The sequence below is a fragment of the Sphingomonas oryzagri genome (assembly GCF_029906645.1).
Taxonomy (GTDB): domain Bacteria; phylum Pseudomonadota; class Alphaproteobacteria; order Sphingomonadales; family Sphingomonadaceae; genus Solisphingomonas; species Solisphingomonas oryzagri.
Window position 1 is genome coordinate 2,691,543 of sequence record NZ_JARYGZ010000001.1, and the last position, 54,226, is coordinate 2,745,768.

Genomic DNA, 54,226 nt, shown 5'->3' on the forward strand with positions numbered 1-54,226 from the left:
ACCGCCGGGGCGTGGCCGATCGCCTTCAGCGCGCCGAGCGGGTTGAGCCGCTTCAGCTCCAGCGTACGGCGTCGTTCGGGCGGCAGCGTCTCGGGAAAGACGGTGAGGCCGTAGACGAAGTTCAAGGCCGCCAGCGCTGCCGCCGCGTAGAAGGGCCATCGCGGACCGATCCCGCCGAGCAGCCCGCCGAGCGCCGGGCCGACCACGAAGCCGATGCCGAACGCCGCGCTGATCTGGCCGAACGCCTTGGCGCGATCCTCCGCGCTCGAAATGTCGGCGAGCGCGGCCATGGCGGGCGCATAGGAGGCACCGAAGATGCCGGCGAGGAAGCGGCCGAGGAACAGCCAGCCGATCGAGGGTGAGAAACCCAGTACCAGATAATCGAGCGCCATGCCGCCGAGCGAGCCGAGCAGCACCTTTCGCCGCCCGAACCGATCCCCCAGCCCGCCGATCAGCGGCCCGCACACGAATTGCACGACGGCATAGGTCTGCCACAGCCACCCGCCGATCCGCGTCGCTTCGGACAGCGTCCCGTGATCGAGCTTCATGATCAAAGTCGGCAGCACCGGCATGATGATGCCGAAGCCGATCGCATCGATGAAGATCGTCGCCGCAACGAATCGCGCGGCACTGGCGGACGAGGGTCGGCCGTTCACGCTGAAGCCCCCCTCAGGCTTTCGGTAACGCTGGAGCGGGTGAAGGGAATCGAACCCTCGTCGTAAGCTTGGGAAGCTTCTGCTCTACCATTGAGCTACACCCGCCCGGCGGGACCGCTTGCCACAGGCGGGGCTTGGCGGTCAACGCACAGTCTCGCGCAAATTTTTTGGCAGGCCATGTCACATCCCGGCCGGGCCGCCTCGTCTTGTCGGTGTGCGTGCAGGGTGCACGCTTCGGAGACAGACCATGACACAGCGTGTCCGCAACTATTACAATTTCGCCCCCGCCAGCATCAAGGCGATGATGGCGCTGGAGCAGAGCTTCGCCGACAGCGGCATCGAGGCGACGATCCAGCATCTGGTCAAGCTGCGCGCCTCGCAGATCAACGGCTGCGCCTTCTGCATCCACATGCACGCGACCGACCTGCGCAAGATGGGCGAGAGCGAGATGCGGCTGTATATGCTGGATGCGTGGCACGAATCCTCGCTCTACAGCCCCCGCGAGCGCGCCGCTTTGGCGTGGACCGAGGCGCTGACCCGCGTCGCCGACACCCATGCGCCGGACGCCGATTACGACATCCTCAAGGGCGCGTTCAGCGAAGCCGAGCAGGTGCAGCTGACCCTGATGATCGGCGCGATCAACGCCTGGAACCGGCTGGCGATCGGCATGCGCGCCGATCATCCGGTCGAGCGTGCCCGTGAAGTCGCCTGACGCGACGTCGCAAGTGTTCGAGGCGCAGCGGCCGCGGCTGCTGCGCCTCGCCTATCGCATGCTCGGCTCGCTCGCCGAGGCCGAGGATGTCGTGCAGGATGCGTGGCTGCGCTGGTCGCGCGTCGAGCTGTCGGTCGATCAGCCGGCCGCCTATCTCACGCGGATCGTGACGCGGCTGTGCCTCGACCAGATGCGCTCCGCCCGTGCCCGGCACGAAACCTATGTGGGGGCATGGCTGCCCGATCCGCTGGTCGGCCCGACCGAGGACGAGGATCAGGCCGACGACATCACGCTCACCCTGATGCTGGCGCTGGAGCGGCTTTCACCCCTGGAGCGCGCCGCGTTCCTGCTTCACGACGTGTTCGGCGTGCCGCTGGGCGATGTCGCCGGTACGCTGGATCGCGATGCGGCGGCGGTCCGCCAGCTCGCGTCGCGGGCGCGCCGGCACGTGCAGGAGGCGAAGCCGCGCTACGCGGTGGAACAGGCGGATGCGGAGCGGATCACCCGCGCCTTCTTCGTCGCCGCCCGCGACGGCGATGTCACCGGCCTGCGCACGATGCTGGCGGAGGACGTGGTGCTGTATTCGGACGGCGGCGGGAAGGTGCTCGCCTTCCACAATCCGATCCGGGGACTGGCGAAGATGCTCCGTCTGTTCGCAGGGCTGGCGCGCAAGCACGCCTATCGCCCCGAATTGCTGCGCCTCGCCACGATCGACGGCCTGCCTGGTTATGTCAGCATTGATCGCGGCCAGTTGCTGCAGACGACGGCGCTCGACATCCGCGACGGCCGCATCGTCGGCATCTACATCACCCGCAACCCCGACAAGCTCGGCCATGTGGCAGCGCTTGTCGGGAAGGAGTGAGCAGCCTCAGGCGATCGTGGGCACGATGCCGCCCTCTGCACGGATCGCGGCACCGTTTGTGACGGCGGCGAGCGGGCTGGCGAGAAAAGTCACCATCGCACCGATCTCATCCGCCTCGATGAAACGCTTGATCAGCGACAGCGGGCGCATCTTCTCGAAGAACAACGTTTCGGCTTCCTCGTCGGACTTCGCCTCGGGCAGCACACTTTTGACGAAATCGACGATGCCTTCCGAACGCGTCGGCCCCGGCATCACCGTGTTGACCGTCACGCCCGTACCCTTGGTCTGCTGGGCGAGGCCGCGCGCGATGGCGAGCTGGGCGGTCTTGGTGGTGCCGTAGTGGATCATCTCCTCGGGAATGACGAGCGAGCTTTCGGACGAGATGAAGATCACCCGCCCCCAATCCTTCGCCAGCATCTTCGGGAAATAGTGGCGGGCGAGCCGCGCGCCGGAGACGACGTTGACCTCGAACAGATGGTGCCAGTCGGCATCGCTGATGTCGGTGAAGGCCTTGGCTTCGTAGATACCGAGGTTGTTGACGAGGATGTTGGCCTCCGGAACGGCGGCGATGAGCGCGGCGGCGCCTTCGGCCGTGGCGGGATCGGCGAGGACCGGGTTGACTTTGCCAACCTTGGCGATCTGCTCGGCGGCGGCGTCGAGCTTGGATTGGCTGCGGCCGGTTATCGTGACCTCGACGCCCTCGGCGGCAAGCCGCTCGGCGATGGCAAGGCCAATGCCGGCGGTCGATCCGGTGACGATGGCGGTCTTGCCGGTGAGTTTCAGATCCATGGGGAAGCTCCTTTGGTTTGGCACCGGAGGTAGGCGGCGCCCGCATCGCGACAAGCCGCGCCGGGCGTGATTTTCTAGGGTGCCCCCAAACCGATTTTGCCTCTTGCCGCCGCGTCGCTCAAGCGACATGCGATGCCCATCTTCAGCGAAAGGGTCCGCCATGCCGTACAAGCCCCGCCGCAGCGCGCTCTACATGCCGGCCTCCAACGCCAAGGCGATCGCCAAGGCGCGCACGCTCGATTGCGATGTGGTTATCCTCGATCTGGAGGATGCCGTGGCCCCTGATGCCAAAGCGGTGGCACGCGAACAGGCCGTCGCAGCGGTGCGCGAGGGCGGCTTCGGATCGCGCGAACTGGTGATCCGGGTGAACGGCCTCGACACCGAATGGGGTGCGGACGATCTGGCGGCGACGGCGGCCGTCGCCCCGGACGCGATCCTCGCGCCCAAGGTCAGCACGGCGGACGACGTGCGGCGCTATGCCGGACATCTCGGTGGTCGCGCGATTCCGCTCTGGGCGATGGTGGAAACCGCGCTGTCTCTGTTCCGGCTCGATGCGATCGCCGCGACCGCGCCCGAGACGGGGCTGGCCGGCTTCGTGATCGGCACCAACGATCTCGCCAAGGAAACCGGGGCGCATCTCGATACGCTGCGCACCCCCTTCGTCAGCGCGCTCGGCCTCGCGGTGGCGGCGGCGCGCGCTTACGGGCTGATCGTTCTCGACGGCGTCTACAACGATCTCGACGATGACGAGGGTTTCGCGGTGCAGGCGCGGCAGGCCGTCACCTTCGGCTTCGACGGCAAGACGCTGATCCACCCGCGCCAGATCGATCCGTGCAACCGCGCCTTCACGCCGGACGCCGCCGCGCTCGACTGGGCGCGCACGATCATCGCCGCCTTCGCGCTGCCCGAAAACGCCTCGAAGGGCGCGATCCGGGTCGATGGCCGGATGGTCGAGCGGCTGCACCTCGCACAAGCCGAACGCACCGTCGCGATGGCCTGAGCGCCCGCCCCTCAGTAACCGGACATCGAGAAAGGCCGATCCGCCTTCGCCGTCGCCCACGTCTTGTTGGGCGTGGCCGACATGGTGAAGCGCAGCTCGCCGCCCGCCTCGATATCGGCGTGGGTGATGAAACCCTTCGTCAGCGGCTTCCCGTTCAGCGTGACCTTGCCGACATAGGGGTGCGCATCCCCCAGCCCCTCGGTCACGATCGCGAAGCGCTTGCCATTGGGTAGATTGAGCGTGGCGTGATCGACGAAGGGACGGCCGATCACATATTGCAGGCTGCCCGGCGTCACCGGGTAGAAGCCGAGGCCGGTGAACATCAGCCATGCCGACATCTGCCCGAGATCGTCATTGCCCTCGAACCCGTCGGGCGTCGGCTTGTACTGGCTGTCGACGATCTGCTTCAGCCGCTCCTGCGTGCGCCAAGGCTGGCCGGCGTAGCTGTAGAGATAGGCGACCGAATGGCTCGGCTCGTTGCCGTGGATATACTGGCCGATCAGGCCGGCGATATCCTCGGAGCTTGAGTAATCGAGCTTGCTGTTGTCGTAGCCGAACATCGCGTCGAGCTTGGCGACGGTCTTCGCATCGCCGCCGAGCGCGCGGATCAGGCCGCCTTCGTCCTGCGGCATGAACCAGCTATATTGCCACGCATTGCCCTCCGTGTAGTCGGAGCCGTATTTGATCGAGACGGGATCGAACGGCTCGCGGAACTTGCCGTTGGAGAGCCGGGCGCGAACCCAGCCGGTCTTGGGGTCGAAGCCGTTGCGCCAGTTGCCCGCACGCTTGGTGAAGGTGGCGGCGATGTCGGCCTTGCCCATCGCCTTGGCCATCTGCGCGATGGTCCAGTCGTCATAGGCGTACTCGACCGTCTTGGACGCGGCCTCCGGCTCCTTGTCGATCGGGACGTAGCCGAGCTTCATGTAATCGACGAGGCCGCCATAGGGGCCGTAGGTGGCGCTCGCGACCATCGCCTTCAGCGCCTCGTCCGCATCGAAGCCCTTGATGCCCTTGAGGTAAGCGTCGGCGATGACGGGGACGGCGTGGTAGCCGATCATGCACCACGTCTCGCGGCCCTGATATTGCCAGACGGGGAGGATGCCGAACGGACTCTGCTTCTGGCTCTCGACCAGCGAGCGGATGAAGTCGGCGTTGGTCTTCTCGGGCTGGATGATGGTGAGCAGCGGATGCTCGGCGCGGAACGTATCCCACAGCGAGAAGGTCGAGCGGAAGGTGAAGTCCTTCGCCTCGTGCACCTGATTGTCGGTGCCCCGGTAGCGCCCGTCCACGTCGCTCGCCACCGAAGGCGCCAGCAGCGCGTGGTAGAGCGCGGTGTAGAGGTTGGTCTTCATCGCCGTCGGGGCATCGAGATCGACGGCGCCCAGCGCCTGCTCCCAAGCGGCTTTCGTCTTGGCACGAACGGCGTCGAAATCGCCCGGCTCGCTGTCGAGATTGGCGATCGCGCCCGCCTCGTCCACCGAGGAAATGGCGACCTTCACCTCCAGCGGCTTGGCCAGCGTGCCGAAATCGAACCGGGCGACGATCGCGCGGCCCTGCAGCTCGGCGAGGTCGTCGGTGCCCCGCCCCGGCCCCTGGAAGCCCTTGTAGGCGACGTCGGTCTCGGTACTGACGAAGGCGTGGTCCTTCAACGGCGCGGAGAAGCGCATCGCGAAGCACAGCACCCGGTCCGGCGCCCAGCCGCGCGTCTGGCGGCAGCCGGTGATCGTACCGTCGGGCCGCAGTCGGATCGACGACCACAGCGTCTTGCCCGGATAATTGTAGAGCGAGGTACGCAGGTCGAGAATCAGGTGCGCGGCGTCGCCCGACTGGAAGGTGTAGCGATGCACGCCGATCCGCGTGCCAGCCGCCATCTCGGCGCGGACATGCGCGTCGGAGAGGGTGACGGCGTAGTAGCCGGGGTGCGCCTCCTCGGTCTTGTGATCGAAGCGCGAGCGGTAGCCGGAACCGGGCTTGGCCGGATCGCCCGGTTCCAGCAGCACGGTGTCGCCCGAGACAGGCATGACGAGGAAATCGCCGAGATCGCTATGCCCTGCGCCCGAGAAATGGGTGTGACTGAAGCCCTGGATGGTCGGATCGTCATATTGATAGCCCGCCGCGTGGGCGTAGCAGGCGCGGATCACGCAGCTGGTGTCGGTGTCGGGCGAAAGCTGCACCATCCCGAACGGGGCCGACGCGCCCGGATAGGTGTGGCCGCCACCGCTGGTGCCGATCATCGGATCGACCGCATCGTAGCCCGGCGAGGCGAAAGCCGGCGCGGCGAGGATCAGGGCCAGAGCAGAAAGGGCGACGGAAGCGAGGGGACGGACGCTGGACATGCCCGCCCTTACAGCATTGTGTCAGGCGAAGCGGAAGCCCGAGATCGCGGTTTCCATCACCAGTTCGCTGTAGATGCGCTCACCCGCCGCCTCGCTGGCGCCGGCCGCGATCATCAGCGGTAGCAGATGTTCCTCGCGCGGGTGGGCGAAGCGGCCGGACGGTGCATCGGCCCAGCGCGCCAGCGCGTCCGATCGAACAGCCGCATCGGCGGTCGCCGCGTCGGCCAGCCAGCCGTCGAACTGGCGCGACGGCTCGGTGGAGGAGGTCCGCCCATAGCCGCGCATGTTGTGGAAGCTCATCCCCGCGCCGACGATCAGCACGCCCTCGTCGCGCAAAGGAGCGAGCGCGCGGCCGGCGCCGATATGCTCGGCGGGGTCCATACGCAGGTCGGTCGACATCTCCACCACCGGAATATCAGCATCGGGGAACGCCACCTTGAGCGGCACGAACACGCCATGGTCGATCCCGCGCGTCACATCGAGGCTGGCCGGCATCCCTGCCGCCGACAGCAACCCGGCCGCCTTCGCCGCCAGCACCGGATCGCCGGGCGCGGGATAGGTCAGCTCATAGGTGTGCGGCGGGAATCCGTAATAATCGAAGATCAGTTCCGGATTGGCGCCGGCCGTGAAGGCAAAGCCCTCGGTTTCCCAATGGCCCGAACAGATCAGGATCGCCTTCGGCCGCTCCGGTAGCAACTTCGGCAGATCACGGAGGAAGGCCTCCATACCCGTCCAGGTGCCGCGCGGATCGTCCATGAAGAAGCAGGGACCGCCACCGTGCGGGATATAAAGGCTGGGCTGGCGCATTTCGTCTCCGTAACGCAACGATCGTTCCCGCATATGGTGCGGGGGCGGGCCGGGCGCTAGGCTCGGTGGAACACAGGGAGGCCGACGAGTGGCGGACAAGGCTGGATCGGGAAGGGCGAATATCGGCGCGGCGCTGTTCAGCGACCGAGGCTTCGAGCGCAATCTGGTGCTCTGGGGCAGTCTCGCCGCGACGATCGTGCTGGTGCTGTTCGCGCGCTCGCATCCGCACCTGCTGTGGCTGCTGGTGGTGACGCTGCCGCTGCTGGCGGTGGCACTGGTCGATCTCGTCCAGTCCGAACACAGCCTGCGCCGCAACTTTCCGGCCTCCGCGCACATCCGCTGGTTCTTCGAATGGCTGCGGCCTTTCCTGCGCGCCTATATCGTCGAGAGCAATCTGGAGGGCCGCCCCTTCTCGATCGACGAGCGCTCACTGGTCTATGCCCGCGCCAAGGGCGATGTGGATGCGCACCCCTTCGGCACGGAGCTGGACGTCTATTCGGGCGAATATGAGTGGCTGGCGCATTCGATCGCACCCAATCCGCACGCGCCCAAGGATATGCGCGTCGTGGTGGGCAGCGATCAATGCGCCAAGCCCTATTCGGCATCGCGCCTCAATATATCGGCGATGAGCTTCGGTGCGCTCGGCGCCAATGCGATCGAGGCGCTGAACAAGGGGGCCGAGATCGGTGGCTTCTACCATGATACCGGAGAGGGCGGGCTGTCCCCCTACCATCTGAAGCATGGTGGCGACATCGTCTGGGAGCTCGGATCGGGCTATTTCGGCGCGCGAACCGAGGATGGGCGCTTCGATGCGGACAAGTTCCGCGACAAGGCGCAGAACGATCAAGTCAAGATGACCGAGATCAAGCTGAGCCAGGGCGCCAAGCCCGGTCATGGCGGCATGTTGCCCGGCCCCAAGGTGACGCCCGAGATCGCGAAGACCCGCGACGTAACCGAGGGTGAGGATTGCCTGTCGCCGCCGGGCCATAGCGCCTTCTCGACGCCCAAGGAACTGCTCGAGTTCGCCGCAAAGATGCGGGATCTGTCCGGCGGCAAGCCGGTCGGCATCAAGCTGTGCGTCGGCTTCCCGCACGAACTGATGGCGGTGGTGAAGGCGATGCTGGCGACCGGCATCCTGCTCGATTTCATCGTGATCGATGGCGCCGAGGGCGGCACCGGCGCAGCGCCGACCGAATTGTCGGATCGCGTCGGGATGCCGCTGCGCGAAGGCCTGATCATCGCGCGCAACGCGCTGGTCGGTGCGGGGCTGAAGGGCAAGATCAGGCTCGCCGCGTCTGGTAAGGTCACGTCCGGCGCGGCGATCGCGATGAACGCGGCGCTGGGGGCGGACTGGTGCAATGCGGCGCGGGGTTTCATGTTCTCGCTGGGCTGCGTGCAGTCGATGAAGTGCCACACCGATCTCTGCCCGACCGGCGTCGCCACCCAGTCCCCCGCCCGCCAGCGCGGCCTCGTCGTGCCCGAGAAGGCCGAACGGGTGGCGCGCTTCCACAAATCGACGATCAACGCGCTGCACGAGATCGTCGTCGCGGCGGGGCTCGATTCGCCCAGCGACTTCCAGCCGGGCCACCTGCGCCAGCGGATCAACGTCGCCGAGATGAAGCAGATGAACGAAATCTATCCTTTCGTGGAGGACGGGGAGCTGATCGCGGGAACCTCCCACGACACGCTGCGTCGCTGGTGGGACGCCGCCGATCCGGACAGCTTCCGCCGCCGCATGCCGGCTTGACGATCACGCCCCCGGCGGCCAACCGGTCGGCCGAGGGGTAAGCGTAACGAGGATGAACATGGCTCAGGAACAGGTTACGATCCGCACCGCCGACGGCGATTGCCCGACCTACGTGGTGACTCCGGAGGGCACCGGCCCCTGGCCGGCCGTCATCATCTACATGGACGCGCTGGGGATGCGCCCCGCGCTGCTCGGCATTGCGTCTCGCCTGGCAGAGAACGGCTATCTCGCGCTGCTGCCCGATCTTTTCTACCGCTCCATCCCCTACGACATCCCGACGCCGACCGAGGTGTTCGCCAAGGGCGAGTTCATGAAGATCATCGGCCCGCTGATGGAAAAGACCGGACCGACCCAGGCGGCCGCCGATACCCGCCAGTATCTCGACTATCTCGACACGCGCGATGACGTGAAGGGCGGGAAGGTCGGCACGGTCGGCTTCTGCATGGGCGGCGGCATGGCGCTGGCGGCGGCGGGAACCTACCCCGATCGCATCGCCGCGGCGGCGAGCTATCACGGCGGCAACCTCGCGACGGACAAGCCGAACAGCCCGCACCTCTTCGCCCCGAAGATCACCGGCGAGATCTACGTGGCCGGTGCCGACAACGATCACAGCTACCCGCCCGAGATGCACGAGAAGGTGAAGGCCGCCTTCGACGAGGCGGGCGTGACCTATCGCGCCGAAATCTATCCGGGCGCGCTGCACGGCTGGATGAAGCCGGACTTCCCGATCTACAACGAGGAAGCCGCCGAGCGCGGCTGGCGCGAGATGCTGGCGCTGTTCGCGCGTAATCTCGGCTGACACTGCAACGGTCGGGCGGGAACTAGATCCCGCCCGGCACCGTCTCGAAGCCGACGCCCGCCAGATCGGCGGCGAGATCGGCGGCACAGCGATCGAGCCTGTCCGGCTCGGTCGACCGGATCACGAAATTGGCGCCCACCCGCCCCTCGCGAAAGAAGGGATAGCTGCCGATCTGGCAGCCCTCGTGGCTCTTCTCGGCATGGCGCAGGATGTCGGCGACCTCGCTCTCCGGCGCCCAGCTGCCCAGCGTGGCGGACAGGAGCGGCTTGCCCCCTTCCAGCGTTCCGGTGAGCGCGTCGATCATCTGGCCGGCAATGTGGGGCACGCCGGCAAGGATGAAGACGTTGTTCAGCCGGATGCCCGGCGCGCCGGAGATGCGGTTCTCGATCAGGCTGGCGCCCGCGGGCACTCGTGCCATGCGCAGGCGGCCCTCGTTCACCCCGCCACGGGTCTCGTAATAGGCCTCCAGGATGGCGCGAGCGCGCGGATGGATCTCGACGCCGAGGCCGAAAGCGGCGGCGATCGCGTCCACCGTGATATCGTCGTGGGTCGGGCCGATGCCGCCGGTGGTGAAGCAGTAATCGTAGCGGCCGGCGATCGTCGTCACCGCCTCGGCGATCGCGCCCATGTCGTCGGCGACGACGCGGACCTCCTTCAGGCGGATGCCCTGCAGGTTGAGCCACAGGCCGATCTGGGAGACGTTTTTGTCCTGCGTCCGGCCGGAGAGGATCTCGTCGCCGATCACCACGATGCCGGCGGTCCAGATGCGCGTGTCGTCCATCGCGGGCCGGCATAGCGCTTGGCCGCCCCAAGCGCTATATGCACGCGCATGACGCAATATATCACCGTAACCGCGGACGACACGATCGAGCGCGATGGCGCGATCAAGCTTTACGATGCCGCTGCCTTCGAGGGCATGCAGGCTGCCGGCCAGCTCGCAGCGACGATCCTAGACGCGCTGGTGCCGCATGTGGTGCCCGGCGTCACCACCGAGGCGCTGGACGACATCGTACGGCGGATGACGCTGGATGCGGGTGGCGTGCCCGGCACGCTCGGCTATCGCGGCTTCACCAAGAGCTGCTGCACCTCGATCAACCATGTCGTCTGCCACGGCATTCCCGGCGACAAGGTCCTGAAGGACGGCGACATCGTCAATATCGACGTGACCCCGGTGCTGGACGGCTGGCACGGCGACACCAGCCGCATGTTTCTGGTCGGCGACGTGCCGATCAAGGCGAAGCGGCTGGTCGACGTCACCTACGAATGCCTGATGCTCGGCATCGAGCAGGCGAAGCCGGGCAATCGCCTCGGCGACATCAGCCACGCCATCCAGGTCCATGCCGAAAAGCATCGCTACGGCGTGGTCCGCGATTTCTGCGGCCACGGCGTCGGCCGCGTCTTCCACGATGCGCCCGAGGTCGTGCATGTCGGCCGCCCCGGCACCGGGCCGGAGCTCAAGCCGGGCATGATCTTCACGATCGAGCCGATGATCAACATCGGCCGCCCCGACGTGAAGATGCTGGACGACGGCTGGACGGCGGTGACGCGCGACCGCTCGCTCTCGGCACAATTCGAACATTCGATCGGCATCACTGAAACCGGATGCCAGATTTTCACGAAGAGCCCGACGGGGCTGGATCACCCGCCCTACGCTTGACCGTCTTTCTGGAGAGTCCTTCGATGAAGCTCAGCCTGCTCCCGGCCGCCGCCGCCCTTGCCTTCTGCACCGCGCCGGCCTTCGCCGCGCTGCCGGTCGGCGCCGCCGCGCCGGAATTCGCCACGCAGGCGAGCCTCGCCGGCAAGGCGATGCCGTTCGATCTCAAGGCCGCGCTCAAGAAGGGGCCGGTCGTGCTCTATTTCTATCCGGCCGCCTTCACCTCGGGCTGCACCGTCGAGGCGCACGACTTCGCCGAGGCGACCGACGACTTCAAGAAGCTCGGCGCCACCGTGATCGGCATGTCGGCCGATCCGATCGACGTGCTCAACAAATTCTCGACTACCGAGTGCCGCAACAAGTTCGCGGTCGGATCGGCCTCTGCGCAGGTAATCGCCGACTATGACGTGAAGCTCGCCTCGACGGCGCGCTCCAACCGCACCAGCTATGTGATCGCGCCCGACGGCAAGGTGATCTTCAGCTATTCGGCGATGGACCCGTCCGGCCACGTCACCGGCACGATGGATGCCGTGAAGCAGTGGAAGGCTGCCCACAAGGGCTGAGCTTCATCCTCCCCATCGCAGATGGGGAGGGGACCGCCGAAGGCGGTGGAGGGGCCGTCGGCGATAGCCGGCGGTCTTCTCTTATCAGGCGTTCCGCATTTCCCCTCCACCACTCGCTACGCGAGCGGTCCCCCTCCCCCCGCTTCGCGCGGGGAGGATGAGAAGGCCCGTCGCGCCGTGTTCGCCGCATCGTGTGCAAGGCGCGTCGGGAGCGGCAGACGGCGGCCTTCGCTGAGTGCCAGCACCCATTCCACCGCCGTCTCCAGCGAAATGCGGTGGCCGATCCCGACATAGACCGGCAGTGCCCTCGCCCGCGTCCTGACAGCCACCGCCACCACCTCGCCGCGATCGACCAGCGGCGCTGTCGAGCCGGGTTCCTCGCCGAGATCGCCCTCTACGCGCCCGCACAGGATCGACTTGGCGACGCCGATCGCCGGCACATCCAACAGCACGCCGACATGCGTCGCGATTCCGCAGCGCCGCGGATGCGCGCGGCCATGGCCATCGACGAAGAGGAGGCCGGGCTTCTCCGCCAGCGTCTCCCACGCCGCGACGAGCGCCGGGACCTCGCGGAAGCCGAGATAGCCCGGCACATAGGCGAAAGGCGGAATACGCGTTGCGACGGCAGGCGGCAGGATCACGCGCTCCGGCCAGGCCAGCGGCGCGATGGCGGCGTGGATCGGGCCTCTGGAATCGCGCCACTTCATCGAGGTGTCGGCGCCGGCGAGCAGGCGAACGGAGTTGATCCTGTCGCGCGTCTCGCAAGCCTCGGCGATTGCGCGCTGGGCCGCCGTCGCGGCCTTGAGATCGGGCGGGGACAGCCAGTCGCCGGGGATCGTCATGGTTTCGCCCTCATTCCGCCGCTTGCACACCGGATGGCCCGGCCATAGCAAGACCGTTTCCGTTCTGCCCATCCGAGGAACCCCGTTGCCCGCGTCGACCCGTCTCCTGATCGCAGGCACCAATCCCGTCCGGATCTGGCAGATGACCAACGGCGAACGCATCACGCGCCTCGCCCGTGCCGCCGGCATCGCGACCGATGGTGACGGCGCCGGCATGGCGATCCTGTGGGCCGATCCCGCTTGGGCGTTCGATCCCGCGTGGTTTCGTCACATCGCCGCGACACCGGCCACGGTGCTGATGGCGAGCGGCCGACAGGTGCTGGCCAATCTGCCAGCCGGCCTCTCCGCTGAAACCGCGTTCGCCGAGCCGCTGGCAGCCGGTCTTTCCGTGATCGATTATGACGCGCGGCCGACGCTCTACAACCATCAGCTGCGCAAGCGCGAATGTCCGTTCATCGAGCCGCTGACCCCGCAGACCGCCGCCGATATCGAACGGCGGAGCTATTACGGCGCCTACAAGGGCGTCACCGACATCCTCACCAAGTTCCTCTGGCCGGAGATCGCCTTCGGCCTCACCCGCCTCGCCGCGCGGCTGGGCCTGTCGCCCAACGCCGTGACCTGCACCGGCATCGCTCTGTGCGTGGCGGCGACCTTCCTGTTCGGCACGGGCTATTTCTGGTGGGGGCTGCTCGCGGGCTTCGTCTTCATGGTGCTGGACACGGTGGACGGCAAGCTCGCGCGCTGCACGGTCACCTCGTCCAAATGGGGCAATATCCTCGATCATGGGGTGGATATCGTGCACCCGCCCTTCTGGTGGGTGGCGTGGGGCATCGGCACCGCCGCCACCGCGCATCCGCTGGCCGGCGCGACCTTTGCCTGGGTGCTGGTCGCGATTCTCGGCGGTTACGGGCTGCAGCGGCTGATCGAAGGCATCTTCATGCGGCGCTTCGGGATGCACATCCACGTCTGGCGCCGCTTCGACACCGGCTTCCGCCTGATTACCGCGCGGCGGAACCCGAACATGGTGATCCTGTTCGTATCGCTGACCGCCGGGCGGCCCGATCTCGGGCTGGTCGCGGTCGCGGGGTGGACCCTGGTTTCCGTGGTGGTCCACGCCGTGCAGATCGTGCAGGCCTATGCCTGGCGCGCGCGGCACGGGGCGCTCGCCAGCTGGATGGAGCAGCAGCCATGAACGCCACCATCGCCAAGTTCGGCCACCCCGCCACCCTGATCCGCGACTATGCGCATTGGGTCGTACTGCTGCGCCCCGCCCAGCCGACGCTGGGATCGCTGGTGCTTGCCGCCAAATCCGACGCGATTGCTTTCGGCGCGCTTCCACCCGAGGCCCATGCCGAGCTGGCAACGATCACCGCCGATATCGAGCGCGTCCTGGCCGTCGCCGTCGGCTACGAGCGGATCAATTATCTGATGTTGATGATGGTGGACCCGCACGTCCACTTCCACGTCATCCCGCGCTACGACGGCACGCGCGAGCGGGATGGCGTGGACCTCCCTGATCGCGGTTGGCCCAAGCCCCCCGATCTCGGCTCGGCGACCGCACTCGACGATGCGCAGATCGCAAGCTGGACGGCGTGGCTGAAGGGGATTTGGCCAGATTGATCCTCATCCTCCCCCTGGTGGGGGAGGATTCAGACGCTCAAGCCGCCCAGCTGTCGGTCAATTTGGTCGCCGCCTCGATGTCGTTGAGGAAGTCGACCTCGGCCCAGTGCTGTCCCTCGATCGACACGGTGCCGACCTTCCCGGTCGGCGCGATCGAATCGATGATCTTGAGATACCAGTTCTCGACGCCCGCCGGCGTGCGCATGAACGCTTCCACGGTGTCGCGGAACAGCGCCACGCCCTCCCCCCGGAAGGCCAGGAAGCCGATCGACTCGGCGTTGGACTGTTCGGCGGTCAGCGTCTTGCCGATCGCCGCCAGCCGGTCGCCGATGCGCGTCACCTTCATGTCGTCGCTGTCGTAATGGGGCTTGGTATCGACGGTGACGGCGATCGGCCAGCCAGCCCCACCCGCCTGCACGCGCTCGACGATCCCGTCCGAAACCAGCGTGTCGCCGTTCAGGATCAGGAAGTCGCCGTCCATCGCGTCGCGCGCGATCCAGCAGGAGCCGAGATTGTCCGCCACCTTGTAGAAGGGGTTGAAGCGGGTGCGCAGCGTGAGGCCGGGTCGCTGCAGCCGCACCAGTTCCGCCTCCACCATGTCGGTCATGAAACCGGTGACCACATCGATACGCGTCACGCCGTGGCGGGCGAGCATCTCCACCTGCCACGCAAGCAGCGTCCGGCCGGAGAAATCGATGAGGCACTTGGGCCGTTCGGCGGTGAGCGGCAGCAGGCGCGAACCCTGCCCGGCGCTGAGGATGATGGCACGATCGATCATGCGCAGCCCTTAGCCCGCGCACCGGATACGGGCAATCCGATGCCGCTGAGTCGGCTCGCCGACACCTCTCGGGCGAATGGAGCGCGGCGGTCCGATCGTTGCTTAAAAAGCGTGCAGGGGAGTCGATTTTTGCTCAGTCATCAGGCAGACTCGCCAAATGCTGCACGTGCGAGCCGCGCCCCGCTTGCGACTCCGCACATGGCACGCTTATTGAACCCGCAGCAACGCTCGCGGGGAGGGAGCGCACGACGACATGAAGAAGATCGAAGCGATCATCAAACCGTTCAAGCTGGACGAGGTGAAGGAAGCCCTGCACGAGGTGGGCGTGTCGGGCATCACCGTCACCGAGGCCAAGGGCTTCGGCCGCCAGAAAGGCCATACCGAGCTTTATCGCGGCGCCGAATATGTCGTGGATTTCCTCCCCAAGGTGAAGCTGGAGGTCGTCGTCGACGATGCTCTGGCCGACAAGGTCGTGGAGGCCATCCAGAACGCGGCGCAGACCGGCCGCATCGGCGACGGCAAGATCTTCGTTCTCCCTGTCGACACCGCGATCCGCATCCGCACCGGCGAGCGCGACGCGGACGCCGTCTGAGTTCAACCAACCATCATCTACCAAAAGCGGGAAAGGGCACCCCATCATGGCGAACACCGCCTCTGACGTTCTGAAGCTCATCAAGGAAAAGGAGATCGAATGGGTCGATCTTCGTTTCACCGACCCCAAGGGCAAGTGGCAGCACCTCACCATGGTGTCCGGCGTCTGCGGTGAGGACGAGCTGACCGACGGTTTCATGTTCGACGGCTCCTCGATCGAGGGCTGGAAGGCCATCAACGAGTCCGACATGATCCTGAAGCCGGATCTGGACGCGATCTGGGTCGATCCCTTCTCCGCGACCCCGATGCTGATCCTGGTGTGCGACATCGTCGAGCCGTCGACCGGGGAGCTGTATGCCCGCGATCCGCGCTCGACCGCCAAGCGCGCCGAGGCGTTCCTGCAGTCGACCGGCATCGGCGACACCGTCTATGTCGGCCCGGAAGCCGAATTCTTCATGTTCGACGACGTGCGGTTCGAGAACAGCTATTCGTCGAGCTACTACAAGATCGACGACATCGAGCTGCCGGGCAACACCGGCCGCGAATATGAGGGCGGCAACCTCGGCCACCGCCCGCGCGCCAAGGGCGGCTACTTCCCGGTCGCGCCGGTCGATAGCGCCGTCGACATCCGCGGCGAGATGGTCTCGACCATGCTCGAAATGGGCCTGCCCTGCGACAAGCACCACCACGAGGTGGCCGCAGCCCAGCACGAGCTCGGCCTCACCTTCGGCACGCTGGTGACCACCGCCGACCGCATGCAGATCTACAAGTATGTGGTCCACCAGGTCGCCCATGCCTACGGCAAGACCGCGACCTTCATGCCCAAGCCGATCAAGGAAGATAACGGCTCGGGCATGCACACCCACATGTCGATCTGGGACGGCGGCAAGCCGCTCTTCGCCGGCGACGGCTATGCCGGCCTGTCCGACATGTGCCTCTACTTCATCGGCGGCGTGATCAAGCACGCCAAGGCGCTCAACGCCTTCACCAACCCGACCACCAACAGCTACAAGCGTCTGGTGCCGGGCTATGAGGCGCCGGTGCTGCTCGCTTATTCGTCGCGCAACCGCTCGGCCTCCTGCCGTATTCCCTACGGCGCGGGCGCCAAGGCGAAGCGCGTCGAGTTCCGCTTCCCGGACGCGCTGGCCAATCCGTACCTCTGCTATGCGGCGCTGCTGATGGCCGGCCTCGACGGGATCGAGAACAAGATCCATCCGGGCGAGTCGATGGACAAGAACCTGTACGATCTGCCGCCGGAAGAGCTGGCCCAGGTGCCGACCGTGTGCGGTTCGCTCCGTGAGGCGCTGAACTCGCTCGAGGCCGACCACGATTTCCTGCTCAAGGGCGGCGTGTTCACCAAGGACCAGATCGAGGCCTATGCCGAGCTGAAGTGGGCCGACGTCGCGCGCTGGGAAATGACCCCGTCGCCGGTCGAGTACGACATGTACTATTCGGCCTGATCGGCTCCACGCACGATCATGGAAATGCGGGCGCCCCGGAGGAGACTTCGGGGCGCTCTGCTTTTGTGAGGAATTGAGATGCGCCTGATCCTTGCCGCCACGCTCGGGCTGGTCTGCGCCGGGGCCGTCCAGGCGGCGCCGCTGTGCCGCGATTCCAAGGGACTGTTCACGCCCTGCCCACCCGGCATGGCCAGCAAGACCGCCGATCGGCACAAACGGCCACGGGTCGCATCCTCACCTGAAGCTTCCGCGCGCACGGGCGATCAGGTGGCGGCCGCGAAACCGGACGCGCCCACCAAGCCGGCGATCATTCGCAAGGCCAAGCTGTGCCGGGACTCCAAGGGCCTGTTCAAACCCTGCTGATCCCGAAATCTTAACCCCGCCGCGATATCCGGCGGGCATGGAGCAGCCCGCTTTCTCGGCCTTCGAGACGACCCCGCCACCGACGGCGCACCGCGCCTTCGATCGGCGGATGCTGCCGGTCTATGCCGCGCTCGGCGTCGCCTGGGTTGTGCTGATCATCGCGATGCCGCTGACCGGCCTGTCGGTCGATGCGGTGCTCGTCGGCGCCTTCCTCGCCGTGTGCGGGCTGTGCGGCTGGGGCGCGTCGTGCCTGAGGCTGCGCGGGTGGGTGCGGATCGCGACGGCGATCGAATCCTGGGCGTTGCTCAACCTTGCGTGCCTCACCGGCATCCTCGCTACCTGCGTCGCCGCACGGAGCAACGCGCCGTTCCTAGACGGCTGGATGGACGCCGCCGATCGCTTCATTCTCCCCGGCCTGAACTGGCGCGACACGGTGCTCGCCATCGGCCGCCATTCCGCGCTGATGCACCATGCGACGCAGGTCTATGCGAGCCTGCAATGGCAGGGCAGCCTGCTGATCCTGCTCTGCTGCGCGACCGGCCGGATCGAGCGCTGCCCGCGCTTCATCCTGAGCTGGACGATCGCGCTCGGCCTGATCAGCGCGGTGTTCGTCTTCACCCCATGCGTCGGCGCTTTCGCTCATTACGGCATCGGCCACGACGTCGTGCCGTCGGTCGGCGCCAGCACCGGATGGAGCGACCTGCTGATGGCCCTGCGCACGCACGACACGCTGCGGCTCGACCCGTCCGCGCTCGACGGCATCGTCGAATTTCCGAGCTTCCATACGGCGGGCGCGATCCTGCTCGCCTGGGGCTTCTGGGCGATCCGCGGGGCGCGCTGGCCGATGCTGGCGCTCAACCTCGCGATGATCGCGGCGACGGTGCCGATCGGCGGCCATTATTATATCGATGTGGTGGCGGGCGCGATCGTCGCCTGGGTGGCGATCAAAGCGCCCGACTGGATTGTGTCGCTGCGCGCACGGTGACACAGGGGGCCATGGTCCCCTCGCCCTGCACCCAGGTCTGCCGGCTCGATCGCGCCACCGGCTGGTGCGAGGGCTGCGGGCGGAAGATCGAGGAGATCGGCGGCTGGATGGGCGCCAGCGACGCCGAGAAGCGGGCGATCCTCACCCGCCTGCCCGAACGCCTCCGACGCCTCGCTCAATAATCCTTCGAGATACGGATATTGGCGCTCTGCCGGCCGATCGTCGAGATGGTGGAGAGCAGCGACAGCCAGCGCGTCACCTGAAACTCCAGCCGCGTCGCCGAATAGCCCTGCCCGTCGGTGACAAGCTCCACATACAGCCGCTTGCCGATATATTTGCCCGCCGCGACCGATGTCTTCTGGCCGGTGGTGATGTCGGCCGGCTCGATGCGCAGCCGATCCAGCCCCGCCACCTTGCGGATCGCGTTGATCGGATCGAGGCTGCCCTTGCCACCGGTGCGCAGGCCATTGACCGCCGCCGCGAGTTGCAACGCCTCGGGCGCCGAGAGATTGGCGATCGAGGTGCCGAACAGCAGGCGGGATAGCAGCTCGTCCTCGGGCAGCGCCGGGGTCGAGGTGAAGCTGATCTCGGGCTTCAGCCCGGTGCCGCTGACCTGGATCGAGGCGCTGACCCCCTGGATGCTGGCCTTCGCCACGATGTCCAGCGCCGGATCGACCGGCACGCCACCGCCGAAACGGATGATCCCGCGATCGAGATCGAAGCGGCGCCCGGCGAATTCGTAATTGCCCCGCACGAGATCGATGCGCCCGGTGATCGCCGGGTTGTCGACCGACCCCGCGATCGCCAGCTTGCCGCGCCATTCGCTGTCCAGCCCCAGCCCGCGCACGAACAGCTGGTTGCGCGCGTCGGCCTTGATGTCGAGCGTCCAGGGGACGAGCGGCGTATCCTCGTCGTCGAAGTCCTCGCGGTTCAGTTCCTTGACCGCGAGGCGCGGCACGCCCTGCTGCGCGGCCTTGCCGAAGCGGTAGGAGGAACGATCGAGCTTCACGTCGCCCGCGATGGTGCCGCCCTTGCCATCCGACTTGATGGTGAGCGGGCCGGTGACGGTGGCGCCAATATCGTCGCGGGCGAGCAGCACGGCATGGTTGGCGGTGAGCGCGATGTCCATGCCCAGCCCCTTGGCACCGGCGAAATCAAAGCTGGCGCGGCCAGTGAGGGTGCCGTTGTCGCGGGTCGCGCCGGCGAACTGGTCGATCAGCAGCTTGGAGCCGTCGAAGCGGCCGGCGGCGCGGATCTTCTCGATCACGGTGCCCAGCGTCGCGCTTTCCAGCCGCGCGTTCTGCGTCACCAGCGAGCCGCGGATCGAGGGATCGCGCAACGTACCGCCGACGTCCGCACCGATCGCGACCGGGCCGGAAAGATCGATCGTCTCGATGCCGGAGAGCCGCCAGAGCGTGTCGGCCGGGCCGTTGTAGCGCAGCTGCGCGAAGAGCGGTGCCGAGAGCAGACGGTCGGCGATCGTCGCGCCGCCACCGATCGGCGAGAGCCGGGCCTGGGCGCGGCCGATCACCTGTCCGCCGCTGGTCGCGACGGCGCGTGCGGCGACCTTGCCGCCGTCCATCACCGCCGCCAGCCCCACGTCGACCGGCTTGGAAGAGAGGACCAGTCCGGCGCGGCTCAAGCCGCGCACGCGCAGGTCGGCCTTGCCGGTGGGCAGAGCGCCCGGCGCCGCCACCGCATAGGAGACGCGGCCAGTCGCCTGCCCGGACAGGCCGAGACCGGGCTTGAACATGTCGAGCACCGAAAGCGGCATGGCATCGAGGCTCGCCTCGAAGCTGGTCGCCTGCGTGCCGAAACGGCCCGCCACCGTGGCGCTGCCACCCGAGAAGGACAGGCTGGTCGGTGCGATCACCCAGGCGTCGCCGACATGGCGCAGCACGGCGGCCGTGGCCAGCGCGACCGGCCGGCCGTCGACCTGCCCCTGCCCGCGCACCGTATAGCTTTCAGCGGCGATATGCGTGTCGGTCTGGAACGAGAAGGCGCGCCCCCGCGATCCGGCGACCGAGGCGCGCACGTCGCCGATCCCGCCCCGCAGCTTCGTGTTGGCGGCAAGGCGGGCGAGGAAGATCGATCCGCGGCGAAGGCCCTGCGCCGCCACCGTCGCATCGACATGGGTGCCGGCGGGATCGAGCAGCAGATCGAGATCGAGCTTGCCCTTGCGCACGCTGGTGTCGAAGTCGCCCGCCAGCCGCGCATGATCGGCGGTGATGTGCCCGACGATGCGCTGCTGCGTGCCGACCGGCGAGAAATCCAGCGTCCCGCCAAGCCCGCCGCCCGCCAGCGCGAGTTGCCCGGTGAAGCCGCCCGGATCGGCACGGAGATCGCCCTTCGCCGTGGTACCGCTGACGTTCAGCGCGCCCATGTGGATGACGGTGGTGCCGCCCGGCGGCGCATCGATCGTACCTGTCGCGGTGAACGGCCCGAGCGTCGATCCGCCCGCCGCCTGCATCGCGAAGCCCTGCGGCACGGGATCGAGATCGAGCTTCACCTGATCCAGCCCCAGCGCCTCCAGCGGGCGATCGAGCAGCAGCGCCACCTTGGGATGGTCGATCTGCCCGCCGAGGCCGAGGCGGAAGGTGCCGTAGGTCGCCTGTTTGCCCTGCCCGGTGAACTGGATGCTGCCATCCTTCTGGCGCGTACCGCTGCCGGTGATGGTGATGGCCGCCGCGGTGAGCCTGAGGTTGGCGAAGTGGAGGATACCGTCGGGCGTGCGGGTCAGCTGCGTGTCGAGCGTCGGCAGCCCGCCGGCCAGCGAGCGCAGAAAGGCATTGTCGAACCGGCGCACCCAGGCGCGGCCGCGACCAGAGACGATCGACTGCTTGAGATCGGCGGTGGGTGTGACCTTCAGTTCGGTCAGCACGTCGACGATGCCGAGGCCGGGGATCAGGTAGCGCTGCAGCCCGCCCGACAGGTCCACCCAATATTTGCCGCCGACCAGATCGACGAACAGGGCGACCTTGCCGTTGAGCTTATCCGAGCGGAGCGTCAGCCCCTCGCCGGTCAGCACCTTGGGCGTGATGTGGAGGACGCCCTGTATGTCCATGTTGGCGAGGATGCCGCCCGCCACATCGCCCACGCCGGTGACGCGCCGCGCAGTCAGCTTGATCGGCAACGCCAGATCCTTGCCGCCGACATGGCCGGCGCCCTCCGCCCGCACCTGCTCAAAGCCGGTCTTGTCGAAGGCGAATTGCGGCGAGGTCGCGTCGTAGCGGAAACGCGCGGTCTTGAACGGGCCGTCCAGCTCGGCGTGGATGCGGATGCCGTGCCCGGTCATGTTGGGGAACAGGGCGGCAGGCTGGAGGAGCAGCGCATCGACCTTGAGCGGATCGTAGGCACCGCGCGCGAGATCGATCGCTCCGCGCGAGATCACCGCGACCTGCGGCGAGGCGAGCTTGAGCGATCCGTCGAGCCGTCGGTCGGCATAGCGCGCCTCCCCCGACACGAGGATCGAGGGATTGGTCAGCCGCTGCGCCTTGCCGCCCGTGATCGTCCCCAGCGTCAGCCGGCCGGACAGCGCGTAATGCCCCTTGTCCTGCCGGAGCATGAGCGCGCCGATGCGGTGGCCACCGACCGTCCACAGGCCGCGCCCCTTCCATCCGCTCCAATTGCCCTCGCCGCCGACAACCACCGCCATCGGCTTCTTGGAACCGAGCAGGCCGGGAACCACGCCGTCTCCGGGCGAGGCGAGCCGCGCGTCGAGATCGAACAGATCCTTGTCCGGCTCGGTATCCAGCGCGAATGTCAGGCGATCACCGGCGGACGAGGCGCCGCGCAGGCCGATCACCGCGCGGCGGTTGCCGGTATCCGCCTTGCCGACGATGCGGACGAGGCGACGCTGCGGCCCGGCCACCCCTGCCTCCAGCCGCAGCCGCAGATCGAGCTGTCCGATATGGATGCGGTAATCGGGCAGGATCGGGGCACCAGGGCGGGCGGGCCGCAGCTTCGGCAACCGCTTCAGGATGACGAGATCGGAGGCGAGGCGATCGACGTGGAGGCGGTTGGCGAGCCAGCGGGTCGGCCGCCAGTCGAGATCGACGATCGGAGCCTCGAGGAAGATGCCCTGCGGGTCGGACAGGCGCAGGTCGCGGATCTGCGCGTGGCGCCAGATCGATCCGTCGATGCGGCCGATATGGATGCGAAGCCCGCTCGACGGTTTCATCTCGCCGATACGATCGACGATGAAGCGGTGGCCGGCGTCGGTATCCACCCCGAAACCGATCGCCGCCGCCAGGAACAGCAGCAGCCCGACGATCCCGCCGATCAGCCGCAGCGACCAGTGCAGGCGTGCACGCTTCGCCGGCACGGACGGCGGCGTCTCGGGTGTGTCGGCGGGGATGGTGTCCTCCGCCATCAGAACGCCTGCCCCAGCGACACATAGACGGCGACGCGGCTGTCGCCTTTCTCGCGGTTGATCGGTGTGCCGACATCGACGCGGACCGGCCCGAAGCTGGTGTAATAGCGCACGCCAAGGCCGGTGCCGTAATGCAGGCCGGTGAACTTGGGCACCGATCCCGAATAGAGATTGCCGCCGTCGAGGAAGGGCACGATGCCGAAATTGCCGAAGCGGATGCGCGCCTCCAGCCCGAACTCTGCGACGCTGGCGCCGCCGACCGGATCGTTATTCGGATCGCGCGGGCCGATCTTCTGGTATCCGAAGCCGCGCACCGATCCGCCGCCGCCCGAATAGAAACGCCGCGTCGGCGCGATCGATCCGGCGCTCGCCCCCTGGATCGAGCCGAGCCGGATCCGCTCGGCGAAGACGACCCGGCCGACTGGCTGGTAGGCCGATCCGTCAAGCTGGAGGCGGACATATTCGAACGCCTTGCCGCGGAACGAGATTTCCGGCGAGACGTGGGCCGACAGGCGATAGCCGCGCGTCGGGTTCAGCAGGTCGTCCGATCCGTCGTAGGACAGGCTGAGCGGGATCGCGCCGACATAGTAAGTCGCGCGGCGCGGCTCGCCGGTCGCCAGGATCTCGTCGCGCTCGTCCGACGCGACCAGCTCGACGCCATAGGCATAGGTCCATTTCTTCTGCCAGATGATGTTGGTCTGGCGCTCGATGCTGGCGGCGAGGCTGGCGGTCTTCGCCGCGAAGGCCGGCACGTTGAGGTGATCGAGCGTGAACTGCGTGATCAGCGCCTGGTCGCGCGTGCGGAAGTTGTTGCGGCGGAAGATCGCGGAGGCGAGCTGTTCCTGCGTGCCGAGCAGGCCGCGCAGGGTCAGGCTGCCTTCGGGCGGGAACAGGTTGCGGTGCGTCCAGTCCACCTCGGCGGTGACGCCCTGCCCGGTGCCGTAGCCGAGCGTGCTCACCGTCTCCGTGCTCAGATAGCCGAGCTGCCCCGCGGTGATGCGCGATCCCTGGACGTAGCCCAGCGTGCCCGCGATCGTGCGCGGAGGCGCGCGCTCCAGATGCACGTCGAGATCGACCACCTTCGGATCGGCTGTGCGCACCGGCGTGATCTGCGCGACCGAGACGAGCCCGGTCTGGATCAGCGCGCGGCGCAGATCCTCGATGCGATCGGTGTCGTAGACGTCGCCGGGATGCAGGCGCGACAGCAGCTGAACGTGCTTGGCACCGAACACGAACTTGGTGCCCGAGATGTGGAAGGCGCCGAAGCGCATCTTGTCGCCCGGATCGACCGTCAGCGCCAGCGTCGCCTCGTGCGTAGCGTGATCGACGGTGACATCGGGATCGGAAACGGTGGCGAAGGCGTAGCCGTTGGTGCCGAGCGCGGCCTTCAGCGCCGCGACGCCCGCTGTCACCTTGTCGGCATTGACCGCGTCGCCCTTGCGCACCGCGAAGGCGCGGACCAGCGCAACGCTGTCCGCCCCGGTCTGCGCGACGCCGTTCAGCGCGATGCTGGCGAAGCGATAGAGCGGCCCCACCTCCACCGCCATCGTCACGGCGAGGCGGGTGTCGCCGCTGGTCGTCGGCGCAGCGAGATTGCCGACGCGGGCATCCACCTCCGCATCGTAATAGCCGTAGGCGCGCAGCAAATCGCGCAACAGCCCGGAATCCTCGCGCGCGCGGCGATCGATCTGGGCGACGTTGGCCGGCTTCCCGGCCGCCTGCTGGAGCGAGGAGAGCGCGTCGAACCGGCTCTTGATCTCGCCGGCGTCGGGCACGCCCGACAGGCCATCGATGGTGAGCGCGTAGCGGCGCTCGCCGGTCGCCTCGGTGGTCTGGGCAACCTTGGCCTGCTTCTTCGCATCCTTGCTCTTGGGGGCGAGATCGGGCGCCGCCGGGGTCAGCAACGGCAGGTCGCCGGGTGCGCTCGGAAGCTGGCCGAGCGGCGCATCGGGTTGAGCCAGATCGGGCCAGTCGACGCCCATGTCGGGCATCGCCGCCATCGGCGAATTGGGATCGAGTGCGCCCGGATCGCTCACCTGGGCGGGCGCCGCATCCTGTCCGCGGGCCGCAACGGGGCAGGCAAGAAGAACGATCGCGGCACAGGCGCGCGAGGCGCGGGTCCGCGAGGCGGCAGGCAACATGGCCGGACCCTAGCGCGGGCCGGAGTCCGATGCCAGCGCGGATAAGCGCGCGAAGCTGGCCTTTCGGCTTAGTGCAGCGTGCCCGCGCTCTCGGGATCGCCGAGCAGCAGGATCACGCGGCCGACCCGGCACCAGCGGGTGTAATGGATATGGTTGCCGAGATCGCGGCTGCGCTCGGCGCGCGCGGCGGCCTCGGCCAGTGCGGCCTCGCCGCAGCTCGCGATGAGTTGCTCGGCGCCATCATAGGCTTCGCGATCGATCACGAAATGCATGGATTCGAGCACGCAACCTCCACCCTGGACCGGGCACGCTCCTACCCCCCGGCCCGTTAAGGCGGCTGCCAAGGGAAAGGGTAAACATGGCGGGTACCATGAGGGGCTGGCGCGGAACCGCGCGGCATGGCAGACGCCCGGCATGGCAGATCGTCCCGCACCGCGCGCAGGCGGCTTCATCCTCGCCGTCGCCATCCTCGTCGGCACGATCGGCGGGGGGCTGATGGGCCAGCCGAGCATCGGGCTGCTCGTAGGACTGGCCGTTGGCGTCGCCGTGTCGGTGGCGCTGTGGCTCAGGGACCGGTCGCGCGCCGGCCGCTAAAGCCGCCGGCCCGCCCAGAGCACCCGGCCGACCACATCGACGCCGCCCGCCAGATCGACCGGATCGGCGCGCGGATTGTCGCTCCTCACCGCGAAGCCGTCGCCCTCCCGCACCAGCCGCTTGACCATCAGCGCGCCATCGACGCGCAGCACGTAGATGCCGTCGCGCAGCCGTTCGCGGTCGGTCTCGTCGACGAGGATCTCGTCGCCATCGGCCAATGTCGGGACCATCGAATCGCCGCGCACGCCGATCACCGACAGCCCGTCGGTCCCGCCATGGCGGCGCAGGCGCCGGAGCCAGCCTTCCGAGAAGCCGAGGCCCGCCGCCGACCGCCGGTCGTCACCGAACGCGCCCGGACCGGCTGACGCGGCGGTATCGAGCACCGGCACGGTGAGCAGCGCCGGCCGGTCGGGCATCTGTCGCGCCTGCGCCCCCAGCCATGTCTCTGGCACGCCGAAATAGCGGGCCAGCCGCGCCCGGTCGGGCTCCGCCAGGCGACGCGGAGAGCCGCGCCGGATGAACTGCTGCACATAGGCCGGATTGCGGCCGATCAGCCGGGAGAGCGAGGCGCAATCCTCCCCCCGTTCGCGGATCAGGCGATCGAGCACCGCACGCGGATCGTCCGGAGGCACGTCTTCGACCATGAGACGAGCATACCGATAGGAAAAATCCTAGACAAGTAGGATTTAAAGAACAAAACAAGATCAAAGCAGCGTTCGTCGAGTCGCCGGAGGAGGCCGGATTTTCCATGCAGCCCAGGCATTTGCTCACGCGAATCCAGCGCCATTTGCGGCTGACGGGGACCAGCCCGTCGACCTTCGGGCGCTGCGTCGTGGGCGATCCGCGCTTCGTCCACGATCTGCGCAACGGCCGCGAGCCGCGCATCGCGACCGAACGCCGCATCCACGCATGGCTCGACGCCCAGGAGGAGATGGCCCGATGACCCATATGTTCGCAACCCGCCCGCGCGATGCCCTGCTCGCCGCGCTCCTGCCCCATGCCGGGCCGTTCGTGACGGTCGCCGCGACCAGCCGCGCCTGGGCGAGCGGCCTGTTCGATGGCGCGCGCCATCGCATCGCGATCCGGCTCGAAGGGGAGGATGCGGCCGCGCGGGCCGCGCAAATGGCAGCGACCTTGCCCGAGGCCGACCTGCCGATCCCGCGCGGCTTCGTCGCCGACCTTCAGGTGACCGGTCGGCTGGAGGGCGAGACGGTGATCGTCGCGATCGAGGCGCTGACCATCGACGACGCGGTCGAGGAAATCAGTCGCGTCGCTCGGCGAGCCGGTTGAGTTCGGCCAGCGCGTTGCGGAGCGCCGGACCTGGATCGCGCGGCGGCACGGTGGCGCGGCGCTCCAGCCCGGCGGAGAGACGCTCCATCATCGCGGAGATGCTGGTGTGGCCGGGGCGCGAGGCGACCGGCGCTTCGGCAGCGACAGTCTCGGCAACGACAGCCACCGGCGCCGGCTCGACCGCCACGACTTCGGGTTCGGCGACAGACGCTTCGGCTGTGACCGGCTCCGGCTGGACCACGACGTCTTCGGGCAGTTCGACATAGTCGCCGTCGGGAATCGTGCTGTCCGGCCACCATTGCTCGTCGGCATCGGCCTCCGGCTTGGCGCCCGGCGCGGCGGCGGCAACATCCATGAACGGCTCGCCGAGATCGCGGCTGGCGTGGATCGGCTCGCGCGGCGGCGCATCCGGATGCGCATCGGCGCGGCGGAAGCGGGCGAAGCGCTCGGCCGGCATCCCCGACGGGCGTTCCTCCTCGGGCATGTCGGCGAAGGGGTCGACCGGCTCCGGCTCCGGTTTCACCGGCTTGCGCATCGCGATATAGCCCGCGCCGCCCGCGACGGCCGCGAGCAACACCGCGACGATGGCGCGGCCGGCGGTGCCCATGTCACCCGCCACCGGCACCTGTGCGAAGAGCTGCGCCGGTGCGGAAAGCGCCACGAAACCCGCCGCGGCACCCAGGCCCACGGCGAGCGGAGTCTCGAACCGCCAGCGGTCGATCGTGCGAAGGATCTGCGTCGTCATGCCCTTACGTCCGTGCCTCTCAGGCTCCCGCAGGAACCATAATAGCGGAAACCGTGCTTTTCCGTGCCACTCTTTGGTAAACAGGAAGATAACGTTTCGCGTTCGATGCCCAGTCCCGCTCCTCCTCGACGAAGCGGCGGCCGGCTTCGCGGCGCCCTTCCCACTGCGCGCGATCGGCGAACAGCCCTGCCAGGGCGGTGGCGATCGCGGCCGGATCGTCCGGCGCGAACAGCGTGCCCGTCTCACCGTCGCGGATCAGCTCGCGATGACCGCCGATGTCCGATGCGGCGACGAGGCGGCGCTGCGCCATCGCCTCCAGCGGCTTCAGCGGCGTCACCAGATCGGTCAGCCGCATCTTCTTGCGCGGATAGCAGAGTATGTCGATCAGGCTGTAATAGCGCTCCACCTCCGAATGCGGCACGCGGCCGACGAAGTGGATGCGGTCGGCGACCGTAGACGCCTCCGCCTGCGCCTTCAGCGCATCGGCGCGGGGGCCGCCGCCGACCAGCAACAGGTGCGCCTGCGGGCGCGCCGCGACCAGCGCCGGCATCGCCGCGATCAGATCGTCGATGCCCTCATAATCGTAGAAAGAGCCGATGAAGCCGACGACCTCGGCACCGGCGAGGCCCAGTTTCGAGCGCAAAGTCTCGTCGGGCGGCGGCGGATCGCCAAACAGGCCGAGATCGACGCCGTTGGGAGACACCATGATCTTGTCCGCCGATATGCCGCGCGCGATCAGATCACCGCGCAAGCCCTCGCAGATCACCGCGACGGCATCGGCCTTCCGCACCGCCCACGTCTCCAGCGCCTTGGTCGCGCGGTAGCGGAGCGATCCTTCGGTGCCGGTGCCGTTGCCGACCGCCGCATCCTCCCAGAAGGCCCGGATCTCGTAGACCAGAGGCAGGCCGAGCCGCTTCGCCGCGACACGCGCGGCGAGCGCGGTGAGCACCGGCGAATGGGCGTGCAGCACGTCCGGCCGGAATTGCTCGGCCGCCTGCAGGATCGCATGGCTGAAGGCGCGGACCTCGCGGATTTCGGAGAGCACGGGCCTGCCCTCCGGCGTGTTCCCGCCCCGGAAGAAGCGCAGCCCGTCATGCTCTTCCCACGCACCTTCCTGCGTATCGGCCTGCCGGACGTGGCGCGCGCCGGTGACGCCGGCCACTTCCAGCCCCAGCGCCTGTTGCGCCTTCAGGATCGCGCGCGTGCGGAAGGTGTAGCCGCTGTGCAAAGGCAGCGAGTGATCGAGGATGTGGAGAATCCGCATCATGAGTCCCACCTGTCCCGATGCGGGACGTGTCGGACGCTCATGACATGGCGAGGCTTAACACGCCGTTATGCGACGGCTCAGCGGCGTACCGGCACCTCGCCGATCTTCTGGCCGATGCGGTTGTAGCGCAGCTTGGTGCCTGCGGGCGGCAAACCCGGCTGGCTCTGGGGCGGCGCCTTCCAGCCGATGATCGGCACCGTCGTACCGGTGATCGGATCATAGGCCATGCCCGGCGGCACCTTGCCGTCCTTTGTGACGGATGCGGCAGGCGGCGCATCGGGCACCAGCACGGGCACCTGGATGCTCAGGAGCAGGGCGACGATCGGAGCGGCCATGATTTTTCCCATACACCCTTGTCGCGCGATGGGCCAAGCACCTGAACAGGTTTAACGCGACATCAACCGGAGCGCGCTAGGTCCGGTCCGGCAGGTTTCGCAGCGCGGGCAAGGGTGACAGGGCGATGATCGACACATTCGCGCTCGCGCTCGCCCACGCGCTGCTGGCGCTCACCGCCTGGCGGCTGTTCAAGCGCAAGGATCTCGACAACGACGGGGGCGACCGCAAGATCGTGTGGGGGCAGAAGCCCGATGCATGATCTGGCCCTGGTGGGCTTCATCGGCGCGCTGATCCTGCTGGGCTTTCGCAAGCCCTTCATCTTCGTGCTCGGCTATGCCTATGTCGACATCGTGTCGCCGCAGCGGCTGTCCTACTACATGCTCAATGCGATCCCGGTGTCGCTGATCTTCTTCGTGCTGGCGCTGGGCGGGTTCTTGGGCGTCGACGACAAGAAGGGCACGCGGCTCGCCGGGCGGCAGGTGCTGCTGATCCTCCTGCTCCTCTGGTGCGGCTATACCACGCTCACCGCCGACTTTCCCGCCGCGGCGGCGGAGAAGTGGGACTGGGTATGGAAGGCCTTGATCTTCGCGATCTTCCTGCCCTTCACGCTGCGCACCCGCCTGCGCATCGAAGGGCTGCTGCTGTTCATGGTGCTATCCGCCTCGTCGATCATCGTGACGGGCGGGATCAAGACGATGATCGGCGGCGGCGGATACGGCACGCTGAACCTCGGCCTGTCCGATAACAGCGGCCTCTACGAGGGTTCGACCATCTCGACGGTGGCGATCGCGATCATCCCGACCATCCTGTTCCTCGCCAAATACGGCACCGTCTTCCCGCGCGACTGGAAGGTGCGGCTCTATTCGATCGCTCTGGTGTTCGCCTGCCTTCTGATCCCGATCGGCACCGTCACGCGCACCGGCCTGATCTGCATCGGCCTCGTCGCGCTGCTGGGGCTGCGCGATTCGAACCGACGCTTCCTCTATCTCGCCGGCATGGGGCTGGCGGTGATGGTGGCGATCCCCTTCCTGCCGGCGAGCTACACCCAGCGGATGCACACCATCCAGGGCTATCAGGCCGACGAATCGGCCTCGACCCGCGTCGCGGTGTGGGGCTGGACGTGGAATTACGTGCAGGATCATCCGGCGGGCGGCGGCTTCAACGCCTATCTGGGCAATCACATCAAGATCGAGCTGAAGGATGCGCGCGGCCAGCCGATCAACAACCAGGTCGAATATGACAAGGCACGCGCCTTCCACTCCGCTTATTTCGAGATGCTGGGCGAGCAGGGCTTTCCGGGCTTCTTCATGTGGGCGGCGCTCCATCTCGGCAGCCTGATCCGGCTGGAAATGCTGCGGCGGCGCTTCCGCAAGGCGACGGCCGACGACGAGCAGTGGATCGCCCCACTGGCGACCGCGCTCCAGCACGGGCACATCATCTATCTGGTCGGCTCGCTGTTCATCGGCATCGCCTTCCAGCCCTTCGTCTACATGATGATCGCCTGCGAGATCGGGCTGGACAGCTACGTCAGGCGCACCCGCCCGCTGAAGGCGAAGCCGCCGATGGGGCAGACCGCGCAGACGATGCAGGCGGTTCCCGCGTGAACCGGCCGGAACTGCGGCCGCTCACCTCGATCCGCGGCCTCTTCGCCTGGGCGGTGGTGCTCTATCATATCCGGCTGGCCTGCCTCGGCTGGCTGCCGCTGCCGGTGATCCATGTCCTCGCCAAGGGCTATCTGGCGGTGGACGTGTTCTTCCTGCTCTCGGGCTTCGTGATCTGGCTGAACTATGGCGAGCGGCTGCAGGGCCGCCGCGCGGCGGCGGATTTCCTCGTGCGGCGCGTCGCGCGGATCTGGCCGCTGCACGCCGCGATGCTGCTGTTCGCGCTGGCGCTGGCGGCGCTGCTGGTCGTGACGGGGCGGCCGGCGTGGAACTTCCCGTTCGCCGAATTGCCGCTCCACGTCGCGCTGGTGCAGAATTGGGGCTTCACCCATAAGCTCAGCTGGAACGACCCGGCCTGGTCGATCAGTTGCGAATGGGCCGGCTATCTGCTGCTGCCGATCGCGGCGCTGGCGGTGCCGGCGCGCCGCCCGCCGACCGCGGCGCTGGCGAGCGCGGCGCTGGTACCGCTGCTCGTGCTGTTCGCGATCCTGCACGCGACCGGCAATCCCACGCTCGGCGCCGACATCCCCCGCTTCGGCCTGCTGCGCTGCCTTACCGAGTTCGCCTGCGGGACGATGGTCTGCGCGCTGTGGAAGCGCTGGCGAGGCGATGCGCGCGCCGGGATCGGCTGCGCGATCGCAGGCGTCGCGGCGCTCGCCGCCTGGGCGTTCGGCGCGCCGGAGACGATCGCCTTCCCCTTCGCCTCGGCGACGTTGCTGCTGGCCCTCGCGCTTGGTGCGGAACGGTCGCGGCATCCGCTTTCGGGCCGCGCGATCCACTGGCTCGGCGAGATCAGCTACGCAACCTACCTGTCGCACTTTCTGCTCTTCTTCGCGGTGAAGCTGGTGCTGGTGAAGGACGAGCACGATGCCGCGCCGTGGGTGATCGGATTCTATCTGCTGCTGGTGCTGGCGGCCTCGGCCGTGCTGTATCATGGGGTGGAGCGGCCCGCGCAAAAGTGGCTGCTCAAACGCTGGAAGAGCCACACCGTTCGTCCTGAGCCTGTCGAAGGACAGGCCGCAAGCGCCGCGCCTGCTGCACGCACTTCGACTTCGCTCAGTGCGAACGGGTAGAAGGGCTTTCGGAACCCCGCCACGCGCCGTCGCGTTGGCCGGGCATGGCGAATCCCAAGCTCACATACGTCGATGACGATCTGCCCGGCATCACCCGCCGCAAGTCCGGCCGGGGCTGGGCCTATACCGACGCGCACGGCGACCGCATCACCGATCGCGACGAGATCGACCGGCTGAACGCGGTCGGCATGCCGCCGGCCTATCGCGACTGCTGGTTCTGCCCCTCGGCGGATGGCCACATCCAGGCGATCGGCTATGACGACAAGGGCCGCAAGCAATATCGCTACCACCCCGATTTTCGCGCGCGGCAGGAGGCGGAGAAATATGCCGGCTGCGCCGATTTCGGCCGGATGCTGCCGCTGATCCGCCGGCAGGTGGAAAGCGACCTCGCGCACCGCAAGCTCGACAAGCGCACCGCCGTCGCCGCCGTGGTGCGGCTGCTCGATCTCGGCCACGTCCGCGTCGGCAACGAGACATACGCCAGGGAGAACGGCTCGTTTGGTGCCACGACCTTGCGCACCCGCCACGCCGCCGTGCGCGGGGCGAAGCTCAGGCTCTGCTACAAGGGCAAGTCCGGCAAGATGCAGGAACTGACGATCGAGGATCGGCGCCTCTCCACCATCGTCAAGCGCTGCCAGGATCTGCCCGGCCAGCAGCTCTTCCAGTATCTCGACGGCGAGGGCGAACGCCGCGCCGTCACCTCCACCGACGTCAACGATTACATCCGCGAGGCAACCGGCGGCGAGTTCACCGCCAAGCATTTCCGCACCTGGGCGGCGAGCGTGATCGCCTATCGCGCGATCGTGGAAGCGAGCACCAACGGCATCGGCATCAAGGCGATGCTGGAACCGGTGGCCGCAGCGCTGGGCAACACGCCGGCGATCAGCCGCAAATCCTACGTCCATCCGGCCCTGTGCGATCTGGCCAAGGCGGGTGGCCTCAAGGGCCAGGCGCCGGTAAGGCTGCCGCGAGCCACCCGGTGGCTCGATCCCGCCGAGCGAGGGCTGATCGCCTTCCTCGATGCCCTGTCCGAGACGGGCATGTCCAAGACCCGCAAGCGAAAGGCAGCTTGATGGCCAACGCCAAGGTCAGCGTTCCCGACCACGTTTTCACCCCTCCGCAGGATCTCGCCGGCCAGGGCCAGGCGCTGGTGACCGAAACCGCCACCTGGCTGCAGGCCAATTCGCTGCGCATCGTCATCGCGCTGGCGATCGGCGTCGCGATCGTCGCCGTGCTGCTCGCCGCGCAGAAATTCCTCCAGCGGCTCTGCCGGGAGAAGGAGGCGCTGGTCGGCTGGCGCACCATCATCGGCCGGATGGCGGTCAAGACGAGCTTCTGGTTCCTCGTCATCGTCGCGGCGCGGCTGGTGGATGGCTATGCCGACGCGCCGCCGCTGCTCGACAAGACGATCGGCTTCCTGTTCACCATCGGCCTCACCTTCCAGGCGGCGGTATGGGCGCGCGAGCTGGCGCTGGGCTTCATCGAGCATCGCGCCGGGCTGGGCGATGCCGACCACGTCAGTTCGCTCGGATCGGCGATGGGAATCATCCGCTTCCTCATCACCTTCACGCTGTTCGCCGTCGCGCTGGTGCTGGTGCTGGGCAATCTCGGCGTCAACGTCGCGGGATTGATCGCCGGCCTCGGCATCGGCGGCATCGCCATCGGTCTGGCGGCGCAGGGCATCTTCGCGGACCTCTTCGCGGGACTCTCCATCCTGTTCGACCGGCCGTTCCGCGTCGGCGACAACATCTCCTACGGATCGAGCAGCGGCACGGTGGTGGCGATCGGCCTGAAATCCACCCGCATCCGCGCCTTCACCGGCGAGTTGCGCGTCATCTCGAACAAGAAGCTGACCGACAACGAGATCCTCAACGTGTCGGGCCGCGACCACATCCGCATCGCCTTCACGCTGAGCGTCACGTACGAGACCAAGCCCGATACGCTGGCGCGCATCCCCGCCATCCTGCGTGAGCTGGGCGAGGCGGAGGACGTGAAGGTGGCGCGCGCCAGCTTCGACGATTTCGGCGCAAGCTCGCTCGATTTCGCCTTCCAGTTCGATACGCCGGGCAACGACTGGCCGGCGACGCACGCGGTGCGCGACCGGATCATGGTGCGGATCATGGAGCGCTTCGCCGCCGAGGGCATCGGCCTCGCCTACCCCACCCAGACGACCTACACCGCCGCGCCCGACGGGACGCTGATCATGCCCTATGCGGAAGGAAAGGGCGCCTGAACGAGCAGCGTTGCGCGCTCTGCCACCGTCCGCTCGGCCGGCGGGTAGAATGGCACCACGTCATCCCCAAGAGCCGGGGCGGACGGGAGACCGTGCCGCTCCACCCGATCTGCCACCGCGCGATCCACGCGACGGCCGACAACAAGGAACTCGCGCGGCTTTACCCGACGCTGGATGCGCTGCGGGAAAACCCGGAGATGGCGCGCTTCCTCAAGTGGATCGCGAACAAGGCGCCCGATTTCCACGCGCCGACGCGGGGCGGATCCCCCTCCCTGAAAGGGAGGGGCTAGGGGTGGGTTCGTCTCCGGATCGAGGTCGCGCCCGCCCCAGGCGAACCCACCCCCGCCCCCTCCCTTTCAGGGAGGGGAGAGTTTAACCCCAGAGCGTCCCCTGCGCGTTGAACATCCGGCCGCGTTCGAACCGGAAGCCGTCGGGCCGATCGCGCGCGAGCAGCAGCGGGCCATCGAGATCGGCCCACTCCGCCCCCTGCGCGGCAAGAAAGGCGGGGGCGACGCCGAGCGAGGTGGACAACATGCAGCCGACCATCAGCTTCATCCCCGCCGCCCGCGCATCGCGGCACAGAGCGAGCGACTCGGTCAGCCCGCCGGCCTTGTCGAGCTTGACGTTCACCGCCTGATAGCGGCCGATGCAGCGTTCCAGATCGGCGCGATCCTGGCAGCTTTCGTCGGCGCAGAGCGGGATCGGCGAGACCAGCCCGTCGAGCAGATGATCCTCGCCGGCCTTCACCGGCTGCTCGATCAGCTCGACGCCATAGGGCATCAACGCCTCGGCCTCAGCGACCACGTCGCGGCCGGTCCACGCTTCGTTGGCGTCGACCACCAGCCGCGCCTCGGGCGCGCCGCGCCGCACCGCCGCGACGCGATCGGTATCGCCCTCGCCCGCCAGCTTGAGCTTGAGCAGCGGATATTTGCCGGCGGTGGCGCGCGCGGCGGCCTCCATCGCCTCCGGATCGGCCAGCGAGATCGTGTAGGCGGTGACGACCGGCTTCGGCTCCTCCAGCTGCGCCAGCCGCCAGACCGGGATGCCACAGCGCTTGGCGTCCAGCTCCCACAAGGCGGTGTCGATCGCGTTGCGCGCGGCGCCGCGCGGCATCAGCGTGAGCAGGTCGGCGCGGCTGGCTCCCTCCGCGATGGCGCCGGTCATCTCGAGGATCTGGTCGCGCACGCTCTCGGCGGTTTCGCCATGATAATAGATGGCGGTCGCCTCGCCGCGCCCGCGCCATTCCCCCTCGGCGACGGTGGCCACCACGACATCCACCTCGGTCTTGGCGCCGCGGGAGATGACGAAGGCGCCGGCGGTGGGCCAGCGCTCGATCCGCGCCGCAAGGCGCACGGGAACGGACATAATTCTCTCTCAGGTCGTGGTCAGGCCATCGCCCGTGCCATCGGACGGCGGCGCGGGCAATGGCCGGGGGGTGGATGCGGGCCAGTAGGGCCTGGGCATGATCCGCGCCGCACGATCGAACGCGGCGCGCACGTCGGCACGGCCGAGCAGGCGCGCCCACAGTCCGCGCAGCCTCGACGGGGGATGCGGCAGCAGCGCACCGTCGGGCTGGAACTGATCGGCGAGACGATCCGCCCCCTCGCCCGTCGCCAGCGTGGCGATCGCGATCGCCGCCGCCTCGTCGTCGCGGCCGGCGCAGAGCAGGCCCTCGATCGCGGCGGCCTGATTGTCTTTCGCCGACGCCTTGAGTGCATCACCCGCCGCCTTCGCCTCGGCGGCGCGACCAAGGCCGGTCAGCGCGCAGACCCGGTTGCGTTGCAGCCACGCGAGACCGAAGGGCGATAGATAGGCCGATTGCGCCGCACCCGCCTGCGCCACCGCCAGTTCCTCGTCATACCGGCCCGACTGATCGAGCAATTCGGCGAGCGTGATCAGCGCGCCCGCCGCCTGCGGGTTGGTCTTGAAGTCCGTATGGGCGAAGGGGCGCAGCCGGTCGAGCGCACGATCCCGCTCACCCGCCGCCGCCAGCGCCGTCGCGTCAGCCAGCACGAGGCTCACCTGCGGTTCGCTCATGTGCGGGGCGATCGCGGTCGCACCCGCGACGCTCGCCACGTCGTCGAACCGGCCGAGGACGAGGAAGGCCTGCGCCGCATCGAGCTGCGCCTGCAGATCCTGCGGCGCGGCGGCATATCCATCGAGCGCGGTGCGCGCGTAGCGGTCGATCGCCCGTCCGCCGGCGGGGCCGATCTTCGCCTCGATATCCGGCCAGAGCGCGGCGTAGCGATGCTCGATCGCCATCTGCCACAGCAGGGCCGGCCGATCGATCCGGCCGAGCAGTTGGCGCGCATCATCCTCGGCCTTCTGGTCGAGCAACGCACCGACGCCATCGGCGGCGACCGATTGTGAAAGCTCGGGCTGGTCGGCCGGATCCCAGTCGGCGAGCGCGAGGCTGAGCGCCACGCGGTCCCGCCGCTGGGTATCGCCCGCGATGGTGAGCTTCTGCGCCAGCGCCTGCCAGAGATCGCCCGGCATGAGCGCCAGCGCCTTCGATCGGCTGTCCGCGATCGCGCCGAGATTGTCCGCCGCCTGCGCGTAGCGGCCCGCATCGAGATCGGCGAACACCTCGTAGCCAAGCACCACCGGATTGGTCGGCGAGACCTGCTTCAGCTCTGCCAGCACGGCCGGCGACTCCGCCGATCGCCCGACGGTGGAGAGGCACGGCAGACGCAGCAGCTGGGCGGCGAAGCGGGTCGGCGTGCCCGCGCCCGCCTGCCCCGCCACCACCGGATCGAGCAGGCCGAGCACCGCCTTGCAGTCACCGGCCTGCGCCAGCGTCGCCGCGCGCGCGATCACCGCGTCGCCCACGATCCGGGGCTTGGGCGACGCCAGCGGCGTGCGGGGCAGCGCCGCCTGCACGGGCAAGGCGAGGAGCGCGGCTAGCGCCGCGCCGATCAGCAGGCGCAACGGGCGCTCAGGCGCCATGCTCCACGATCCAGCTCTCCATCACGGGCGCGATCACCTCGCGCCAGCGGCGGCCGTTGAAGATGCCGTAATGACCCACCTTCTCGGCGAGCAGATACTTCTTCTTCTCATCCGCGAGGTTCTTCGAGATTGTGAGCGCCGCCTTGGTCTGGCCGACGCCGGAGATGTCGTCCCGCTCGCCCTCGACCGCGAGGATCGCGGTGTCGGTGATCGCGCCCGGATCGACCTTGCGGCCGCGATGCAACAGCTGGCCCTTGGGCAGCTTGTGCTGCTGGAACACGTCGACGATCGTCTGGATGTAGAATTCCTCGGTCATGTCGCAGACCGAACGATATTCCTCGTAGAAGGCCTTGGTGGAATCGGCCGATTCCTCGTCGCCCTGCACCAGATGCGTGAACATCTTGTAGTGGCTCATCAGGTGGTTGCCGAGGTTCATCGCCATGAAGCCGGTGAGCTGCAGGAAGCCCGGATACACCTTCCGCCCCGCGCCCGGATAGAAGAAGGGCACGGTGGCGATCACGTTCTGCTGGAACCAGGCGAGCGGGCGCTGGGTGGCGACGGTGTTCACCGCCGTCGGCGCCTTGCGGGTGTCGATCGGGCCGCCCATCATGGTGAGCGTCGCCGGGCGGCAGGGATGCTTGTCCGCATTCATCACGCAGGTGGCGGCATAGACCGGCACCGACGGCTGGCAGACCGCCAGCACATGCGTGTTCGGCCCGATATGCGCCAGGAAATCGATGACGTAATCGATATAGTCGTCGAGGTCGAAGCGACCGTCTTCCAGCGACACGTACTTCGCGTCGCGCCAGTCGGTGATGTAGACGTCGTGGCCGGGCAGCATCCGCTCCACCGTACCGCGCAACAGCGTGGCGAAGTGGCCGGACATCGGGGCGACGATCAACAGCTTGGGCTGTCCCTCGACGCCGTCCTTGCGGAAGCGCTTGAGCTGGCCGAACGGCTTGCGGAGCACGATCTCCTCGAACACCGTGACGTCCTTGCCATCCACCTTCGCGGTCTCGAAGCCGAAGCCCGGCTTGCCGCGCGGCTGCGATGCGTGCGCGAAAACGTCGAGGCCGGAGGCGATCATCGGGCCGAAACCGGTCTGCCCGAGCGGATTGGCAGGATTCTGCAGCCACTCCGCGCCCATGTTGGCCATCAGGCTCGCGCCCGACAGCCAGGAGCGCTGGAGTTCATAGGCATCGTACAGCAATTCGATCTCCTCAGGCGCCAGCGGATCACGCTAGCAGCAAAATCTTTGCGCCCTTCTAACGCATGGCGGCGCCTTCGCGCTTGCAAAATAGGTATCCGGAGCGCCGCTATCCACAGTTCTTTCGGTCAGGGCGATCGAGCGCGCAACTTTCTTGCGATTGAGCGGCGGCGAGGCCGGTGCTAACCCGCCGCCATGGCCCGCGCCCCCGTCAAAGCCGCCCCGCCCACAGACCCCCAGGAGCGCAAGCTCGGCAACCTTCGCCTCGTATGGGCGCGGGCCCTGCGCTACCCCGGCCATATCGCCGCCGCGTTCGTGGCGCTCTGCGTATCCTCGGCGGCGACGCTGGGCATCCCATGGGGGTTCAAGCGGGTAATCGATCGTGGCTTCCACGGCGGGTTCGATCCGCATGCGGTCAGCGCATCATTCCAGTTGATGCTCGTGGTGGTCGCGGTCCTTGCGGTGGCGACGGCTATCCGGTTTTGGTATGTGTCCTGGCTGGGCGAGCGCGTGGTCGCGGATCTGCGCATCGAAGTGCAGGAAAATCTCCTCACGCTGAGTCCTCGTTTTTTCGAGGAAAACCGCCCGTCCGAAATCGCCTCCCGCCTCACGTCCGACACCGCGTTGATCGAACAGGTCGTCGGAACGACCATATCCGTCGCGCTCCGTTCCAGTTTCACCATGATTGGCGGCATAGCCTCGCTTTTCACCCTTTCGGTGAAACTGGCGGCGATGATGGTGGTAGGGCTTCCCCTGGTGCTGCTGCCGATCATTCTGATGGGCCGACAGGTGCGCGGCTTGTCACGTGGCTCGCAAGACCGAATCGCCGAGGTTGGCGCGCGCGCCACCGAAACGCTCGGTGCAATGAGGATCGTGCAAGCCTTCAATCAGGAACCACGCGAGGCTGATCGCTTCCGTTCCGCCGCCGAGGCCGTCTTCGCGGCCGCCAAGCGCCGCATCCGCGTTCGCGCGATCATGACGTCCATGGTCATCGGCCTGTTCTTCGGAGCGATCATTCTCATCCTGTGGGAAGGAACGCTGGACGTGGCGAGCGGCCGCATGACGGGTGGTGCGATCACCGCCTTCGTCGGCATCTGCCTCATCGTCGCCGGCTCCTTCGGGTCGCTCGCCGAGGTCTATGGCGACCTGCTGCGCGGCGCCGGCGCGGCCAGCCGGTTGAGCGAATTGCTGTCCGAGCGCGCCGAGATCCGTGCCCCCGCCCATCCGCGCGCGCTGCCTGAATTCGCTTTGGGGCACCTCCGCTTCGAGAACGTCACCTTCCAGTACCCGACCCGGCCGGACGTCTCGGCGCTGGCCGGTTTCTCGCTCGACGTGCCGCCGGGGCAGACGGTGGCGGTGGTCGGACCTTCGGGTGCCGGCAAGTCGACCCTGCTCCAGCTCGCCCAGCGCTTCTACGATCCGCAGGGCGGCCGCCTGCTGCTCGACGGCGTGCCGCTGACCGAGGCCGACCCCGCAGACATCCGCCGCCGCATCGCGATGGTGCCGCAGGACACGGTGATCTTCGGCGCGTCCGCCCGCGACAACCTGCGCTACGGCCGCTGGGACGCGGACGACGAGGAATTGTGGACGGCGGCCGAGGCGGCCAACGCGGCGGGCTTCCTGAAGGCGCTGCCCGAGGGGCTCGACACCTTCCTCGGCGAAGGCGGCGCGCGGCTTTCCGGCGGCCAGCGCCAGCGCGTCGCCATCGCCCGCGCCCTGCTGCGCGACGCCCCGCTGCTGCTGCTCGACGAGGCGACATCCGCGCTCGACGCCGAGAGCGAGCGGCTGGTGCAGGACGCGCTGGAGCGGCTGATGAACGGCCGCACCACGATGGTGATCGCCCACCGCCTCGCTACCGTCCGCTCGGCCGATCGCATCGTCGTGATGGAGGCCGGCCGCATCGTCGAGCAGGGCACCCATGACGAGCTGTTCGCCGGCTCCGGCCTCTACGCCCGCCTCGCCAAGCTGCAGTTCGACGCGGTGGCGTAAATCGCGTTCGGCTCGCTTCGTCGCATCATGGATAAGAGTTATTAACCATCATCGGCGACAAGGCCTTTAGATTTGGAGGCCGCGATGAGTAACGATTACGCGATGACCATGATCGACCGGATGCTGTCCCGTGGCGCCCACGGCAAGGCATCGAACGACCCGATCGACCCGGCGCTCCGCGCCACCGTCAACCGGCTGGTCGGCGAACTGCGCTCGATCGAATTCCGCCGCGCGGCGCGCTGACGCCGACACGGCTTACCCGTACCGAGACTTGAAAGGGCGGTGGCGATGCGCCACCTCCCCTGCATGACCGCCACCCGCCTCGCCGCCCGTGCCCTGATCCGGTTGTCCGGCGAGGATGTCGCCGGCTTCCTGCAGGGCCTCGTCACCAACGACACGCGCGTGCTGGCGGAAGGCCGGCCGGTCTGGGCAGCCCTGCTCACCGCGCAGGGCAAGGCGCAGTGGGATTTCCTGCTGTGGCCCGACGACGCCGATATTCTCGTCGATTGCGAGGCGACGCAGGCCGATGCGCTGGCGAAGCGCCTCACCATGTATCGCCTGCGCCGCCCGATCACGATCGCGCGCGACGAGGCGCTGGCCGTCCACTGGCGGCCTGATATGAGCGAGGAGCCGGAAACCCGGCTGTTCGCCGATCCGCGCCTGCCCGGCCTCGGCTGCCGCTGGCTGGCGCCCGCGATCGACAACGAGACCGCCGATCTCGCCTGGCGGACGTGGCGGCTGGGCCATGGCGTGCCCGAGGGGATCGACGAACTCGGCACCGACAAGACCCTCTGGCTGGAGGCCAATGCCGTCGAGCTGCACGGGGTGAGCTTCACCAAGGGCTGCTATGTGGGCCAGGAGAATACCGCGCGGATGAACTGGCGGCAGAAGGTCAACCGCCGGCTGGTCGTCTGCGAGGTGGAGGCCGATCCCGGCGAGGCCGCGCGCGCATGGTATCCCGATCTCGGCCTGGCGGTGGCGCCCGTCCGCGTCGAGCATCTGCGCGCCGGCCACGCCGTGAAGCTGGGCGATGCCGAAGCGCGGCCGATCGTGCCGGCGTGGCTGGCCGAAGCGATCGCCGAGGAGCAGCCGGCATGAGCGACCAGCCGCGCAGCCTGCCGCCGAGCCGCAGCGCGGCGCAGGGCGGCGTCGGGGTGATCTTCGTCACGGGCGCCTTCGCGATCGTCACCGCCGCCGCGGTACTGCTGCTCGCACGCAGCTACGGTTTCCGGATGGAGCCGATCGACTGGGTACTGCTCGGCTTCGTGCTGGTGCTGACGATTGGCGGCGGCATCGCGCTCATCCGCTTCGTGCGCGCCAACCCGCAGGGGATCGGCGAGGCACGCTTCGACACGCGCAACCGCGACAAGGACTGATCTCAGCCTGCCGCCGCCTTCTCCAGCGCGGCGACGTCCAGCTTCACCATCGTCACCATCGCATCGAAGGCGCGCTTCGCCACCGCCGGATCGGGATCGGCGAGCAGGCGAGGCATGATCTCCGGCACGATCTGCCACGGCACGCCCCAGCGATCGCGCAGCCAGCCGCACATGATCGCCTGCCCGCCATCGGCAGTCAGCGCCGCCCACAGGCGATCGACTTCCGCCTGATCGGCGCAATCAACCGAGATCGATGCGGCATTGCCGTAATTTTCGGGTTTTCCGCCGTTGAGCGCTTGGAAGCCCTGCCCGCCCAGCGTGAACTGGATCATGATCACCTCGCCCGCCTCGCCGCCCGGCCAGGGGGCCGGGGCGCGCTGGATGTGATCGATCCGCGAATCGGGCACGAGCGAGACGTAGAGGCGCACCGCCTCCTCCGCATCCGTCCCGAACCACAGGCAGGTGCTCACCTTCGGCATGTCCACTCTCCCGCTTTTGGGCGAGTCGGCCGGGCGATGCCGCTGGCCGCTCGCGGGGTGGAGGATGCCCCGCCCGGCCCGGCGGCTCAACCTCGGATACGCGAAGGGCGGGGCGCGGAGATCTTCCGCACCCCGCCCCACGATCGGCGAGCGATGGCCGGCAGGCTTATGCCGCCAGCTTGCGCAGCACGTACTGGAGGATGCCGCCGTTGAGGAAATATTCCAGCTCGTTGACGGTATCGATCCGGCAACGGGTCTCGAACGTCTCCCTGGAGCCATCGGCGCGGGTCAGCTCGACCGTCACGGTCTGGCGCGGGCGCAGGTCCGCGACTCCGGTGATCGTGAAGGTTTCCGATCCGTCGAGCTTGAGCGTCTTGCGGTCGACGCCATCGGCGAACTGCAGCGGCAGCACGCCCATGCCGACCAGGTTCGAGCGGTGGATGCGCTCGAAGGTCTCGACGATCACGGCTCGGACGCCGAGCAGGGTGGTGCCCTTCGCCGCCCAGTCGCGCGACGAGCCGGTGCCATATTCCTTGCCGCCGATCACGACGAGCGGGGTGCCCTCCGCCTTGTATTTCATCGCGGCGTCGTAGATCGCCTCGACGTCGCCGGTCGGAACGTACTTCGTGACGCCGCCCTCGATGCCGGGCGTCATCTCGTTCTTGATGCGGATGTTGGCGAAGGTGCCGCGCATCATCACTTCATGGTTGCCGCGGCGCGAGCCGTAGGAGTTGAAGTCCGCCTTCGAGACCTGATGCTCGGAGAGGTAGCGGCCGCCGGGGCTGTCCGCCTTGATCGAACCGGCCGGCGAGATGTGATCGGTGGTGATCGAGTCGGCGAAGATCGCCAGCGGGCGCGCATCGATGATGTCGGTGACGGGCGCCGGCGTCATGCTCATGCCCTCGAAATAGGGCGGGTTGGCAACGTAGGTGCTGCTCGGATTCCAGCTGTAGGTGTCCGATCCGGTCACGCTGATCGCCTGCCACTTCTCGTCGCCGGTGAAGACGTGCGCGTAGCGGCTGGTGAACATGTCGCGGTCGATATTGGCGTCGATCGCCGCGCGGACTTCGGCGTTGGTCGGCCAGATGTCCTTGAGGAACACGTCCTTGCCCTCGGTCGACTGGCCGATCGGGGTGGTGGTGAAATCCTCGGTCACCGTGCCCTTGAGCGCATAGGCGACGACCAGCGGCGGCGAGGCGAGGAAGTTGGCGCGCACGTCCGGCGAGACGCGGCCTTCGAAGTTGCGGTTGCCCGACAGCACCGACGCCGCGACGATGTCGTTGCCGTTGATCGCCTTGCTGATCGGCTCGGCCAACGGGCCGCTGTTGCCGATGCAAGTGGTGCAGCCATAGCCGACCAGATTGAAGCCGATCGCGTCCAGATCGGCCTGCAGGCCGGACTTCTCCAGATAGTCGGTGACGACCTGCGAACCGGGCGCGAGGCTGGTCTTCACCCACGGCTTGGGCTTGAGGCCCAACGCGTTGGCCTTCTGCGCGACGAGACCGGCGGCGACCAGCACCGACGGGTTCGACGTGTTGGTGCACGACGTGATGGCGGCGATCACCACGTCGCCGTCGCCGATATCGTGGCTCCTGCCCTCGACGGGCACGCGCTTGAAGCCGTCATGCTTGTAGACGCCGGACAGGTCCGCATTGAAGGTGTCGTCCACCTCCTCCAGCACCACCTTGTCCTGCGGGCGCTTCGGGCCGGCGAGCGACGGACGGACGGTCGAGAGGTCCAGCTCCAGCGTATCGGTGAAGACCGGCTCGGCATCGGGATCGAGCCACAGGCCCTGCGCCTTGGCATAGGCCTCGGTCAGCGCGATCTGATCCTCGTCACGGCCGGTCAGGCGCATATAGTCGAGCGTCTTGTCGTCGATGCCGAAGAAGCCGCAGGTGGCGCCATATTCCGGCGCCATGTTGCCCATCGTGGCGCGATCGGCGAGCGTCAGGCTGGCGAGGCCGGGGCCGAAATACTCGACGAAGCGGCCGACCACGCCCTTCTTGCGCAGCATATGGGTGACGGTGAGCACCAGATCGGTGGCGGTCACGCCTTCCTGCAGCTCGCCGGTGAACTTGAAGCCGACCACCTCGGGGATCAGCATCGAGACGGGCTGGCCGAGCATCGCGGCTTCCGCCTCGATGCCGCCGACGCCCCAGCCCAGCACGCCGAGGCCGTTGACCATCGTGGTATGGCTGTCGGTGCCAACGCAGGTATCCGGGTACGCGATCGTCTCGCCGGCATCGTCCTTCGAGGTCCACACCGCCTGCGCGATATGCTCCAGGTTCACCTGGTGGCAGATGCCGGTGCCCGGCGGCACGACCTTGAAGTTATCGAGCGCCTTGCTGCCCCACTTGAGGAATTCGTAGCGCTCGGAATTGCGCTGGTACTCGAGTTCGACATTGTCCTCGAACGCCTTGGGCGTGCCGAACTCGTCGACCATCACGGAATGGTCGATAACGAGATGCACCGGCACCTGCGGGTTGATCTTCTGCGCATCGCCGCCAAGGCTGTTCATCGCGTCGCGCATCGCCGCCAGATCGACCACGCAGGGCACGCCGGTGAAATCCTGCATCAGCACGCGCGCCGGGCGATACTGGATCTCCCGCTCGCTGGTCTTGTCGGTCAGCCACTGGACCATCGCCTTGATGTCCTCGACGGTGACGGTGGTGCCATCCTCGAAGCGCAGCAGATTCTCCAGCAGCACCTTCATCGAGAAGGGCAGCCTGGAGACATCGCCGATCTGCTCGGCCGCCTTGGCGATCGAATAATAGTGAATCGTCTTGCCGCCGACCTCCAGACTGTCTCGGGTGTTGAGCGTGTCCTGTCCGATCGCGGTCATGGCGGAATTCCTTTGTGCAGGGGCGGAGGAGTCGGGCGGGAGATAGCAACGGGGTGCCCGTTCTGAAAGGGCGCGGGGCAAGCTGCGAATCGGTCTCAACACACCGGCCGCACGGAATTTGGATTATGCCGCCCGAACCGCTAAGAGCGCCGCCGAACCGGGCGCTTTCCGCCCCACAGACCGGACGAGACCATGACCGACACGCCCCCCGATCGCCTTTCCGTCAGCCCGCGCTCGCCGCTCTACGACGCGGACGTCCTGCAGCGCGACGTCGGCATCCGCTTCAACGGTGTCGAAAAGAACAACGTCGAGGAATATTGCGTGTCGGAGGGCTGGATCAAGGTCGCCGCCGGCCGTTCGCTCGACCGCAAGGGCAATCCGATGACGCTCAAGCTGAAGGGCGTGGTCGAGCCTTATTTCAAGCGCGCGGCGGCGGACGAGGCCGGGAGCGACGGCGACGCGGAGAGCTGATGCCCTTCGATTTCCAGCCGACGCTCGACGGCGACCTGCTCGCGCTCCGGCCCGCCCGGCCCGACGATTTCGACGCGCTGTTCGCGGTGGCGTCGGATCGGGAGATCTGGGAGGTCCACCCGGCGCATGACCGCTGGCAGGAGCCGGTGTTCCGCACCTTCCTCGATGGCGCCTTCGCCGATCAGGGCGGGCTCGTCGCAATCGAGCAAGCGAGCGGCGCGATCGTCGGCTTCTCGCGCTATTCGATGGGGCGGTGCGAGCCGGGCGAAGTCGAGATCGGCTGGACCTTCCTGGCGCGTCGCCTGTGGGGCGGCCGTTACAATGCCGCGATGAAGCGGCTGATGCTCGATCACGCCTTCCGCTTCGTCGACACCGCGCTGTTTCGGGTCGGCGAAGACAATCTGCGATCGCGCCGCGCGATGGAGAAGATCGGCGGGCGCCTGACCGGACGGACGGAGACGGTGATGCTGAACGGCGCGCCGGTGACGCATGTCGTCTACGCCATCCGGCGATCGGACTGGGCCACGCGGGCGATGGCCGGCTAACGGACCGGCCACTCCCAGGCCGGCGCCGCCACCTCCTCCGCCACCGTCTCGCCAAGCTCTTTCGAGAGGCGAATGGTCTCCGTTCCCCAGCCATCCGACAGGGCCGAGACCAACCGCTCGGCATGGGAGACCACGACGATCTGCGAACGCTGCGCGGCAAGACGGAGAAGCCGGGCGAGCGGCGCGAGAAGGCTCGGGTGGAGGCTCGATTCCGGCTCGTTCAGCACCATCAGCTCGGGCGGCCGAGGCGACAGCAGGGCAGCGGCGAGCAGGATGTAGCGCAGCGTACCGTCCGACAGCTCGGCCGCGCCGAGCGGACGCAACAGGCCGGGCTGGCGCATCCGCAGTTCCGCGCCACCATCGATCGTCGCGCCGTCGAAGGCATCGGCGATCGTATCGTCGAGCGCCCCGCCATCGCCGATCGCCTGGATGGTGCGGATGGCGGCGGCAACATCCGACCCGTCCCCCGCCAGCACCGGCGTGAAGGTGCCGACCTGCGCGCGCCGCGCCGGGGCATCACGATCGGTGCGGAGCTGGTCATAGAAGCGCCAGCCACGCATCCTTTCGCGCAGCGTCAGCAGTTCCAGCCCGTCCACCGGATCCGCGCAATGCGTCATCATGCTGTCGAAGCTGGACAATTGCTCGAACGACGTGCGCCATGTGCCGTCGTCCTGCCGGCGGACGCGCACCATCGGCCCGCGCCGCTCGGCGATGAGATTGCGGTTGGCGAGGCGGCCGCCGGTCCACACCGCCTCCACCTTGATCTCCGGATCGTGCCCGAACGGCGAGGCTCCGGGCGTCGGCAGGCCGAGATCGATCGCATAGCCATGATCGTTGCCCGCAAAGCCGAGCCGGAGGTGGACCGGATGCTTGCGGACCGTCCCCTGAACGGGATGCTCGCCCGTCTTCATCGCGCGGCCGAACGCCTCTGGCCCCGCCCACAGCGTCGATTCGAGACCACCCTCGGCGGCAAGCGAGCGCACCACCCCGCCCTGCGCGACATCCGCCAGCAGCCGCAGGCCACGATAGAGGCTGGACTTGCCGCTGCCGTTGGGGCCGGTGACGAGGGTCAGCTGACCGAGCGGCAGCACGACATCGCGCAGCGAACGATAACCGGCGATGGCGATGCGATCGATCACGGCCGGGGCTAGTCCACGACGTGGGGTGCGCCGCTATCGGCTCCCCCTCTTCTCATTCGCGCCGCAGCGATCAGAAGACCCCGGCGTATCGCTCGTTGCCCTCGAAGGCGAACTTGCCGACCTGGCTCTGCTTCACCACCGCGATGATGCCGTCGACGATCGCGTAGCGCGTGGCGGGATCGGGCCTCAGGTGAAGCTCCGGCTCCATCGCCTGCGTCTCGGACAGATCGATATACTGGCGAAGCGTCCTGAGATCGGCGACCGCCTGGCCGTTCCAGAACATGTGCCCGGCCGCATCGGTCGAGATCAGGTTCTTGTCGGGGTGCTCGATAGCAGGAGTGCCGCCCGACGGGAGGTCGAGCGGCACCTTGTGTGTCTGGATCGGGATCGTGAGGATAAACATGATCAGGAGAACCAGCAGGACGTCAATGAGCGGCGTCGTGTTGATCTCCATCAGCGGGGACGGTTCGATACTCCGAACGGAAATCGCCATGTTCATCCTCCTTGACCGGGTAAGCCCGGATCAGAAGGCGTTGGCGTAGCGCTCGTTGCCCTCGAAGCCGAACTTGCCGACCTGGCTCTTCTTCACGACCGCCAGGATGTTGTCGATCGTATCGTAGCGCGTTTGCGGATCCGGCAACAGATGCAGTTCCGGCTCGTCGGGCATGTTCTTCGTCAGATCGAGATACTGACGAAGAGTGACGAGGCCCGCCTCGCCGGCCGGAAGCGGCTGGCCGTTCCAGAAGATGCTGCCGGCCGCGTCCGTCGAGATCGTGTTCTTCGTCGGAAGGATCGGCGGCGGCGGTGCATTGTTGGGAACCGGCAGATCCAGCTTCACGGCATGGGTCTGCGGGGGAATGGTGATGATGAACATGATGAGCAGCACCAGCATGACGTCGATCAGCGGCGTCGTGTTGATGTCCATCATGGGCTCGCCTTCGGCGGTGCCTGCAGACATTGCCATCGCAATTACTCCAAAATCTTGTTCAGGCCGCCGAAATTACGGTCCGCCCGGCGTTTCGGGCTGCGAGATGAAGCCGACCTTGAGGAAGCCCGCCTGCGACAGCGTCGAGACGACACCGCCGATGCACTTGTACGGCGTGTTCTGGTCGCCGCGGATATGCGCTTCCGGCAGGGTATCCGGGGTGACGTTCTGGACGCCGCCCTGCTTGTCGATCTCGAACTTCAGCTTCTTCACGGCGCGATCGAGCAGCGACTTGGAGTCGACCTTCTCGATGCCCCAGTAGACCTGACAGTTGCCGGCCGCGTCGGCCTTCACGGACAGGTTGACGTTCTCCGGCTTGGTGACCGTCGGCTCGTTGCGCACCGTCGGCAGCTTGAGCGGGATGGTCTGCAGCACGACCGGAACGGTGATCAGGAAGATGATCAGGAGCACCAGCATGACGTCGACGAGCGGCGTCGTGTTGATGTCCGAGATGGGCGTGTCATCGCCACCTTCGCCGCCTACACTCATGGCCATCGGAATTCGGTCCTATTCTAATACTTGCGGTGGAGGCGGGCGAGGCCCGCTCGGGCCGCCGCCGCATCCGGAGATGCGGCGGCGGCCTTCACCGAAATCAGGCCTTGGTGGTCTGCACGCCCGAGGCGGTCGCAGCGACCTTCGGCTGGGCAGCCTTGGTCAGGCCGTAGGACGGACGCACCGCGCCACCCGACACCATGTAGCCATGGACGTCGTTGGCGAAGGCCACGAGACCCTCCATGATCACCTTGTTGCGACGCAGCAGCCAGTTGTAGGCGAGCACGGCCGGAACGGCGGTGACGAGGCCGAGCGCGGTCATGATCAGAGCTTCACCGACCGGGCCGGCGACCTTGTCGATCGAGGCCGAACCCGAGGCGCCGATGGCGATCAGCGCGCGGTAGATGCCGACCACGGTACCGAACAGACCGACGAACGGAGCGACCGAGCCGACCGTCGCGAGGAACGGCAGGCCGCCCGAGAGCTTGGCGCCGATCGAGGCCGTCGAGCGGGCGATCGAGTTGTTGATCCACTCGTGCTGGTCGATCGGATCCTTCAGCTTGTCGTGCTGGTCCTCGGCGAGCAGGCCGTCGTCGACGATCTGGCGGTAGGCCGAGTTCTTCTCGAGCTTGGTGGCGGCGTCACGCAGGTTCGGCGCGGACCAGAAGCCGGCGCGGACCTTCTTGGCCTGGCCGATGATCTTCTGCTGCTCCCACCACTTGGAAAGCAGGATGAAGAGCGAGATGAACAGCGAGCCCACGAGCAGGATGAACACGGTCCAGCTGATCACGCCACCCTGATTGAGGGCGTTCCAGAGGCCGTACTGTTCTGCGGCGGAGCCGGCGGCGGCGGTGGTGGGGGTCGTCATGGTCGTCGGTTCCTTGGTCAGAATGTCTGTTTTCGATTATCGGGAACGGCGACGGAGGCGCGCGTCGCGCCCCCGTGCATCCGGCTTAGTCCTTCGGGATCTGCCAGCGCATATTGTTGCTATACGTGCTCGCAATGCCGTTGCCGGACGCATCCTTCGCCGGCGTGAAGCGCGCTCGGCGCGGCAGCAGGCGGCAGGCGGTCTGGTCGAGATCGGGGAATCCGCTCGACGAGGTCACCGTGCAGTTCGTGACGCGACCGTCCGGTCCCACATCCAACTTGAAGCCGGTGACGCCAGCCTCGTTGTTGCGAAGCGCGCCGGGCGGGTAATCGTCCGAAGTGACCCAATCGCCCGGATTGCCGCGTGGCTTCAAACCCACGGCCTCACTGGGCTTGGGCGGCGGCGGCGGCGGCGAGGGGGCGACCGGCGCCTGCGGGATGATCACGGGGGGAGCCTTCGGCGCCGTGATGATCGTCGGAGCCACGACCGGCGGGGTCACCACCGGCGGGGGCGCCACGATCGGCGGCGATTCGACCTTCGGGGTCTCCTTGGGCGGGGGCGGCGGCTTTTTGGGCGGCGGCGGCGGCGGGGTTTTGATGTCGATCACGTTCAGCTTGGTGGCCACCTTTTTATAGGCGTCGTATGCCAGACCGTTGACGAACGCGTAGCCGACTGCGCCGAGAACGATCGCGGAAATGACCGCTGAGACCGTTTTCTGACCGCTTTGATTCTGGTCGACGTAAGCCATTAAAGAGAGCCACTCCGTGCTGGGGCGAATAGGCTGCGGCATGACAGCGGAAGTCAGCCACCCGCGAAACATCGCGGGCCATCTGACCCCCCTTGCCGTCACTTCATGCTATTCAGCGTTCGTTTTGATGTCCATCCCTTACATATACGATTGAGTAATGTTTGGCCCGCGACCGGTTTTCCGGGCGCCTAAAGCCTTGAATCGGGCCGCGCATGACGGCAGGAAAATCGACCATGCCGCATCCCGGCGGATGCTGTCGAAAGGAAGGACGAAAGCCGATGAGACCTGCAACGAAGACCGGCCCGGCAATCCTTCTTGCTGCGTTCTTCTTCGCAAGCGCAGCATCGGCGCAATCCAATACTCCGCCAGCTTCTCCGCCCGAGATCGGATATGCGGACTTGGCCGATCTCGCATTTGCGGGACAGATCGCGGTGATCGTCACCGTGCACGATACCGTACACCTGAAGGATGCCGATGCGGCCGGCGTCGCGCCCGGTTTCGCGCGCTTCTATATCGAGGGTGACGTGAACGCGCTGATCGCCGGGCAGGGTGGCGTGCCCGCCAGCGTCTCCTGGATCGCCGACGTGCCGATGACATCCGCGAATCGCCTTCCCAAGCTCAAGAAGGCCAAACTGATTCTCCTCGCCCGGCCGGTGCCCGGCAAGCCGGGGATGCTCCAGCTCGTTTCCAAGACCGCGCAGCTGACCTGGACGCCGGACCTCGAACAGCGGCTGCGGACCATCCTGACGCAGGCGAACGGCCCGTCGGCACCGCCGGTCGTGACGGGCATCGGCCACGCCTTTCACGTCGCGGGCAGCATTCCGGGCGAGGGCGAGACCCAGATCTTCCTCAAGACGGCGGACAACCGCCCCGTCTCGCTCAACATCCAGCGTCATCCCGGCGAGGATCCGCGCTGGACGGTCTCGCTCGGCGAGATTGTCGACGATGCGGCGGCCGCGCCGCAGAAGGATACGTTGCTCTGGTATCGCCTCGCCTGCTCGCTGCCCGCGCAGCTTCCCGCCGATGCGGTCGCCGATCAGGCGCCGGACGACGCAACGGCCGCGCAGGCCGATTACAAGCTGGTGCTCGACGGTCTCGGCGCCTGCGGACGGACGGACGGGCCGGCGAGCTAGGAGGCGCCGCCCTCGCTCTCCAGATACAGGAAATCGCGCGGATAGTGGCGCAGGTGCGCGCCACCATCGACGAACAGGGTCTGCCCGGTCACCGCGCGGGCACGGGCGAGGTAGACCACCGCCTCGGCGATCTCGGCCGGATCGGCGAGCAGTTCCAGCGGCATCCGCGCCGCCGCGCGGGCCATCCGCGCCGCGTCATAATCGGGCGTCGGCAGCGTCAGCCCCGGCGCGACCGCCGAGACGCGGACGTGCGGCGCGAACTGACGGGCGAGAATCGTCGTCGCCTCGGACAGCGCGAGCTTGGACAGCGTGTAGCTGAACTGGTCCGCATTGGGTGCGGCGATCCGCTGGTCGAGGATGTTGACGATCGCCACCGGATGCCCGGCCGAAGCGATCGCAGCCAGCGCGCGCGCCAGCAGCACCGGCGCCGCGCAGTTGACCGCATAATGGTCGATCAGGCCGGACTGGCGCACCGTTTCGGGCGAATCATAGTCGAAGCGCGCGGCGTTGTTGACGAGCAGCGCGGGCCAGCGCGCGGCCGCCCGGTGCACCGCCGGCAGCAGCGCCTCGACCGCCGCCGCGTCCGAAAGGTCCGCGGTCAGGTGATGCCAGGCGGCCCCCGCCGCGGTCAGCCGTTCGCTCAGCCCCTCCTCGGGCGCGGAGGCCGGGCTGCTGTGGATCGCGAGGTCGTATCCCGCATCCGCCAGCGCGATGCAGATCGCCGCGCCGAGCCGGCGGCAGCCGCCGGTCACCAGCGCGAGCGGGCGGGTCACGCCCGGTTCCTCACCATGCGGATGCCGATCTCCTCGCCTTTCTCGCTGATCGCGAGCTTCACGATCGTCACCTCGACGCGCAGCACCCGCTCGTCCTCCGCGAAGAGCTTGGCGCAGACGTGATCGGCCACCGCCTCGATCAGCGTGAAGTGCAGCCCCTCGGGTAGCGACTGCGTGACGGCGTGCTTCAGATCGAGATAATTCTTCGATTCGGCCAGCGGCGTGTCGGGCGCATATTTGCGTGTCGGCAGCTTCAGATCGACCGTCACCGACACGCGCAGCGGCTGCGGCAGGTGGGTTTCCTCCGAATAGATGCCGGTCAGCACCATCGTCTCGATGTTGGAGACCTGGAGCTGGAGGAGATCGTCCGTCATGCCGCTTTCATGTCCTTGCACTAGGCGTCCCGCCTAGGCGGCACAGGCCTGTACGGCAAGGATTTCGCTTTTCTGGGCGATTGGCCGTACAGCGCGCGCCTCCCGAATCATCCATATGGAGGACAGGCATAGGTGGACGGCATGGCGAACATCATCGCGGCGGGCGCGCACGGCGCGCATCTTGCCCCGATCGAACCGGCGGATCTGACAGGCATCGAGCAGCTGCTCGATCTGGCCTTCGGCGCCGAACGCCAGCGACGGACCGCCTACCGCCTGCGCGAAGGCATGGACTTCTCCGCCGAGGCGAGCTGCGTCGCGTTCGACGAGCATGGCACGCTGGTCGGATCGCTGCAGAGCTGGCCGGCCTCGCTGGTCGAAGACGACGGGACGGCGACGCCGCTCTGGCTGGTCGGCCCGATCGCGGTCAGCCCGGAGCGGCGCGGTGAGGGGATCGCCCGCACCATGCTCCGCCGCGCGCTCACCGCGATCGACGACACCGGGATTCCGGCGGTGCTCATCGGCGATCCGGAATATTACGGCCCGTTCGGCTTCGCGGCGGACGCGACCGGCGGATGGTCCCTGCCCGGCCCGTTCGAGCGGCATCGCCTGCTCGCGCGACTCGACGACGGGCGCACGCTGCCCGCAGCCGGAATGCTCGGCCCGCGACGCTGAGGCTTCCAAGGGGCGGGCAAATCGTCCTAGGGGGATGGTCATGCCGCTGACCAATCCCCCGCCGGACGCGATCGCCGGCCTGTCGCTGAGCGAGATCGCGCAGATGGCCGCCGACGGTCGCCTGCCCCCGGTCGAGAAGTGGGATCCCGATCATTGCGGCGACAGCGGGATGCGGATCGCCGCCGACGGCCAATGGTGGCACGAAGGCTCGCCGATCGGCCGCGCCGCGCTGGTGCGGCTGTTCTCCACGGTGCTGCGGCGCGAGGCCGATGGCGGGCATGTGCTGGTGACGCCGGTCGAGAAGCTCTCGATCGCGGTGGAGGACGCGCCCTTCATCGCGGTGGAGATGGAGAGCGAGGGCACGGGCGAGGACCGCCGCCTCGCCTTCCGCACCAATGTCGGCGATCTCGTCATCGCCGGGCCGGATCGTCCGCTCGTGATCGAGGATCGCGGCCATGGCGAGCATCCCTATCTGCGGGTGCGCGGCGGGCTCGACGCGCTGGTCGCGCGGCCGGTCTATTACGAACTGGCCAATCTCGCGCTGGACGAGGTGCCCGGCCCCGACGGCCGCACCGGCCTGTGGAGCGACGGCGCCTTCTTCGCGCTGGAGCCGGCGCCCCGGTGACGCTGGCCGAGACACTCCGCGCGCAGCTGGAGGCGACGGCGCACATCCCGGCGCCGCTCGCCGGCGACATGACCATGCCGGACAGCGACCCGATCGTGCCGGCGGCCGTGCTCGTCGCGATCACCGACCGGCCGGAACCCGGCCTGATCCTGACCAGGCGCAACGAGGCGCTGCGCAAGCATCCCGGCCAGATCGCCTTCGCCGGCGGCCGCGCCGACCCGACCGATATCGATCCGGCCGACACGGCGCTGCGCGAAGCCAACGAGGAGATCGGCATCCCCCGCGA

60 protein-coding genes and 1 tRNA gene (2 of these 61 only partly in view) are annotated in these 54,226 nt (G+C 67.7%); 33 read left to right on the plus strand and 28 right to left on the minus strand.

What is annotated here, in order from left to right; all coding sequences use genetic code 11:
- Positions 1-656 carry the 5' portion of a TCR/Tet family MFS transporter gene (locus QGN17_RS13005; protein WP_281044905.1) on the minus strand. 583 nt of this gene lie to the left of the window's left edge, so the window shows 656 of its 1,239 coding nt (coding positions 1-656); the start codon lies at positions 654-656; its stop codon lies beyond the left edge, outside the window.
- Positions 657-687: 31 nt separating this feature from the next.
- A tRNA-Gly gene (locus QGN17_RS13010) sits at positions 688-761 on the minus strand.
- 142 nt (positions 762-903) lie between these two features.
- On the opposite strand from QGN17_RS13010, the gene QGN17_RS13015 reads away from it, so the two are divergent.
- Positions 904-1,368, plus strand: coding sequence for a carboxymuconolactone decarboxylase family protein (locus QGN17_RS13015; RefSeq protein WP_281044906.1), 465 nt, complete (start codon positions 904-906; stop codon positions 1,366-1,368).
- Complete coding sequence (locus tag QGN17_RS13020) at positions 1,355-2,230, plus strand: sigma-70 family RNA polymerase sigma factor (protein ID WP_281044907.1); 876 nt, start codon at positions 1,355-1,357, stop codon at positions 2,228-2,230. Before QGN17_RS13015 ends, QGN17_RS13020 begins: the two co-directional genes overlap by 14 nt.
- A gap of 6 nt (positions 2,231-2,236) precedes the next feature.
- Here the strand turns inward: QGN17_RS13020 and QGN17_RS13025 are convergent, their stop codons facing one another.
- Positions 2,237-3,019, minus strand: a complete 783-nt coding sequence (locus QGN17_RS13025) for an SDR family NAD(P)-dependent oxidoreductase (RefSeq protein ID WP_281044908.1) — start codon at positions 3,017-3,019, stop codon at positions 2,237-2,239.
- Positions 3,020-3,179: 160 nt separating this feature from the next.
- On the opposite strand from QGN17_RS13025, the gene QGN17_RS13030 reads away from it, so the two are divergent.
- Positions 3,180-4,019 (plus strand): HpcH/HpaI aldolase/citrate lyase family protein, encoded by an 840-nt coding sequence (locus QGN17_RS13030; protein ID WP_281044909.1) that lies wholly within the window; start codon positions 3,180-3,182, stop codon positions 4,017-4,019.
- A gap of 11 nt (positions 4,020-4,030) precedes the next feature.
- On the opposite strand, the gene QGN17_RS13035 is transcribed toward QGN17_RS13030, so the two are convergent.
- Together QGN17_RS13035 and QGN17_RS13040 are read right to left on the minus strand one after the other, a co-directional pair.
- Positions 4,031-6,355 (minus strand): GH92 family glycosyl hydrolase, encoded by a 2,325-nt coding sequence (locus QGN17_RS13035; protein WP_281044910.1) that lies wholly within the window; start codon positions 6,353-6,355, stop codon positions 4,031-4,033.
- Between the two features lie 21 nt (positions 6,356-6,376).
- Positions 6,377-7,162 (minus strand): DODA-type extradiol aromatic ring-opening family dioxygenase, encoded by a 786-nt coding sequence (locus QGN17_RS13040; protein ID WP_281044911.1) that lies wholly within the window; start codon positions 7,160-7,162, stop codon positions 6,377-6,379.
- Between the two features lie 88 nt (positions 7,163-7,250).
- Between QGN17_RS13040 and QGN17_RS13045 the strand changes: the two genes are divergently transcribed.
- Both QGN17_RS13045 and QGN17_RS13050 read left to right on the plus strand, forming a co-directional pair.
- On the plus strand, positions 7,251-8,909 hold the full coding sequence (locus QGN17_RS13045) for an FMN-binding glutamate synthase family protein (RefSeq protein WP_390902666.1): 1,659 nt from the start codon (positions 7,251-7,253) through the stop codon (positions 8,907-8,909).
- Positions 8,910-8,967: 58 nt separating this feature from the next.
- Positions 8,968-9,708, plus strand: a complete 741-nt coding sequence (locus QGN17_RS13050) for a dienelactone hydrolase family protein (protein WP_281044912.1) — start codon at positions 8,968-8,970, stop codon at positions 9,706-9,708.
- 22 nt (positions 9,709-9,730) lie between these two features.
- On the opposite strand, the gene QGN17_RS13055 is transcribed toward QGN17_RS13050, so the two are convergent.
- Positions 9,731-10,489 carry a competence/damage-inducible protein A gene (locus tag QGN17_RS13055; RefSeq protein WP_281044913.1) on the minus strand — a complete coding sequence of 253 codons (759 nt, stop codon included), beginning with the start codon at positions 10,487-10,489 and terminating at the stop codon, positions 9,731-9,733.
- 48 nt (positions 10,490-10,537) lie between these two features.
- Here QGN17_RS13055 and map point away from each other — a divergent pair, with 48 nt between their 5' ends.
- Both map and QGN17_RS13065 read left to right on the plus strand, forming a co-directional pair.
- Positions 10,538-11,365, plus strand: coding sequence for a type I methionyl aminopeptidase (map, locus tag QGN17_RS13060; protein ID WP_281044914.1), 828 nt, complete (start codon positions 10,538-10,540; stop codon positions 11,363-11,365).
- 23 nt (positions 11,366-11,388) lie between these two features.
- The gene (locus QGN17_RS13065; RefSeq protein ID WP_281044915.1) at positions 11,389-11,925 is read left to right on the plus strand and encodes a peroxiredoxin; all 537 of its coding nucleotides are present in this window, start codon (positions 11,389-11,391) and stop codon (positions 11,923-11,925) included.
- Positions 11,926-12,041: 116 nt separating this feature from the next.
- On the opposite strand, the gene QGN17_RS13070 is transcribed toward QGN17_RS13065, so the two are convergent.
- Positions 12,042-12,767, minus strand: a complete 726-nt coding sequence (locus QGN17_RS13070; protein WP_281044916.1) for an endonuclease V — start codon at positions 12,765-12,767, stop codon at positions 12,042-12,044.
- A 142-nt stretch (positions 12,768-12,909) separates the two neighbouring features.
- On the opposite strand from QGN17_RS13070, the gene QGN17_RS13075 reads away from it, so the two are divergent.
- Complete coding sequence (locus QGN17_RS13075) at positions 12,910-13,959, plus strand: CDP-alcohol phosphatidyltransferase family protein (RefSeq protein ID WP_281044917.1); 1,050 nt, start codon at positions 12,910-12,912, stop codon at positions 13,957-13,959.
- A complete protein-coding gene (locus QGN17_RS13080) occupies positions 13,956-14,387 on the plus strand; it encodes an HIT family protein (protein WP_281044918.1) in 432 nt (143 codons plus the stop codon). Before QGN17_RS13075 ends, QGN17_RS13080 begins: the two co-directional genes overlap by 4 nt.
- A 37-nt stretch (positions 14,388-14,424) precedes the next feature.
- On the opposite strand, the gene QGN17_RS13085 is transcribed toward QGN17_RS13080, so the two are convergent.
- Positions 14,425-15,165 (minus strand): phosphocholine cytidylyltransferase family protein, encoded by a 741-nt coding sequence (locus QGN17_RS13085; protein WP_281044919.1) that lies wholly within the window; start codon positions 15,163-15,165, stop codon positions 14,425-14,427.
- Positions 15,166-15,418: 253 nt separating this feature from the next.
- Here QGN17_RS13085 and QGN17_RS13090 point away from each other — a divergent pair, with 253 nt between their 5' ends.
- The 5 genes from QGN17_RS13090 to QGN17_RS13110 all read left to right on the plus strand — a co-directional run bounded on the left by QGN17_RS13090 (position 15,419) and on the right by QGN17_RS13110 (position 18,746).
- The gene (locus QGN17_RS13090) at positions 15,419-15,757 is read left to right on the plus strand and encodes a P-II family nitrogen regulator (protein ID WP_022688254.1); all 339 of its coding nucleotides are present in this window, start codon (positions 15,419-15,421) and stop codon (positions 15,755-15,757) included.
- Between the two features lie 46 nt (positions 15,758-15,803).
- On the plus strand, positions 15,804-17,216 hold the full coding sequence (gene glnA, locus QGN17_RS13095) for a type I glutamate--ammonia ligase (RefSeq protein ID WP_281044920.1): 1,413 nt from the start codon (positions 15,804-15,806) through the stop codon (positions 17,214-17,216).
- Between the two features lie 78 nt (positions 17,217-17,294).
- The gene (locus tag QGN17_RS13100) at positions 17,295-17,579 is read left to right on the plus strand and encodes a hypothetical protein (RefSeq protein ID WP_281044921.1); all 285 of its coding nucleotides are present in this window, start codon (positions 17,295-17,297) and stop codon (positions 17,577-17,579) included.
- Between the two features lie 37 nt (positions 17,580-17,616).
- The gene (locus QGN17_RS13105) at positions 17,617-18,564 is read left to right on the plus strand and encodes a phosphatase PAP2 family protein (RefSeq protein WP_281044922.1); all 948 of its coding nucleotides are present in this window, start codon (positions 17,617-17,619) and stop codon (positions 18,562-18,564) included.
- On the plus strand, positions 18,561-18,746 hold the full coding sequence (locus QGN17_RS13110) for a DUF1289 domain-containing protein (RefSeq protein ID WP_281044923.1): 186 nt from the start codon (positions 18,561-18,563) through the stop codon (positions 18,744-18,746). Before QGN17_RS13105 ends, QGN17_RS13110 begins: the two co-directional genes overlap by 4 nt.
- Here the strand turns inward: QGN17_RS13110 and QGN17_RS13115 are convergent.
- From QGN17_RS13115 to QGN17_RS13125, 3 genes are all read right to left on the minus strand, one after another.
- On the minus strand, positions 18,740-22,936 hold the full coding sequence (locus QGN17_RS13115) for a translocation/assembly module TamB domain-containing protein (protein ID WP_281044924.1): 4,197 nt from the start codon (positions 22,934-22,936) through the stop codon (positions 18,740-18,742). The genes QGN17_RS13110 and QGN17_RS13115 overlap by 7 nt on opposite strands.
- Positions 22,936-25,077 (minus strand): autotransporter assembly complex protein TamA, encoded by a 2,142-nt coding sequence (locus tag QGN17_RS13120; RefSeq protein ID WP_449325352.1) that lies wholly within the window; start codon positions 25,075-25,077, stop codon positions 22,936-22,938. Before QGN17_RS13120 ends, QGN17_RS13115 begins: the two co-directional genes overlap by 1 nt.
- 68 nt (positions 25,078-25,145) lie before the next feature.
- Positions 25,146-25,361 carry a hypothetical protein gene (locus tag QGN17_RS13125; RefSeq protein ID WP_281044926.1) on the minus strand — a complete coding sequence of 72 codons (216 nt, stop codon included), beginning with the start codon at positions 25,359-25,361 and terminating at the stop codon, positions 25,146-25,148.
- Between the two features lie 130 nt (positions 25,362-25,491).
- Here QGN17_RS13125 and QGN17_RS13130 point away from each other — a divergent pair, with 130 nt between their 5' ends.
- Complete coding sequence (locus QGN17_RS13130) at positions 25,492-25,671, plus strand: hypothetical protein (protein WP_281044927.1); 180 nt, start codon at positions 25,492-25,494, stop codon at positions 25,669-25,671.
- Here the strand turns inward: QGN17_RS13130 and QGN17_RS13135 are convergent.
- Entirely contained in the window at positions 25,668-26,315 is a 648-nt protein-coding gene (locus QGN17_RS13135) for a S24 family peptidase (protein WP_281044928.1), read from the minus strand. The genes QGN17_RS13130 and QGN17_RS13135 overlap by 4 nt on opposite strands.
- Before the next feature lie 104 nt (positions 26,316-26,419).
- Between QGN17_RS13135 and QGN17_RS13140 the strand changes: the two genes are divergently transcribed.
- Together QGN17_RS13140 and QGN17_RS13145 are read left to right on the plus strand one after the other, a co-directional pair.
- Positions 26,420-26,614: a hypothetical protein gene (locus QGN17_RS13140; RefSeq protein WP_022689311.1), complete on the plus strand. Its 195-nt coding sequence runs from the start codon at positions 26,420-26,422 to the stop codon at positions 26,612-26,614.
- Positions 26,611-26,961, plus strand: a complete 351-nt coding sequence (locus QGN17_RS13145) for a hypothetical protein (protein WP_281044929.1) — start codon at positions 26,611-26,613, stop codon at positions 26,959-26,961. Before QGN17_RS13140 ends, QGN17_RS13145 begins: the two co-directional genes overlap by 4 nt.
- Here the strand turns inward: QGN17_RS13145 and QGN17_RS13150 are convergent.
- The 3 genes from QGN17_RS13150 to QGN17_RS13160 form a co-directional block, all read right to left on the minus strand.
- Entirely contained in the window at positions 26,933-27,706 is a 774-nt protein-coding gene (locus QGN17_RS13150; protein WP_281044930.1) for a hypothetical protein, read from the minus strand. The two genes, QGN17_RS13145 and QGN17_RS13150, sit on opposite strands and share 29 nt — an antisense overlap.
- A 19-nt stretch (positions 27,707-27,725) precedes the next feature.
- A complete protein-coding gene (locus QGN17_RS13155) occupies positions 27,726-28,970 on the minus strand; it encodes a TIGR04063 family PEP-CTERM/XrtA system glycosyltransferase (protein ID WP_281045221.1) in 1,245 nt (414 codons plus the stop codon).
- 80 nt (positions 28,971-29,050) lie between these two features.
- Complete coding sequence (locus QGN17_RS13160; protein WP_281044931.1) at positions 29,051-29,308, minus strand: hypothetical protein; 258 nt, start codon at positions 29,306-29,308, stop codon at positions 29,051-29,053.
- A gap of 125 nt (positions 29,309-29,433) precedes the next feature.
- Here QGN17_RS13160 and QGN17_RS13165 point away from each other — a divergent pair, with 125 nt between their 5' ends.
- From QGN17_RS13165 to QGN17_RS13190, 6 genes are read left to right on the plus strand one after another with little or no spacing between them, the layout of a single operon-like run.
- Entirely contained in the window at positions 29,434-29,568 is a 135-nt protein-coding gene (locus QGN17_RS13165; protein WP_281044932.1) for a hypothetical protein, read from the plus strand.
- Entirely contained in the window at positions 29,561-30,913 is a 1,353-nt protein-coding gene (locus QGN17_RS13170) for a putative O-glycosylation ligase, exosortase A system-associated (protein WP_281044933.1), read from the plus strand. The genes QGN17_RS13165 and QGN17_RS13170 overlap by 8 nt, the downstream gene beginning before the upstream one ends.
- Positions 30,910-32,043, plus strand: coding sequence for an acyltransferase family protein (locus QGN17_RS13175; RefSeq protein ID WP_281044934.1), 1,134 nt, complete (start codon positions 30,910-30,912; stop codon positions 32,041-32,043). Before QGN17_RS13170 ends, QGN17_RS13175 begins: the two co-directional genes overlap by 4 nt.
- Positions 32,044-32,087: 44 nt before the next feature.
- On the plus strand, positions 32,088-33,116 hold the full coding sequence (locus QGN17_RS13180) for a DNA topoisomerase IB (protein ID WP_281044935.1): 1,029 nt from the start codon (positions 32,088-32,090) through the stop codon (positions 33,114-33,116).
- On the plus strand, positions 33,116-34,276 hold the full coding sequence (locus tag QGN17_RS13185; protein ID WP_281044936.1) for a mechanosensitive ion channel family protein: 1,161 nt from the start codon (positions 33,116-33,118) through the stop codon (positions 34,274-34,276). The genes QGN17_RS13180 and QGN17_RS13185 overlap by 1 nt, the downstream gene beginning before the upstream one ends.
- Entirely contained in the window at positions 34,273-34,566 is a 294-nt protein-coding gene (locus QGN17_RS13190) for an HNH endonuclease (protein WP_281045222.1), read from the plus strand. The genes QGN17_RS13185 and QGN17_RS13190 overlap by 4 nt, the downstream gene beginning before the upstream one ends.
- An 82-nt stretch (positions 34,567-34,648) precedes the next feature.
- Here the strand turns inward: QGN17_RS13190 and dgcA are convergent, their stop codons facing one another.
- Genes dgcA through QGN17_RS13205 form a run of 3 tightly spaced genes read right to left on the minus strand, consistent with a single transcriptional unit; the run spans position 34,649 to position 38,432 of the window.
- Positions 34,649-35,641, minus strand: a complete 993-nt coding sequence (gene dgcA, locus QGN17_RS13195; RefSeq protein WP_281044937.1) for an N-acetyl-D-Glu racemase DgcA — start codon at positions 35,639-35,641, stop codon at positions 34,649-34,651.
- A gap of 9 nt (positions 35,642-35,650) precedes the next feature.
- Positions 35,651-37,222 (minus strand): hypothetical protein, encoded by a 1,572-nt coding sequence (locus QGN17_RS13200; protein ID WP_281044938.1) that lies wholly within the window; start codon positions 37,220-37,222, stop codon positions 35,651-35,653.
- Positions 37,212-38,432, minus strand: a complete 1,221-nt coding sequence (locus QGN17_RS13205; RefSeq protein WP_281044939.1) for a polyhydroxyalkanoate depolymerase — start codon at positions 38,430-38,432, stop codon at positions 37,212-37,214. Before QGN17_RS13205 ends, QGN17_RS13200 begins: the two co-directional genes overlap by 11 nt.
- A gap of 192 nt (positions 38,433-38,624) precedes the next feature.
- On the opposite strand from QGN17_RS13205, the gene QGN17_RS13210 reads away from it, so the two are divergent.
- The 4 genes from QGN17_RS13210 to QGN17_RS13225 all read left to right on the plus strand — a co-directional run bounded on the left by QGN17_RS13210 (position 38,625) and on the right by QGN17_RS13225 (position 41,794).
- Positions 38,625-40,418: an ABC transporter transmembrane domain-containing protein gene (locus QGN17_RS13210; RefSeq protein WP_281044940.1), complete on the plus strand. Its 1,794-nt coding sequence runs from the start codon at positions 38,625-38,627 to the stop codon at positions 40,416-40,418.
- Between the two features lie 84 nt (positions 40,419-40,502).
- Positions 40,503-40,661, plus strand: coding sequence for a hypothetical protein (locus QGN17_RS13215; protein WP_281044941.1), 159 nt, complete (start codon positions 40,503-40,505; stop codon positions 40,659-40,661).
- A 63-nt stretch (positions 40,662-40,724) separates the two neighbouring features.
- Entirely contained in the window at positions 40,725-41,516 is a 792-nt protein-coding gene (ygfZ, locus tag QGN17_RS13220) for a CAF17-like 4Fe-4S cluster assembly/insertion protein YgfZ (protein ID WP_281044942.1), read from the plus strand.
- Positions 41,513-41,794 carry a hypothetical protein gene (locus tag QGN17_RS13225; protein WP_281044943.1) on the plus strand — a complete coding sequence of 94 codons (282 nt, stop codon included), beginning with the start codon at positions 41,513-41,515 and terminating at the stop codon, positions 41,792-41,794. The genes ygfZ and QGN17_RS13225 overlap by 4 nt, the downstream gene beginning before the upstream one ends.
- A gap of 2 nt (positions 41,795-41,796) precedes the next feature.
- Here QGN17_RS13225 and QGN17_RS13230 read toward each other — a convergent pair whose 3' ends face one another.
- Positions 41,797-42,273 carry a VOC family protein gene (locus tag QGN17_RS13230; protein ID WP_281044944.1) on the minus strand — a complete coding sequence of 159 codons (477 nt, stop codon included), beginning with the start codon at positions 42,271-42,273 and terminating at the stop codon, positions 41,797-41,799.
- 166 nt (positions 42,274-42,439) lie between these two features.
- On the minus strand, positions 42,440-45,115 hold the full coding sequence (acnA, locus tag QGN17_RS13235) for an aconitate hydratase AcnA (RefSeq protein ID WP_281044945.1): 2,676 nt from the start codon (positions 45,113-45,115) through the stop codon (positions 42,440-42,442).
- Between the two features lie 192 nt (positions 45,116-45,307).
- On the opposite strand from acnA, the gene QGN17_RS13240 reads away from it, so the two are divergent.
- Together QGN17_RS13240 and QGN17_RS13245 are read left to right on the plus strand one after the other, a co-directional pair.
- Positions 45,308-45,586, plus strand: a complete 279-nt coding sequence (locus QGN17_RS13240; RefSeq protein ID WP_281044946.1) for a DUF3297 family protein — start codon at positions 45,308-45,310, stop codon at positions 45,584-45,586.
- A complete protein-coding gene (locus QGN17_RS13245; protein ID WP_281044947.1) occupies positions 45,586-46,131 on the plus strand; it encodes a GNAT family N-acetyltransferase in 546 nt (181 codons plus the stop codon). The genes QGN17_RS13240 and QGN17_RS13245 overlap by 1 nt, the downstream gene beginning before the upstream one ends.
- Here QGN17_RS13245 and QGN17_RS13250 read toward each other — a convergent pair.
- The 6 genes from QGN17_RS13250 to QGN17_RS13275 all read right to left on the minus strand — a co-directional run bounded on the left by QGN17_RS13250 (position 46,128) and on the right by QGN17_RS13275 (position 50,363).
- Positions 46,128-47,270: an AAA family ATPase gene (locus QGN17_RS13250; protein WP_281044948.1), complete on the minus strand. Its 1,143-nt coding sequence runs from the start codon at positions 47,268-47,270 to the stop codon at positions 46,128-46,130. The genes QGN17_RS13245 and QGN17_RS13250 overlap by 4 nt on opposite strands.
- A gap of 70 nt (positions 47,271-47,340) precedes the next feature.
- Positions 47,341-47,763, minus strand: a complete 423-nt coding sequence (locus QGN17_RS13255; RefSeq protein WP_281044949.1) for an ExbD/TolR family protein — start codon at positions 47,761-47,763, stop codon at positions 47,341-47,343.
- A gap of 30 nt (positions 47,764-47,793) precedes the next feature.
- On the minus strand, positions 47,794-48,234 hold the full coding sequence (locus tag QGN17_RS13260) for an ExbD/TolR family protein (RefSeq protein ID WP_449325353.1): 441 nt from the start codon (positions 48,232-48,234) through the stop codon (positions 47,794-47,796).
- Between the two features lie 36 nt (positions 48,235-48,270).
- Positions 48,271-48,750 carry an ExbD/TolR family protein gene (locus QGN17_RS13265; protein ID WP_281044950.1) on the minus strand — a complete coding sequence of 160 codons (480 nt, stop codon included), beginning with the start codon at positions 48,748-48,750 and terminating at the stop codon, positions 48,271-48,273.
- Positions 48,751-48,847: 97 nt separating this feature from the next.
- Positions 48,848-49,615: a MotA/TolQ/ExbB proton channel family protein gene (locus tag QGN17_RS13270; RefSeq protein ID WP_281044951.1), complete on the minus strand. Its 768-nt coding sequence runs from the start codon at positions 49,613-49,615 to the stop codon at positions 48,848-48,850.
- 85 nt (positions 49,616-49,700) lie between these two features.
- A complete protein-coding gene (locus QGN17_RS13275) occupies positions 49,701-50,363 on the minus strand; it encodes an energy transducer TonB (protein WP_281044952.1) in 663 nt (220 codons plus the stop codon).
- Between the two features lie 398 nt (positions 50,364-50,761).
- On the opposite strand from QGN17_RS13275, the gene QGN17_RS13280 reads away from it, so the two are divergent.
- Entirely contained in the window at positions 50,762-51,496 is a 735-nt protein-coding gene (locus QGN17_RS13280) for a hypothetical protein (RefSeq protein ID WP_281044953.1), read from the plus strand.
- Here the strand turns inward: QGN17_RS13280 and QGN17_RS13285 are convergent.
- Positions 51,493-52,269: an SDR family oxidoreductase gene (locus tag QGN17_RS13285; RefSeq protein ID WP_281044954.1), complete on the minus strand. Its 777-nt coding sequence runs from the start codon at positions 52,267-52,269 to the stop codon at positions 51,493-51,495. The two genes, QGN17_RS13280 and QGN17_RS13285, sit on opposite strands and share 4 nt — an antisense overlap.
- On the minus strand, positions 52,266-52,643 hold the full coding sequence (locus QGN17_RS13290; RefSeq protein ID WP_281044955.1) for a dihydroneopterin aldolase: 378 nt from the start codon (positions 52,641-52,643) through the stop codon (positions 52,266-52,268). The genes QGN17_RS13285 and QGN17_RS13290 overlap by 4 nt, the downstream gene beginning before the upstream one ends.
- A gap of 141 nt (positions 52,644-52,784) precedes the next feature.
- Between QGN17_RS13290 and QGN17_RS13295 the strand changes: the two genes are divergently transcribed.
- The 3 genes in view from QGN17_RS13295 to QGN17_RS13305 are tightly spaced (at most 40 nt apart) and all read left to right on the plus strand, a layout consistent with a single transcriptional unit that may run on beyond the window.
- Positions 52,785-53,315, plus strand: coding sequence for a GNAT family N-acetyltransferase (locus QGN17_RS13295; protein WP_281044956.1), 531 nt, complete (start codon positions 52,785-52,787; stop codon positions 53,313-53,315).
- A gap of 40 nt (positions 53,316-53,355) precedes the next feature.
- Positions 53,356-53,940: a DUF1285 domain-containing protein gene (locus QGN17_RS13300; protein WP_281044957.1), complete on the plus strand. Its 585-nt coding sequence runs from the start codon at positions 53,356-53,358 to the stop codon at positions 53,938-53,940.
- A protein-coding gene (locus tag QGN17_RS13305; protein WP_390902667.1) for a CoA pyrophosphatase crosses the window boundary here: on the plus strand, positions 53,937-54,226 show its 5' portion. 295 nt of this gene lie beyond the right edge of the window; the window shows 290 of its 585 coding nt (coding positions 1-290); its start codon is at positions 53,937-53,939; the stop codon falls past the right edge of the window. Before QGN17_RS13300 ends, QGN17_RS13305 begins: the two co-directional genes overlap by 4 nt.

Coding starts and splice junctions, on each gene's coding strand:
- QGN17_RS13015 (WP_281044906.1), top strand. CDS start 904: ATGACACAGCGTGTCCGCAACTATTACAATTTCGCCCCCGCCAGCATC.
- QGN17_RS13025 (WP_281044908.1), bottom strand. CDS start 3,019: ATGGATCTGAAACTCACCGGCAAGACCGCCATCGTCACCGGATCGACC.
- QGN17_RS13030 (WP_281044909.1), top strand. CDS start 3,180: ATGCCGTACAAGCCCCGCCGCAGCGCGCTCTACATGCCGGCCTCCAAC.
- QGN17_RS13035 (WP_281044910.1), bottom strand. CDS start 6,355: ATGTCCAGCGTCCGTCCCCTCGCTTCCGTCGCCCTTTCTGCTCTGGCC.
- QGN17_RS13040 (WP_281044911.1), bottom strand. CDS start 7,162: ATGCGCCAGCCCAGCCTTTATATCCCGCACGGTGGCGGTCCCTGCTTC.
- QGN17_RS13050 (WP_281044912.1), top strand. CDS start 8,968: ATGGCTCAGGAACAGGTTACGATCCGCACCGCCGACGGCGATTGCCCG.
- QGN17_RS13055 (WP_281044913.1), bottom strand. CDS start 10,489: ATGGACGACACGCGCATCTGGACCGCCGGCATCGTGGTGATCGGCGAC.
- map (WP_281044914.1), top strand. CDS start 10,538: ATGACGCAATATATCACCGTAACCGCGGACGACACGATCGAGCGCGAT.
- QGN17_RS13065 (WP_281044915.1), top strand. CDS start 11,389: ATGAAGCTCAGCCTGCTCCCGGCCGCCGCCGCCCTTGCCTTCTGCACC.
- QGN17_RS13070 (WP_281044916.1), bottom strand. CDS start 12,767: ATGACGATCCCCGGCGACTGGCTGTCCCCGCCCGATCTCAAGGCCGCG.
- QGN17_RS13075 (WP_281044917.1), top strand. CDS start 12,910: ATGACCAACGGCGAACGCATCACGCGCCTCGCCCGTGCCGCCGGCATC.
- QGN17_RS13080 (WP_281044918.1), top strand. CDS start 13,956: ATGAACGCCACCATCGCCAAGTTCGGCCACCCCGCCACCCTGATCCGC.
- QGN17_RS13085 (WP_281044919.1), bottom strand. CDS start 15,165: ATGATCGATCGTGCCATCATCCTCAGCGCCGGGCAGGGTTCGCGCCTG.
- QGN17_RS13090 (WP_022688254.1), top strand. CDS start 15,419: ATGAAGAAGATCGAAGCGATCATCAAACCGTTCAAGCTGGACGAGGTG.
- glnA (WP_281044920.1), top strand. CDS start 15,804: ATGGCGAACACCGCCTCTGACGTTCTGAAGCTCATCAAGGAAAAGGAG.
- QGN17_RS13100 (WP_281044921.1), top strand. CDS start 17,295: ATGCGCCTGATCCTTGCCGCCACGCTCGGGCTGGTCTGCGCCGGGGCC.
- QGN17_RS13105 (WP_281044922.1), top strand. CDS start 17,617: ATGGAGCAGCCCGCTTTCTCGGCCTTCGAGACGACCCCGCCACCGACG.
- QGN17_RS13115 (WP_281044924.1), bottom strand. CDS start 22,936: ATGGCGGAGGACACCATCCCCGCCGACACACCCGAGACGCCGCCGTCC.
- QGN17_RS13120 (WP_449325352.1), bottom strand. CDS start 25,077: ATGTTGCCTGCCGCCTCGCGGACCCGCGCCTCGCGCGCCTGTGCCGCG.
- QGN17_RS13130 (WP_281044927.1), top strand. CDS start 25,492: ATGGCAGATCGTCCCGCACCGCGCGCAGGCGGCTTCATCCTCGCCGTC.
- QGN17_RS13135 (WP_281044928.1), bottom strand. CDS start 26,315: ATGGTCGAAGACGTGCCTCCGGACGATCCGCGTGCGGTGCTCGATCGC.
- QGN17_RS13140 (WP_022689311.1), top strand. CDS start 26,420: ATGCAGCCCAGGCATTTGCTCACGCGAATCCAGCGCCATTTGCGGCTG.
- QGN17_RS13145 (WP_281044929.1), top strand. CDS start 26,611: ATGACCCATATGTTCGCAACCCGCCCGCGCGATGCCCTGCTCGCCGCG.
- QGN17_RS13150 (WP_281044930.1), bottom strand. CDS start 27,706: ATGACGACGCAGATCCTTCGCACGATCGACCGCTGGCGGTTCGAGACT.
- QGN17_RS13155 (WP_281045221.1), bottom strand. CDS start 28,970: ATGCGGATTCTCCACATCCTCGATCACTCGCTGCCTTTGCACAGCGGC.
- QGN17_RS13160 (WP_281044931.1), bottom strand. CDS start 29,308: ATGGCCGCTCCGATCGTCGCCCTGCTCCTGAGCATCCAGGTGCCCGTG.
- QGN17_RS13165 (WP_281044932.1), top strand. CDS start 29,434: ATGATCGACACATTCGCGCTCGCGCTCGCCCACGCGCTGCTGGCGCTC.
- QGN17_RS13170 (WP_281044933.1), top strand. CDS start 29,561: ATGCATGATCTGGCCCTGGTGGGCTTCATCGGCGCGCTGATCCTGCTG.
- QGN17_RS13180 (WP_281044935.1), top strand. CDS start 32,088: ATGGCGAATCCCAAGCTCACATACGTCGATGACGATCTGCCCGGCATC.
- QGN17_RS13185 (WP_281044936.1), top strand. CDS start 33,116: ATGGCCAACGCCAAGGTCAGCGTTCCCGACCACGTTTTCACCCCTCCG.
- dgcA (WP_281044937.1), bottom strand. CDS start 35,641: ATGTCCGTTCCCGTGCGCCTTGCGGCGCGGATCGAGCGCTGGCCCACC.
- QGN17_RS13200 (WP_281044938.1), bottom strand. CDS start 37,222: ATGGCGCCTGAGCGCCCGTTGCGCCTGCTGATCGGCGCGGCGCTAGCC.
- QGN17_RS13210 (WP_281044940.1), top strand. CDS start 38,625: ATGGCCCGCGCCCCCGTCAAAGCCGCCCCGCCCACAGACCCCCAGGAG.
- QGN17_RS13215 (WP_281044941.1), top strand. CDS start 40,503: ATGAGTAACGATTACGCGATGACCATGATCGACCGGATGCTGTCCCGT.
- ygfZ (WP_281044942.1), top strand. CDS start 40,725: ATGACCGCCACCCGCCTCGCCGCCCGTGCCCTGATCCGGTTGTCCGGC.
- QGN17_RS13225 (WP_281044943.1), top strand. CDS start 41,513: ATGAGCGACCAGCCGCGCAGCCTGCCGCCGAGCCGCAGCGCGGCGCAG.
- QGN17_RS13230 (WP_281044944.1), bottom strand. CDS start 42,273: ATGCCGAAGGTGAGCACCTGCCTGTGGTTCGGGACGGATGCGGAGGAG.
- acnA (WP_281044945.1), bottom strand. CDS start 45,115: ATGACCGCGATCGGACAGGACACGCTCAACACCCGAGACAGTCTGGAG.
- QGN17_RS13240 (WP_281044946.1), top strand. CDS start 45,308: ATGACCGACACGCCCCCCGATCGCCTTTCCGTCAGCCCGCGCTCGCCG.
- QGN17_RS13245 (WP_281044947.1), top strand. CDS start 45,586: ATGCCCTTCGATTTCCAGCCGACGCTCGACGGCGACCTGCTCGCGCTC.
- QGN17_RS13255 (WP_281044949.1), bottom strand. CDS start 47,763: ATGGCGATTTCCGTTCGGAGTATCGAACCGTCCCCGCTGATGGAGATC.
- QGN17_RS13260 (WP_449325353.1), bottom strand. CDS start 48,234: ATGGCAATGTCTGCAGGCACCGCCGAAGGCGAGCCCATGATGGACATC.
- QGN17_RS13265 (WP_281044950.1), bottom strand. CDS start 48,750: ATGGCCATGAGTGTAGGCGGCGAAGGTGGCGATGACACGCCCATCTCG.
- QGN17_RS13270 (WP_281044951.1), bottom strand. CDS start 49,615: ATGACGACCCCCACCACCGCCGCCGCCGGCTCCGCCGCAGAACAGTAC.
- QGN17_RS13275 (WP_281044952.1), bottom strand. CDS start 50,363: ATGGCTTACGTCGACCAGAATCAAAGCGGTCAGAAAACGGTCTCAGCG.
- QGN17_RS13290 (WP_281044955.1), bottom strand. CDS start 52,643: ATGACGGACGATCTCCTCCAGCTCCAGGTCTCCAACATCGAGACGATG.
- QGN17_RS13295 (WP_281044956.1), top strand. CDS start 52,785: ATGGCGAACATCATCGCGGCGGGCGCGCACGGCGCGCATCTTGCCCCG.
- QGN17_RS13300 (WP_281044957.1), top strand. CDS start 53,356: ATGCCGCTGACCAATCCCCCGCCGGACGCGATCGCCGGCCTGTCGCTG.